41 protein-coding genes, 4 pseudogenes and 1 other annotated feature are annotated in these 51,184 nt (G+C 42.3%); of the genes and pseudogenes, 24 read left to right on the forward strand and 21 right to left on the reverse strand.

Translation table 11 applies throughout. The annotated features are described in order from the left end of the window. Together F986_RS11585 and F986_RS11590 are read right to left on the reverse strand one after the other, a co-directional pair. Positions 1-350 (reverse strand): annotated as a pseudogene (locus tag F986_RS11585) (transposase); the annotation flags it as partial. A gap of 12 nt (positions 351-362) precedes the next feature. After that, a complete protein-coding gene (locus F986_RS11590; RefSeq protein WP_004695285.1) occupies positions 363-1,304 on the reverse strand; it encodes a hypothetical protein in 942 nt (313 codons plus the stop codon). A gap of 114 nt (positions 1,305-1,418) precedes the next feature. On the opposite strand from F986_RS11590, the pseudogene F986_RS11595 reads away from it, so the two are divergent. Continuing rightward, positions 1,419-2,303 (forward strand): annotated as a pseudogene (locus F986_RS11595) (helix-hairpin-helix domain-containing protein); the annotation flags it as partial. Positions 2,304-2,580: 277 nt separating this feature from the next. Here the strand turns inward: F986_RS11595 and F986_RS11600 are convergent. Next, a complete protein-coding gene (locus tag F986_RS11600) occupies positions 2,581-3,648 on the reverse strand; it encodes an SDR family oxidoreductase (RefSeq protein ID WP_004695289.1) in 1,068 nt (355 codons plus the stop codon). 275 nt (positions 3,649-3,923) lie between these two features. Here F986_RS11600 and F986_RS11605 point away from each other — a divergent pair, with 275 nt between their 5' ends. The 5 genes from F986_RS11605 to ftn all read left to right on the forward strand — a co-directional run bounded on the left by F986_RS11605 (position 3,924) and on the right by ftn (position 9,052). Continuing rightward, a complete protein-coding gene (locus tag F986_RS11605) occupies positions 3,924-6,059 on the forward strand; it encodes a TonB-dependent receptor (protein WP_004695291.1) in 2,136 nt (711 codons plus the stop codon). A gap of 74 nt (positions 6,060-6,133) precedes the next feature. Next, entirely contained in the window at positions 6,134-6,424 is a 291-nt protein-coding gene (locus F986_RS18280) for a hypothetical protein (protein ID WP_155118090.1), read from the forward strand. Beyond that, positions 6,390-6,683, forward strand: coding sequence for a hypothetical protein (locus F986_RS11610; RefSeq protein WP_004695295.1), 294 nt, complete (start codon positions 6,390-6,392; stop codon positions 6,681-6,683). The genes F986_RS18280 and F986_RS11610 overlap by 35 nt, the downstream gene beginning before the upstream one ends. A 3-nt stretch (positions 6,684-6,686) precedes the next feature. After that, the gene (locus F986_RS11615) at positions 6,687-8,318 is read left to right on the forward strand and encodes a PepSY-associated TM helix domain-containing protein (protein WP_004695297.1); all 1,632 of its coding nucleotides are present in this window, start codon (positions 6,687-6,689) and stop codon (positions 8,316-8,318) included. A 269-nt stretch (positions 8,319-8,587) separates the two neighbouring features. Next, on the forward strand, positions 8,588-9,052 hold the full coding sequence (ftn, locus tag F986_RS11620) for a heteropolymeric bacterioferritin subunit Ftn (RefSeq protein ID WP_004695301.1): 465 nt from the start codon (positions 8,588-8,590) through the stop codon (positions 9,050-9,052). A 101-nt stretch (positions 9,053-9,153) separates the two neighbouring features. Here ftn and F986_RS11625 read toward each other — a convergent pair whose 3' ends face one another. After that, positions 9,154-9,714, reverse strand: a complete 561-nt coding sequence (locus F986_RS11625; RefSeq protein ID WP_017397004.1) for a peroxiredoxin — start codon at positions 9,712-9,714, stop codon at positions 9,154-9,156. A gap of 163 nt (positions 9,715-9,877) precedes the next feature. Between F986_RS11625 and F986_RS11630 the strand changes: the two genes are divergently transcribed. The 5 genes from F986_RS11630 (at position 9,878) to bioD (ending at position 14,631) form a co-directional block, all read left to right on the forward strand. Next, a complete protein-coding gene (locus tag F986_RS11630; RefSeq protein WP_004695304.1) occupies positions 9,878-10,624 on the forward strand; it encodes an alpha/beta hydrolase family protein in 747 nt (248 codons plus the stop codon). Positions 10,625-10,729: 105 nt separating this feature from the next. Then, positions 10,730-12,049 carry an adenosylmethionine--8-amino-7-oxononanoate transaminase gene (gene bioA / locus F986_RS11635; protein WP_004695306.1) on the forward strand — a complete coding sequence of 440 codons (1,320 nt, stop codon included), beginning with the start codon at positions 10,730-10,732 and terminating at the stop codon, positions 12,047-12,049. After that, positions 12,046-13,203: an 8-amino-7-oxononanoate synthase gene (locus tag F986_RS11640; RefSeq protein ID WP_004695307.1), complete on the forward strand. Its 1,158-nt coding sequence runs from the start codon at positions 12,046-12,048 to the stop codon at positions 13,201-13,203. Before bioA ends, F986_RS11640 begins: the two co-directional genes overlap by 4 nt. Positions 13,204-13,210: 7 nt before the next feature. Next, positions 13,211-13,990: a malonyl-ACP O-methyltransferase BioC gene (gene bioC, locus F986_RS11645; RefSeq protein WP_004695309.1), complete on the forward strand. Its 780-nt coding sequence runs from the start codon at positions 13,211-13,213 to the stop codon at positions 13,988-13,990. Next, a complete protein-coding gene (gene bioD, locus F986_RS11650) occupies positions 13,987-14,631 on the forward strand; it encodes a dethiobiotin synthase (protein WP_004695311.1) in 645 nt (214 codons plus the stop codon). The genes bioC and bioD overlap by 4 nt, the downstream gene beginning before the upstream one ends. A gap of 73 nt (positions 14,632-14,704) precedes the next feature. Here bioD and F986_RS11655 read toward each other — a convergent pair whose 3' ends face one another. From F986_RS11655 to F986_RS11690, 7 genes and pseudogenes are all read right to left on the reverse strand, one after another. After that, the gene (locus tag F986_RS11655; RefSeq protein ID WP_004695313.1) at positions 14,705-15,121 is read right to left on the reverse strand and encodes an ExbD/TolR family protein; all 417 of its coding nucleotides are present in this window, start codon (positions 15,119-15,121) and stop codon (positions 14,705-14,707) included. 18 nt (positions 15,122-15,139) lie between these two features. After that, the gene (locus tag F986_RS11660) at positions 15,140-15,565 is read right to left on the reverse strand and encodes an ExbD/TolR family protein (RefSeq protein ID WP_004695316.1); all 426 of its coding nucleotides are present in this window, start codon (positions 15,563-15,565) and stop codon (positions 15,140-15,142) included. 18 nt (positions 15,566-15,583) lie between these two features. Continuing rightward, the gene (locus tag F986_RS11665; protein WP_004695317.1) at positions 15,584-16,465 is read right to left on the reverse strand and encodes a MotA/TolQ/ExbB proton channel family protein; all 882 of its coding nucleotides are present in this window, start codon (positions 16,463-16,465) and stop codon (positions 15,584-15,586) included. 34 nt (positions 16,466-16,499) lie between these two features. Further along, positions 16,500-17,198 (reverse strand): energy transducer TonB, encoded by a 699-nt coding sequence (locus F986_RS11670; protein ID WP_004695319.1) that lies wholly within the window; start codon positions 17,196-17,198, stop codon positions 16,500-16,502. 141 nt (positions 17,199-17,339) lie between these two features. Then, positions 17,340-18,671, reverse strand: a pseudogene (locus F986_RS11675) (TonB-dependent receptor domain-containing protein); the annotation flags it as partial. Between the two features lie 39 nt (positions 18,672-18,710). Further along, a protein-coding gene (locus F986_RS11680) for an IS3 family transposase (RefSeq protein WP_100222794.1) occupies positions 18,711-19,930 on the reverse strand; the annotation gives its coding sequence in 2 pieces (ribosomal slippage) (positions 18,711-19,654 and positions 19,654-19,930; 1,221 coding nt in all). Next, positions 19,539-19,655 (reverse strand) — a sequence feature (AL1L pseudoknot). Its footprint overlaps the gene before it by 117 nt. 50 nt (positions 19,931-19,980) lie before the next feature. Then, positions 19,981-21,333 (reverse strand): annotated as a pseudogene (locus F986_RS11690) (TonB-dependent receptor plug domain-containing protein); the annotation flags it as partial. Positions 21,334-22,087: 754 nt separating this feature from the next. Between F986_RS11690 and F986_RS11695 the strand changes: the two are divergent. The 6 genes from F986_RS11695 to F986_RS11720 are packed head-to-tail and all read left to right on the forward strand — an operon-like array spanning position 22,088 to position 31,584. Next, positions 22,088-23,881, forward strand: a complete 1,794-nt coding sequence (locus F986_RS11695) for an ABC transporter substrate-binding protein (RefSeq protein ID WP_406935414.1) — start codon at positions 22,088-22,090, stop codon at positions 23,879-23,881. A 13-nt stretch (positions 23,882-23,894) separates the two neighbouring features. Beyond that, positions 23,895-25,703 carry an ABC transporter substrate-binding protein gene (locus F986_RS11700; RefSeq protein ID WP_004695330.1) on the forward strand — a complete coding sequence of 603 codons (1,809 nt, stop codon included), beginning with the start codon at positions 23,895-23,897 and terminating at the stop codon, positions 25,701-25,703. 24 nt (positions 25,704-25,727) lie between these two features. Next, positions 25,728-27,743, forward strand: coding sequence for a M3 family metallopeptidase (locus tag F986_RS11705; RefSeq protein ID WP_004695333.1), 2,016 nt, complete (start codon positions 25,728-25,730; stop codon positions 27,741-27,743). Positions 27,744-27,754: 11 nt separating this feature from the next. Further along, positions 27,755-28,693, forward strand: coding sequence for an ABC transporter permease (locus F986_RS11710; RefSeq protein WP_004695335.1), 939 nt, complete (start codon positions 27,755-27,757; stop codon positions 28,691-28,693). A gap of 7 nt (positions 28,694-28,700) precedes the next feature. Continuing rightward, on the forward strand, positions 28,701-29,846 hold the full coding sequence (locus F986_RS11715) for an ABC transporter permease (protein WP_004695337.1): 1,146 nt from the start codon (positions 28,701-28,703) through the stop codon (positions 29,844-29,846). A 10-nt stretch (positions 29,847-29,856) separates the two neighbouring features. Further along, entirely contained in the window at positions 29,857-31,584 is a 1,728-nt protein-coding gene (locus F986_RS11720; RefSeq protein WP_004695339.1) for an ABC transporter ATP-binding protein, read from the forward strand. A gap of 156 nt (positions 31,585-31,740) precedes the next feature. On the opposite strand, the gene rluB is transcribed toward F986_RS11720, so the two are convergent. The 6 genes from rluB to F986_RS11750 all read right to left on the reverse strand — a co-directional run bounded on the left by rluB (position 31,741) and on the right by F986_RS11750 (position 36,407). Further along, the gene (rluB, locus tag F986_RS11725) at positions 31,741-32,847 is read right to left on the reverse strand and encodes a 23S rRNA pseudouridine(2605) synthase RluB (RefSeq protein WP_004695341.1); all 1,107 of its coding nucleotides are present in this window, start codon (positions 32,845-32,847) and stop codon (positions 31,741-31,743) included. Positions 32,848-32,888: 41 nt separating this feature from the next. Next, entirely contained in the window at positions 32,889-33,476 is a 588-nt protein-coding gene (gene scpB / locus F986_RS11730) for an SMC-Scp complex subunit ScpB (RefSeq protein WP_004695342.1), read from the reverse strand. Next, on the reverse strand, positions 33,476-34,270 hold the full coding sequence (locus tag F986_RS11735) for a segregation and condensation protein A (protein WP_004695343.1): 795 nt from the start codon (positions 34,268-34,270) through the stop codon (positions 33,476-33,478). Before F986_RS11735 ends, scpB begins: the two co-directional genes overlap by 1 nt. A gap of 450 nt (positions 34,271-34,720) precedes the next feature. Beyond that, positions 34,721-34,987 carry a hypothetical protein gene (locus F986_RS11740; protein WP_004695344.1) on the reverse strand — a complete coding sequence of 89 codons (267 nt, stop codon included), beginning with the start codon at positions 34,985-34,987 and terminating at the stop codon, positions 34,721-34,723. Positions 34,988-35,041: 54 nt separating this feature from the next. Beyond that, positions 35,042-35,659, reverse strand: coding sequence for an L-threonylcarbamoyladenylate synthase (locus F986_RS11745; RefSeq protein WP_004695345.1), 618 nt, complete (start codon positions 35,657-35,659; stop codon positions 35,042-35,044). Positions 35,660-35,744: 85 nt separating this feature from the next. Further along, positions 35,745-36,407: an elongation factor P hydroxylase gene (locus tag F986_RS11750; RefSeq protein WP_004695346.1), complete on the reverse strand. Its 663-nt coding sequence runs from the start codon at positions 36,405-36,407 to the stop codon at positions 35,745-35,747. A gap of 97 nt (positions 36,408-36,504) precedes the next feature. Here F986_RS11750 and F986_RS11755 point away from each other — a divergent pair, with 97 nt between their 5' ends. From F986_RS11755 to lysM, 6 genes are all read left to right on the forward strand, one after another. Next, complete coding sequence (locus F986_RS11755; protein WP_004695347.1) at positions 36,505-37,062, forward strand: YceD family protein; 558 nt, start codon at positions 36,505-36,507, stop codon at positions 37,060-37,062. A gap of 76 nt (positions 37,063-37,138) precedes the next feature. Continuing rightward, positions 37,139-37,321: a 50S ribosomal protein L32 gene (rpmF, locus tag F986_RS11760; protein ID WP_004695348.1), complete on the forward strand. Its 183-nt coding sequence runs from the start codon at positions 37,139-37,141 to the stop codon at positions 37,319-37,321. A 176-nt stretch (positions 37,322-37,497) separates the two neighbouring features. Beyond that, complete coding sequence (gene fabD, locus F986_RS11765) at positions 37,498-38,484, forward strand: ACP S-malonyltransferase (protein WP_004695349.1); 987 nt, start codon at positions 37,498-37,500, stop codon at positions 38,482-38,484. Further along, a complete protein-coding gene (fabG, locus tag F986_RS11770) occupies positions 38,481-39,215 on the forward strand; it encodes a 3-oxoacyl-ACP reductase FabG (protein WP_004695350.1) in 735 nt (244 codons plus the stop codon). Before fabD ends, fabG begins: the two co-directional genes overlap by 4 nt. An 86-nt stretch (positions 39,216-39,301) precedes the next feature. Then, complete coding sequence (gene acpP, locus F986_RS11775; protein ID WP_004695351.1) at positions 39,302-39,538, forward strand: acyl carrier protein; 237 nt, start codon at positions 39,302-39,304, stop codon at positions 39,536-39,538. Positions 39,539-39,784: 246 nt separating this feature from the next. Beyond that, on the forward strand, positions 39,785-40,258 hold the full coding sequence (lysM, locus tag F986_RS11780; RefSeq protein WP_004695352.1) for a peptidoglycan-binding protein LysM: 474 nt from the start codon (positions 39,785-39,787) through the stop codon (positions 40,256-40,258). Between the two features lie 68 nt (positions 40,259-40,326). Here lysM and F986_RS11785 read toward each other — a convergent pair whose 3' ends face one another. The 3 genes from F986_RS11785 to atzF are packed head-to-tail and all read right to left on the reverse strand — an operon-like array spanning position 40,327 to position 46,487. Further along, positions 40,327-41,031, reverse strand: coding sequence for a GntR family transcriptional regulator (locus F986_RS11785; RefSeq protein ID WP_004695353.1), 705 nt, complete (start codon positions 41,029-41,031; stop codon positions 40,327-40,329). A 3-nt stretch (positions 41,032-41,034) separates the two neighbouring features. After that, positions 41,035-44,637 carry an urea carboxylase gene (uca, locus tag F986_RS11790; protein WP_004695354.1) on the reverse strand — a complete coding sequence of 1,201 codons (3,603 nt, stop codon included), beginning with the start codon at positions 44,635-44,637 and terminating at the stop codon, positions 41,035-41,037. Positions 44,638-44,657: 20 nt separating this feature from the next. Continuing rightward, positions 44,658-46,487 carry an allophanate hydrolase gene (gene atzF, locus F986_RS11795; RefSeq protein WP_004695355.1) on the reverse strand — a complete coding sequence of 610 codons (1,830 nt, stop codon included), beginning with the start codon at positions 46,485-46,487 and terminating at the stop codon, positions 44,658-44,660. Positions 46,488-47,606: 1,119 nt separating this feature from the next. Here atzF and F986_RS11800 point away from each other — a divergent pair. After that, positions 47,607-50,609, forward strand: a complete 3,003-nt coding sequence (locus tag F986_RS11800; protein WP_004695356.1) for a type VI secretion system Vgr family protein — start codon at positions 47,607-47,609, stop codon at positions 50,607-50,609. A gap of 1 nt (position 50,610) precedes the next feature. Here the strand turns inward: F986_RS11800 and F986_RS11805 are convergent. Continuing rightward, the coding region (locus F986_RS11805; protein ID WP_004695358.1) for an IS3 family transposase at positions 50,611-51,184 on the reverse strand (574 nt) is incomplete at its 5' end.

Genomic DNA, 51,184 nt, shown 5'->3' on the forward strand with positions numbered 1-51,184 from the left:
TCGATCTTTATTGTTATGGATAAAATCCACCATTATTTGTGTGGGCGGTCGAGCTCCGCCTGGGCGAAAAAAGCGGCTGCTTTACGTAGAATTTCATTGGCACGCTTTAATTCTTTAATTTCACGTTCCATTTGCCTCATTTTTTCTTGATCAGATATCTGTTGTACTTTAATAGGATTTTGCTGATCTAAATGCTTTTGATGCCAGGCACGAAGTGTTTCAGGAGTACAACCAATCTTAGGCGCAATTGCTGTGATTGCAGCCCAAGTAGAAGGATAATCTTTTTCAGATTCAATCAATAATTGAACCGATCTTTCTCTGATTTCAGGGGTATATTTTAATTTTGTCATCGGGATAGTCTCTCAGAATATTGACTCTCCGACAAACCCGGTACGGTTCATAGAGCGTAAATCTGGATTAGTAAAATTATGATCGAATTTATCAAAAACTTCTTTAGGAATGCTCTCAGACAAATAAATTTTATACTTTGATTCGGTAACTTTATCAAAAGCAACTGCTAATTTATAAACTGAACCTTCATGTAAATAGCGCTCTTTAAGGAAGTGCATTACAAGCATTCTAAGGTGCCCTGCATTACGCTTGAACATTGAAAAGCGTTGTCTTCGGCAGATGTCCGAGCGCATATATGTTAGGTTTTGGAGTAGCATATCTGTATCTCGGTTGTTAAGTGCCTTGCATAGAACCTTCAAGTACGTCACTAATAACAGAGTGAGTTCAGTTCGTCGGTTGATACTTGACTGAGATACAAAATTAGCAATCAATTTCGATACATCACTATTCAGGAAGCTAGATAAGTATTCAAGTCTTAGCACGACAGTAGGTGAGAGGGGATGATTTTTAGCGTTGTCTACTGTATCTGATTTCGAAAGGTCATAGTTGAACTTGAGAGAAACCTCGAATGGAATTTTCTCAGACTTACAGGCTTCATATTGAGATTCAGTGAGAGTACATATGAGGAAAAATAGACCATCGACATTTCCGCCTTTGAAATAGCTCTCATCAATCATGTGCTTTATTAGCAAGCAAATCTTTTTGTACCTTTCATTCGCATATTTAAATTTATACCGCTGGCAAAGGTCAGCACGAATGTAAGTAAGGTTAATAATTAGCTCGTTGGTATCATCATTGTTGAAAGGAGAATGGATCAGTTCGACGTACCGAATCAAGATAAGGGAAAGCAAGGGTTGCTGATTCGTGCTCTTAGAATCAATCCATTTTCTGACCAACTCACCTACACCAATAAACTTAGATAAAAAAATGAGCCTTTCGTCATGATTTATCACAGCTATTCCCTTTTTGATAGTTTCAACTAGTGAAGATGCTCTAGTTTTATATCAAAATTTCAGTTATTACAATAATATCTGAGTGATGAAAAGTTAGTTATAAGGTGACACTTCGATGTGATTCCCAAAGTGGAAAAAGTGTGGCCTGAGTTCCGTCCTGTCGATGCGACTGAAGTTGAACTCCCGAGTCAATGTCCCGTGTGTGAATCGCCAGTGGTGATGCCCGAAGGTGAAGCTTTAGCACGTTGCTCTGGTGGTTTGTATTGTGCTGCACAGCGTATTGAGGCAATTCGCCACTTCGTGTCACGTAAAGCGCTTGATATTGAAGGTTTGGGGGATCGTTGGGTCGAATCACTGTTACATCTTGATTTGCTTAAAGATGTAGCCGATATTTATCACCTACATGAGCACCGAGAAAAACTATTAACCATTGAAAAAATGGGTGAGAAGTCCGTTCAGAACTTGATTGATTCGATTGAAAATAGTAAGAAAACCACTTTGGCTGCATTTATTTATGCACTAGGGATTCGTGGAGTGGGTGAAACCACAGCACGTATGTTGGCCAATACTTTCCAAACTTTAGATGTGCTACGTGTAGCAGACATTGACGCTTTAAAGAAAACTCCAGATGTGGGGGATATCACGGCGGAGTGGATTGTCGACTTTTTCCAAGCGCCGCATAATCTTGAAGTTTTAGACCGATTATTGGCGGCAGGTATTCACTGGGACGCGCCTGTGGCACCGAGTCGTCAACCTCTAAATGGCGAAAGTTGGGTCGTGACTGGCACACTCAGTACGATGGGGCGTGATGAAGCAACACAACTCTTGCAAGCACTGGGCGCACGTGTCAGTGGTAGTGTGTCGAGTAAAACTAAGTGTGTTGTTGCAGGTGAAAAAGCAGGTTCAAAGTTGGATAAAGCGGAGAAACTTGGGATTGCTGTGATCAATGAAGCTGAGTTTATTCAACTGATGAAAGATTATGGACAATTAGCGGTTTAGATTGTTGACTCAGGTTAAATCAGAAATATGATACTTGGGCACGTCATCTGCAACCTGCGTGGTGTAAAAAAGCTAATGTTTCTGCGACATATTTCTGATACATCAAAAAGTGGTCAGGTTTTGCAGATGACAATGGTTTTGCCTACTTTTGCCGAAACAAAAGTAGGGCCAGCTGCAGGCTAATGATGAAATGGGGGTGAGAACTTGATAAGACTCCGTCAAGATCATTTCTTCAATAAGCTGGAGAAATATTTAAGTCAAACTTAGGTTGTTTATTTCAAGGAATATATTGCTTGATGACACCGTCATCGAGCAATTGTTGAAAGTGCTCAACCAAGCTTTCTTTGACATCTCGATACTCTAAACCCAATTCTTTTTGGCTCTTGTTCGCATCAAAATAAATCTGATAACCCATATTCAACTCAACAAACTCGCGGCTAAAACCAATGAATGGACCAATCACCTTAAAAGCTGCTTTAGGAAGTTCATTTCGTGGAAATGGGAACTTCCAACCAAAATGTGCTTTAAGCAATTGACCGATTTCAAGCAGACTTAAAGTTCCACCACTTACGATGTAACGACCCGTTGCTTCTGGGTTGAATGCTGCTTGTAAGTGAGCTTCAGCAACATCTTGAACATCGACTACACCATTCCACATAGGTGGGACACCAGCTAAAGTCAAACCATTGGTAAACTGTTGTAAGACCTCAATTGAGCCTGACTGTGTATTTGGTGTCAATGAACGACCAAAGACCAACGCAGGGTTAATGCATACCAACTGCCAACGATCTTGTGCCTCAGCCATTTCCCAAGCTTTACGCTCAGCCATCACTTTAGAATATGGATAAGGTTGATGGGTCTCGGAACTGCTGGTGTTCCAGTGACTTTCATCAAAAGTATTATGATCTGTTTTTAAAATATCAATGGCATCGCCATAGGTCGACGCAATACTCGAAGTGACGATGACGCGTTTAACGGATTCGGTTTCATTCACGGTGTTTAAGACATTTTCTGTACCTAAAACAGCAGGTTCAATGATGTCTTTTACCGCATCTTTATAGTTGGTAACGACGAAAGGAGAGGCCATATGAAAGACAATTTCACAGCCTTGCATCGCTTCTTTAAAGGAATTGGGTTCAAGCAAATTGGCTTTAAAGAGTTTCAGTGTTCCAGCACTGCTGTCTGCAATTTTAGATAAATGCGCGAAGCTTTGGGTTTTGTTCAGGTCACGTACAGTGGCATGAACGGTATAACCTTGGGTTAATAATTTTTGAATCACCCAACTGGCAATATAACCCGATGCACCTGTGACCAGTACCGGTGCTTGTGTTGCTAAGTTTGTCATAGATTACCCATTGTTGTTTTAAGTATTGGCTTAGTGTAAACGTGAATGCCATGAAAGTCTTTGCCTATGGGGTGAACAGGTGTCTGACTTATGCGTCATTTTATAATACTGCACCAAACTGTATTGAAAATGAGCGAGTAAAACGTATTTTTTAGCAGTAATCTTAAATTTGTATTTTAGATCATATAGATAAGTCAAATGATAAAATACAATAAATAATGATAATTATTTTACATATAATAATGATTCTCATTTAAAAATAAGCGTTGTTTAAAATGAAATCCTTCTCTAAGAAAATTCTTGCAAGCTCTGTTGGGCTTTTGATGATGGGTGGAGGCTGTTTACAGCTTGCTTTTGCAGAGGAGGTTTCAGTTTTACCTGCCTTAAAATCAGAAGCGCAATCACAACAAGGCTATGCCGATGGTAAATTGGCGAAGGCAGCTGACTTGGGTGCTTTAGGGAATAAGTCTGTGATTGACACACCTTTTAGTGTCACCACATATACCGCCAAAACCATGATCGATAGTCAAGCAGCGACGGTTTCTGAAGTTCTTAAAAATGATCCGAGTATTCGTGAAACGACCAATTCAGGCCATTTAAATGAAAATGTTCAGATTCGTGGTTTCTTTGTGGGTTTTGAAGACTACAACATCAATGGCTTATATGGCATGGCACCTACAGGTCGAATTCCGACCGATATTATTGATTCGGTCACTGTACTTAAAGGTCCAAATGCCTTGGTCGCTGGTATGGCGCCAGCCGGTGGTGTTGGTGGTGTAGTCATGGCACAAACCAAACGTGCCAAGCAAGATCTGACACGTGTAAGTGCAAGCTATGAAGATGATGGCTACTATAAGTCAGGCTTCGATGTTGCAAGACGTTTAGGCGACAACAATGAATTTGGTGTACGTGTCAGCAGTTCTTATGGACAAGGTGAACATATCGTTGAGGGGATGGATGATACCAATGCAACAGGTGTCGTGGCACTTGACTATACAACGGATAAGTTAAAACTAAACTTTGACGCTTATGCGGTACGAGATAAGCGTGATAATGGTTCACCTGTTATGGTAAGTATGGGTACAATCAAACAGGTTATTGCGGCTCCGAGTGGGGATAGTAATTTCTTCCCAAACATTCACGGTGAGCAAAATAGCCAATATGTAGGGGCATCAGGCGAATATAAATTTAGTCCTGATTTAAAAGTATTTGGGGGAGCAGGATATACAGAAAAAGAATATTCTGGACATATTTTTGGCACACGGATGATTGTGCAAAATGCGACTACAGGCGCCGCAAGTTCACAGTATTATCGAGTGGGTTATCAAGAACATGCTGTCGCAGCTAATCTTGGGCTAGAAGGTAAGTTTGATACAGGTGCCATCCAACATACACTTGGCTTACGCGCAGATTATCTGACACGCAATTATTGGCAGCATTCAGCAGCAACATCAAATGCGTTTGATACTAACCTTTATAACCCAATTGTAGATGCATCTGAACAAATGCCTACGTCATATCCAACTATCGTACCTTATGCAGACAACCGCTATATCAGTTATACCTTAACTGACCAAATGTCGATGTTAGACGATAAATTACAAGTGATTTTAGGTGCACGTTACCAAGATATTGACACTAAAAACTTATATAAAAAGACAAAATACTCATCGGATAAACTATCGCCAAGTTTAGGTGTAGTGGTTAAACCATTTGGTGAAGATTTATCTTTCTATGCAAGTTATGTGGAAGGACTATCTGAAGGGGTAACAGTTTCAGATATTACTTATCCAACTGCAACAAATCAGGGAACGACATTTGCGCCTTATCAAACTAAACAATATGAGTTAGGAACAAAATACCAAATAGGATCTTGGCTCAATACATTAGCACTTTATCAAATTGAAAAGCCTGAAGTTTATCAAGACACAATCAGTAAAGCGGTCAAAGATGACGCCGAGACGCGTTCACGCGGTATCGAACTTTCAACAGCAGGACAGCTAACCGAAGACTTAAGTTTGATGGCGAACTTAGCTTATATCGATGCTGAATATGTGAAATCAGGGACAGCATCTCAAGTTGGCAATACTGTAATCGGTACACCTGATTTTACTGCGGGGCTAGGTTTGGACTATAAAATACCTGTCGTTGAGGGCTTGAGTGTAAATGGTCGTGCTTCTTATATCAGCGAGCAGTATTTAGATACTACAAATAAGTTAGAACTGCCTGATTATACGATTGTGGATTTGGGGGCTAAATATGCGACAAAAATTGGTGGTGTAAATACTATCTTTAGAGCCAATGTAAATAACTTAACCGATGAAAAATATTGGGAAGGTGTGTTCAACTCTTACTATGCAACGGTTGGTGGTGCACGTACCTATAAACTTGGCGTCACTTTCGATTTCTAATTTTACTGAACAGCCCATTGCGATGCAGTGGGCTTTTTTTATGTCTGAATGCTGCCTCATTTAAGTTGAACGCAATGATGAAATTTCTCGGTTTACTCCTGTGCTGTGGTAGTTGTGTGCTGCTGTATTTGACCCATCCTAACCAAACGGTTCTTAAACAGACTGTGGCGAAAAAGTATCGTTGGGTCGGGTGGATTATTTTTGTTTTGGCATTGGTTCTTTTACTGGCGGTATTACCAAAACTGGTAGCGGTGTTGATGTGGTTACTGATGCCATTGGTGTTGTGGTCAGTACTGCCGTTTATTCCTTTATTACATGGGGCTTTGACGCATGACGTTGCTACGCGATCAAAATATACAACCTGACTGGTGGACGAAAAGCTTTGCAGGAGCAGTTCTTGGACTCAGCCTAGCTTTCGCTTTAGCTGCATTAATCACAATGTGGGGACTGCAATCTGAGTATCGTAGTCTTGCTCCACAGTTAGGGATGTGGTCGATTCCGTGGATTTGGTTACCACTCTTTTTCGTGGCCTATTTTATTCCACGTGGATGGCAGTCCATTGTGATTTATCTGTTTTTCAATATCGTGGCTTACACACTTGTGTTTTGGCTCAGAGGGGAATAGGGCATGAAGGTACGTACAGATATTCTCCGACTGGCCAAAGAGTTACATACGTGGGTAGGAATTTGCGCAGGCATTCTCTTGTTCATTTGCTTTTTTGCAGGTGGGCTGAGTATTTTTCAGCATGATTTGAGTAAGTGGGCAACGCCACCGCAACAAAGTTTAAATACGGTTGAATTCCATCAGTACAACGATTTGGTGTCACAGGTACAGCAGCAGTATCCTGAAGCGCAAAAAAGTTTCCAGATCAACTTAAACTCCAAAGAGTTTCATTATGCCCCGATTCAGTGGCAACCTGCGCAAAGTCAAACACATGATGATCATGCTTTCGATACCGATCAAAGCGCGATGTTAGCGACACTGAAACCAGATGGCACTCTACAGGTTGAACAAGAAAACTTATCCAAACTAGGTTGGTTGATTGAACAACTGCACGAAACGGCAGGCATTCCGGGAATGCTTGGGCATCATACACTCGGTGTTTATGTGATGGGTGTGGTATCTGTCTTATATTTTTTGGCGCTAATGACAGGTTTAATCATCCTCTTGCCGACGTTGGTCAAAGACTACTTTGCGATACGGCAAGGTAAGAACAAAAAACGCTTTTGGCTCGATGCGCATAATGTGATTGGCATTACCAGTTTACCGTTTCATATTTTGATTAGTGTGACGGTAATTGTTTTTGCATTTCATGATCTATTTTATGATGGCTTGGGGCAGTTGGTGTCCAAAGGCAAACCATTGTTTGAACGTCCCGCTGCGGTGCAGATTACAGATCCAGTTCCTCAGCTAGATGTTGAAAAAATACTCTTACAGGTACAGCAACAAGCACAGGGCTATGAGGTCTCGTCTGTAAGCTTTAACAATCTAGACCAACCCGCCAAGGCATCGGCACGCGTCAGTTTATATAGCCCAGATCAGATGTTACGCGGTGATAACTTCGACGTGATGTTTTTCAATCCTTATCAGCCCGCACCCTATAGTACAGCCAATTTAAATACGCAGAGTTCTGGTCTAGATCAACTGATTCGATCGATGTTCAGTTTGCACTTTGGTAACTATGGCGGAGATTTTACCCGTTGGTTGTATTTGGCCTTGGGTCTAGCCGGGGCATTTTTATTTTACTCAGGTAATATTCTATGGATTGAATCTCGAGTGAAACGACAAAAAAATCCAAATTTAGTACCACCTGCACAGCGTAAAGATGTGCAATTCATTGCAAACTTAACCATAGGGGCATGTTTGGGAACGGTCTTTGGTATTGTTATGAGTATGTTGATCGGGCGCTGGGCCTATGTACTCAGTCCTGAACTACACAGCATCAACGCATGGTTTATGTATATCTATTATGCGATTTTTATTTTCAGCTTAATGTTTAGCTTCGTATTGGGTGCGGCACGAGCTTTACCAACGTTACTGCTGTCGATTGTGATTGTTTTACTGCTCATGCCTTTGACTTCTGCTATAGCACTGCTCTTACCTGAGATTGGACTATGGTCATCTTCTTCCTCTTTATGGTGGATTGACGTCTTTGCTATTCTTTTTGCAGGGTTATTTTTCCGTTTTTATCGCCAAGCTCAGGCCCGAGTCCAGTCCGCAGAAGTGGGTTCTCTTTGGTCCGTTGCTCAGAACAAGTGAAAGAATGAATACCGTTCCAAGGCTGAAATAAGAAGCATTTTTAATGGTTACAAAATGAAGCACAGGGCTGTTCAAGCCTAAAAAGCCTTTGCAAAAGGGATGAAGTTTTGCAAAGGCTTCTTTTATAACTATTATTTTGATGATTCATACTGCAAATGCGTATGTTTCTCATTTTAATTTTATAAAAATCATAAACTTACATAATTTATCTTTTGCAAAGTGAATTAAATGTGTCCATAATAGTTGCATTAGAGAATGGAGATTTTGAAATGCGTGGCAATCCTGAAGTCGTAGACTACTTAAATATGTTGATCGGTGGAGAATTGGCTGCACGCGATCAATATCTCATTCATTCACGTATGTATGAAGATTGGGGTTTGAGCAAAATCTTTGAACGTATCGATCATGAAATGCAAGAAGAAGCACAGCATGCGGATGCGATCATTCGCCGGGTTTTGTTTTTGGAAGGCACACCGAATATGCAACGTGATGACGTTGAAATTGGTGAAGATGTCGTTTCATGCTTAAAAGCCGATTTAAAGCTTGAATATCATGTACGTGAAAAATTAGCGCAAGGCGTAAAATTGTGTGAAGAAAAGGGTGATTACATTACCCGTGACATGTTACGTCAGCAAATGTCAGATACCGAAGAAGATCATACTTATTGGTTAGAAAAACAATTACGTTTAATTGAATTGATTGGTCTGCAAAACTATATTCAGTCTCAAATGTAAGAGATGCCAGCTACCAGTTTTATGTAAAGGTGGCTTTTGCATTTACGTACTGAGTAATCAAAAAGCCTTCGAATCAATGTCCGAAGGCTTTTTTGTATGGGTTATTTTTTAGAGAACTTTTGAATATCTGCTAATACTTGTCCTGCATGGGTTTGGGTATTCACACTGCTGTAGTGATAGACCACCGTACCTTGTGGGTCAATCAGAAAGGTTTCACGTTTCGCAATTTTCGCGATGCCCAAGTTCCGCACGATGCCGAGTTGATTTGCCAGTTGATGATTGTGATCAGCCAAAATAGGGAAATTCAGTCCCAACTTTTTCGAAAATTTTTGATGTGACTGTACATCGTCCAAACTCACGCCTAAGACCACCGCATTATTTTTGCTAAATTGTGGGTAGAGTGCTTTAAACTGATTGGCTTCTTGGGTGCAGCCCGGCGAGTCATCTTTCGGATAAAAATACAGAACGATCCATTTGCCTTGATATTGTTTGAGCTCATGCCATTTGGCATTTTGATCTTGTAACTTAAAACTCGGTGCGGGCTTGCCCACCCATTGTTTTTGGTCTGATGAAGCGCTTGAAAAAGCTGGTGCTGCATAAGTGGCATTACTGATGGCACAGAAACTACCTAGCGAAAGTAAGCTAATCGTTGCCACTTGCATTATTTTCATGGTGTAGGCTGTCCAGAAATGTATTTCATTGATCTTAGCAAATTTTAAGGCACTAAAGTGCTGAGATTCTGGTGTCTAAATCTGAATTATTTATTTAAATTTGCTGTTCATTCAAAGGGCTTGCTTTGCAACGGAGTCTGAGGTTTTATACTGTTTGAAATTTACAGTTTTAGAGTCTGCATTGAATCAACGTATTTTACTCATCACGGGCTGGGGTGGTGGAGCCAAGTTACTGCAACCTTTAACTCATGCTTTGCAGCATAAAGGCCATATGGTTGAGCTGATCAATATTTTTAATGGATTGGATACACAGGCGTTGCAGCAACATGCTGAACAAGCCAAAGACTTTGATGTCATTATCGGTTGGTCTTTGGGGGGGCAACTGGCGACTTTATTGGTCGATGCTGTTGAACAGCAGTATCAACAGCAAAAAATATTAATCACTCTGGCTTCAAATCCGTGCTTTGTGGCGCATGAAAACTGGCCAACTGCGATGAGTCCAGCGACATTTCAAAGCTTTAAAAAATCCTTCGAAGAAGATGCGATTGCAACCTTAAAGAAATTTGGATTTATGGTATGCCAAGGGACGGCAACCACCAAGCAAGATTTTTTGCAGTTGCAAAGTTTGCTTCAGCCTCAATCTTTAGATCTGTTAGAACAGGGACTCAATTGTTTAGAGCATTTAAATACGGTTGAGATCTTACAAAATTATACGGGGCATCAACTCCATCTGCTGGCTAAACAAGATTTTTTAGTTAGCTACAAAGTCTTGGATAATTTAAAAGCTTTAGGTGCAAATTTTTTAGATACGATGCTTTTAAGTGGTTCACATGGACTTCCAGTTTTTCATGTCGATGAAGTAACTGACAAAATCTGCCAATATTTACAAAAAATGGATTAAACAATTCGCTGAGTGGCGAATATCGCAATTTCTTTTTGATGCGCGCAGGTTTAAGATCAGTCAAATTGAAATTTTGCTGTAACTGTAGTCGATATGGAGTTAAGGATGACTAAGAGCAATGCCAAATTGGATGGTGAGTTGGATGACTTAGCATTTGATCGGGAACATATTTGGCATCCTTATACTTCGATGACCAATCCGCTTCCTACCTTTAAAGTCAAAAAAGCCTTTGGTTCAACCATTGAGTTAGATGATGGTCGTCAGCTGATTGATGGAATGTCTTCGTGGTGGTGCACCATACACGGCTATAACCATCCTGAATTGAATCAGGCCGTGACAGATCAGCTGCAAAACATGTCGCATATTATGTTTGGTGGTTTTAGCCATGATCCCGCCATTCAACTGGGCAAATTACTCTTGCAAATCACCCCGCCCAGTTTAGATAAAATTTTCTATGCAGACTCGGGTTCTGTTGCGGTTGAAGTAGCGTTAAAGATGGCAGTTCAATATTGGACTTCGCTTGGGAAACAAGACAAAACCAATTTTGTCACTCCGCGTTCGGGCTACCATGGTGATACATGGAATGCGATGTCGGTCTGTGACCCTGTCACAGGGATGCATCAAATTTTTGGCTCAAGTTTACCCAATCGTATTTTTGTTCCTGCACCGCAAGTTGCCTTTGATGCAGCGTGGGATCAGAAGGACATTCGGGAGCTTGAAACTACCTTAGCAACACAGCATGAAAGTATCGCCGCGCTGATTATTGAGCCGATTGTTCAGGGTGCAGGTGGGATGCGTTTTTATCATCCTGAGTACTTACGACAGGCCAAATTGCTCTGCGAAAAATACGGTGTTTTACTGATTTTTGATGAAATTGCGACGGGTTTTGGGCGTACAGGGAAACTCTTTGCTTGGGAGCATGCACAGGTCGAACCTGACATTATGTGTATGGGTAAAGGTTTGACAGGCGGCTATATGACCTTGTCTGCAACCTTAACCACAAAGCATATTGCTGAAACCATCAGTCGAGGCGAAGCGGGCGTATTTATGCATGGTCCAACGTTTATGGCCAATCCCTTGGCGTGTGCGGTGGCGGCGAAAAGTACAGAACTCCTCATTTCACAAGATTGGCAAAGCAATATTCAACGCATCGAAACACAACTTCGTACCGCTTTGACACCGTTGCAGTCACTTGAATATGTATATGAGGTTCGTGTATTGGGGGCCATCGGTGTGGTTGAGCTGACGTTTAATGTAGATATGAAGACCTTACAACAGGAGTTTGTCCGCCGTGGTATTTGGGTGCGACCGTTTGGGAAGTTGGTTTATGTGATGCCCCCTTATGTGATTACCTCACAGGAACTGAATACCTTGCTTGAGCAATTGGTTGAAGTGGTGGTGCAGATGCAGGAGCCTGTTGTATGAAGCATGTAGAGCATTTTGCAGCGCAGTTGGATTTGCTTAAACAGCAAGGCAATTTGCGCCAGTTCACGTCCAATGTGCAGCAAGGGCGGATGATTCGAATTAATGATCATGAAATGTTGAATTTGGCATCGAATGACTATCTAGGATTGGCTGCAAATATTGAATTACGAGAACAGTTTTTCGATGAAACACCAAATGCACAGCGCTGGATGAGTTCAGCTTCTTCACGCTTATTGACGGGTAATTTTCCTGAATATGAACAGTTTGAGGCCAGTTTAAGTCAGGCTTTTCATGGTCGCGCTGCTTTGGTATTCAACAGCGGCTATCACATGAATATTGGTATTTTACCTGCGCTAGCGGACAGTAAAACTCTAATTCTGGCTGATAAATTAATCCATGCCAGCATGATTGATGGTATTCGTTTATCGACTGCGAAGTTGGTACGTTATCGCCATAATGACTTGGCGCATTTAACCCAACTTTTACACAAGTATCATGCCGATGATACTTTTGAGCGGATCATTGTGGTGACCGAGTCCATTTTTAGTATGGATGGTGATGAAACCGATTTGGCTGAATTGGTCCGCATCAAAAAACAGTTTGAAAAAGTCATGCTCTATGTCGATGAAGCACATGGCATCGGTGTGCGTGGTGAGCAAGGCTTGGGCTGTGCAGAGCAATATCAAGTGATTGATGAGATCGACTTTTTAGTTGGTGCTTTGGGTAAGGCCATGGCTTCAATCGGCGGCTATCTGATTTGTCACCCTGTGATTCGAGACTATCTGATCAATACGATGCGCCCATTGATTTTTAGTACTGCACAACCGCCGATCTGCATGGCGTGGAGCAACTTTATCTTGCAACAAGTCTTGCAGTTAAATAATGCACGTCAGCATTTACACAGTATCAGTCAGCGTCTACAGCAAGCAGTTCAAGCCAAAGGTTTTGATTGTCCATCAACGTCTCAAATTGTCCCTGTGATCATCGGGGATTCGAGCAAAACGGTAGAGAAGGCAAAAGCTTTGCAACAATCGGGTTTTTATATTATGCCTGTACGACCACCGACTGTGCCGCAGCATAGTTCTAGACTACGTATTTCCTTGACCGCTCAAGTTCGCCATACTGATTTAGATCAGTTGATTCAGTTGTTGTGAGTGAGTCGTGAAGAATTTAGAGATTGATAAAGCACAAGTCGCATTGCGCTTTGCTCAGGCAGGAAAAAGCTACAGTGAGCATGCGGTTGTTCAAAAGCAAATTGCACGCCAGCTTTTTAATTTAATCCAAGGTTATGCCGTTAAAACGCAATTTGAGCGGGTGTTTGAAATTGGTTGTGGTTCAGGCAATTTAAGTCATTTATTGCTGAAGGATTTCCAAATTCAGCACTATCTACTGAATGACTTATATGCCGAGGTGCAGCAGCACTTTCAGGGTTATTCAAATATAGATTGGTTATTGGGCGATATTGAACAGCTCGTTTTTCCAGCTCATTTGGAACTGATTGTATCGACGTCTGCGTTGCAGTGGATGACAGATCTTGCTGCTGTTTTTCAGAAAGCGAATGACAGTCTGCTTCCACAAGGTCTATTTTGTTTTTCCACTTTTGGTGAGCGGAATTTACAAGAGATTAAGACCTTAACGGGGCAAGGTTTAGATTATGTCAACCTCGATCAACTACGGGAAAAATTGCAAAACCAAGGATTTGAAGTTCTGCATTTGTCTGAACAGATTGAGTACTTAGACTTTGCGACACCGAAACAGGTACTGCAACATTTAAAAGCCACAGGTGTCACGGCAACTGCATCGAGCTTTCGTTGGACCAAGCACTCGCTTGAACGCTTTTATCAAGATTATCGACAATTTTCACAACTCGATACCTCTGGGCAGATTTATTATCGCCTGAGTTATCACCCTATTTATTGTATTGCACGGAGAATGCCATGACTGGATCAGTTTACTTTATCAGTGGAATCGATACAGGCATTGGGAAAACCTATACCACGGGCTACTTAGCCAAGCTCTGGAATGAACAAGGCCAAAAAACCATTACCCAAAAGTTAGTGCAAACGGGTAATGTGGATGTTTCTGAAGACATTGAACAGCACCGTAAAATTATGGGTATGGGCTGGTTTCCTGAAGATGACAGTAAGCTGACCATGCCTGAAATTTTTAGTTATCCTGCATCGCCACATTTAGCGACTAAAATTGATGGTCGTGAGATTGATTTTGCAAAAATCGAGCGTGCTACTCAGCAGCTGGCTGAAAAATATGAGGTGGTGTTGTTAGAAGGTGCGGGTGGTTTGATGGTGCCTTTAACCACAGTTCTGCTCAGCATTGACTATATTGCAGCCAAGCAACTGCCTGTAATTTTGGTGAGTTCGGGGCGTTTGGGCAGTATTAACCATACCATTTTAAGTTTAGAAGCACTGAAAAGTCGTGGTTTGGAGCTCTATGCTTTAGCCTATAACTTAAATGATGAGTCACAAGATGAACTCATTTCTAAAGATACCGCGACCTATTTAAAAGCTTATTTGGCGACACATTTTTCGCAAGCATTGTGGATCGACATTCCCGTATTGAAGTAATTCGCAGAGTCCCTAAAAAAATAAAAAAACCGCTAACAGCAAAAGTTGTCAGCGGTTTTTTTGACGGTTTTATTTACTGATTACTCACGACTCCAATTTTTTTTACATCAAGGCGTTGGGCTGCGGCCATGACCATCGCAATGTATTTATATTCCGTTGCGCGGTCAGCTTTGAGTTTAATTTGGTCTTGATCTGCTTTTTGAGCAACGGTTTGAAATAAGGCTTCGAGCGCTTGTTTGGACTCCACAGCTTGTTCATTCCAAAACATTTTGCCTTGAGCATCTAAGCGTAGTTCCACGATTTCAGGGGGTTTTTCCTGAACTGGTGGTGGTGTGCCATTCGGGAGGTTGATATTAATGGCGTTGTTTGGCAATGGAATCGTGATAATGAACATAATCAGTAATACCAACATGACATCAATCAAAGGCGTCATGTTGACATCAAGCATCACATCTTCATCATCTTGATTGGAACCAACATTCATACCCATAGCTGAATCCTTCTTTGATTAAGGTGAAGAGGGCGGTGTGGTGACAAAGGCAATTTTGCCAATCCCCGCTTGCTGCGTGGTGGTAATGACTTGGTCAATCGCATCGTATGGCGTAAGTTGGTCACCACGAATGTGGACATCGGGCTGAGGTCTCTTTTGTGCCTCTGTTTGTAGTCGTGCCAGTAAGGTGGCTTTGTCGGCAATGTAACTTTCATTCCAGAAAATATCGCCATTTTTATTGACTGCAAGTTGAATATTTTCAGGTTTGGTTTCATAAGGCACATTCTTTTCTTCAGGCAAATTGACTGGCACGGTATGAATCGCAACAGGCACTGTAATGAGAAAAATAATCAGTAAAACCAACATAATATCAACCAGAGGGGTGGTATTAATGGTTCCGATTACATCATCATCGCTGTCATTTGAATTTACCATCATTCCCATGGCTGATTCCTCATGTTCTTATTTCATGTCACGGTTAACAGGATTATTGGTACTGATTTCACCACTTAACAGCACAGCATGCAGGTCTGAACCAAAGGTACGAACTTCTTCCATTACGGCTTTATTTCGACGGGTTAACCAGTTGTAACCAAGCACTGCTGGAACAGCCACGGCTAAACCAATTGCAGTCATAATTAAGGCTTCACCCACAGGGCCTGCGACTTTATCAATAGATGCTTGACCCGATACTCCAATCGCGGTTAACGCATGATAAATGCCCCAAACCGTACCGAATAAACCCACGAAAGGTGCGGTTGAACCTACAGTTGCTAGAAAAGCCAGCCCACCACTTAAATGGCTGTGAATTTTGTCAATAGCGCGTTGAATCGAGATAGTGACCCAAGTATTAAAGTCGATACGCTCTAATAATGTTCCACCATGGTTTTTTGTCGACTTAATGCCTTTTTCAGCAATAAAGCGATACACACTAGCATCATCTAAACCTTCAGTTGCAGTATCAAGAGAGGTTGCTTCCCAAAAGTTTTTATCGGCATGTTGGCCTTGTTTACGGATTTTGCCTTGTTGTAAGCACTTGGTAATAATGATGTACCATGTCCCAATCGACATAATCACCAAAATAAACAACGTCACTTTAGACACCAGATCACCTTCTTTCCACATTGCTTCTAAGCCATAAGGGTTATGTACTTTTTCTGAAGCAGAAGGTGCTTTCTCAGCTAAGGGTGGGGGAACAGGTGTTGCTGCTTTCTCAGTCGTAGTGACTGGTGTAGTCAGTGCTGTAGTGGGCGCAGCGGTTTCCTCTGCGAAAACAGCTTGTAGAGGAAGTAATGTGCTCATTCCAAGTAGGCTTGCTGCGGTAAAGTTTTTTAATTTTTGCATTGTGTAACTCCTAATGTCGGCTGATCTTTTTCAATTATTCGAGAACAAATTCGTATGGGATGTCGAACCAAGCGCTTTGAGCTACGCCATCTTTCATTGCAGGTTTAAATGTGCACAAGCTATACGCTTTCGTTGCAGCACGGTCTAAAGTACGGTCACCTGTTGAACGCTTCACTTTGACTTCTTGCGCCTTACCATTGGTATCGACAAAGACCGAAATCAGTACGGTGCCAGAAATGCCACTCATCTCTGCTTCGCGTGGATAGCTTGGAGCTTTACAGCCAGCTTCACCTTCCGAGACTCCACGTGTAACACCTGTGGGTTTGGGTGCCGGTGATGGAGCAGCGGCAGTCGGTGTTGGGGTTGGAGATGGGCTTGGAGAAGGCGATGATGCAACTGGCGTCGGCGTGCTTATCGTCGGTTTAGTGACGGGTGTAGCAACTGTTTTTTGCACTGGGACTACTTTTTCTACAGGTTTAGGGTCAGGCTGCTGCGCTACTTTTTCCACCATTTTTGGTGGCTCTGGTGGAACTTCTTTAGGTGGTTCAGGCTCAGGCGGTTTGATATCTTGCAGAATGACCAATTCCACAGGTTCGGTTGAGGGTTTGACAATATCTTTTGCCAAGCCCGCCATTAGCACCAAGCCAACAAGAACATGTAAGAAAATCACAACGCCAATACCTGTGAGTTTTTTGGCGGAGTTTTTTTCTAAATCTTCAAATGTAGTGCCCATAATTACTCCTAAAATTTAAGCCAAATCTACTTTTTAAAAGCATTGGATTGCACTTGGGAAAATCCATATATATCTGGTTAAAGTTGAGCAGGTATAAACATCACCACAGATTGAATACTTCAATCTGTGGCTCAGATCCGCTTAGAACGTATATGTACCTCTTACGTAGAAAGTACGTCCTGTTGGGTCGCTGTAACGTGGGTCATAGCCGTATTGGAAGTTATCGAGAACATTCGATGCAGCAGGTTCTTCATCAAATAGGTTTTTGATGCCACCCGTTAGGGTTAAGTTTTTGAAACCTTTATAGGTGCCTGCAATGTTGTAGAGGGTATAGTCTGGAACTTTGTGGTTATCAAAGCCTTCTTCACCTGTTGCATTTTGGTCGTGATAACCTCGGAAAAATTGCTGTTCAAAGACCAATTTCCAGTCTTCATAGCTCCAGTTGATGTTTGCGGTATGTTTCCAGCGCAGTACAGCAGGGTCATCATAAACGCCCACTAAGCCCTCCCAGTCTCCATCTTTTTCTTCTTGGTAGTCATTTTTGATGACATAAGTTCCATTAATTCCAAAGCCAAACCGACCTGTTGATGTCATAGGAGTGAGGTAATCTAAGCTAATGTCGATCCCTTCGGTTTTGATGCCACCTGTATTCATTAAAGTGGTATTGATGTATTGGATACGGCCGTCTGCATCTCGCACAAAGCGATCTGCATATTTGGTTGGATCTTCGAAAATGGAAGTTTCACCCGTTAAGCCAATAAGATTTTCGATTTCGATATTGTAGTAATCGACTGCTAAGACTAGGTTCTTAAGGGGCTCAAAAACAAAGCCTGCTGTAAATGTGGTTGATTCTTCGGGTTGAAGCTCAGAGTTACCCCCTTGCATACGCTTAAACTGGGTATTACATTCTGTTTGATATTGCGGTGAAGTTGCTACGCCACCTGGACAGAGCACAGGGTCGTCGTATTTTGCCCCCGTGTAAGTTTGGCTTTGCGGCGCATTAATTTCATATAAGCTTGGAGCACGGAAACCTGTGCTGTAAGTACTTCGGAACATTAATTGCTTTAAAGGTTCCCAGCGTAAACCCACTTTCGGGTTGAAGGTGTCGCCAAAGTCACTGTAGTCATCATAACGTGCTGCAAGTTGCGCTTCTAAAGTGGAAGTAATAGGAATTTGTAGCTCTGAGAAAACGGCTGTAATGTCACGGTCACCCTTACTGATAGGTTTGTCAGGGTCAATGCCACTACCTGGGACAAGTCGAACAAGGTCTGAGTTTACCTTTGCTTCCCAGTCTTGTGTGGTAAAGCTACCACCGAAGGCAAAGCCCACATCACCCGCAGGAAGTGTGAAAATTGGACGGCTGATCGTAAAGTCAAAGGTGGTGGAGTCTAAGGTCGCATCATTGGTCGTACCGCTGACTTCTAATGAACTCCAAACACTTGAATCCGCTGAAGGACCAAAGGGGTTAATGGTTGAACCGTACCGGGTTTGTCGGAGACTTTTTTATTTAAGTTAGGCCACCTGACCTAACGGGTTAATCTTATCATAGTACATTGCTTCAAACTCAAAAGGCGATACATAACCCAGTGCACTGTGTACACGCTTTTTATTGAACCAATCTACCCAGTTTAGTGTCGCAAGTTGTACATCTGCTAAACCTTGCCAATCTGCTTTTAAATATTCAATCACCTCTGTTTTGTATAAGCCATTCACCGTTTCAGCCAGAGCATTATCGTATGAATCACCAGTTGTACCGACTGATGCTCGTAAATTTGCAGCTTCTAAACGATTGGTATAGCGAATAGAAAGATATTGAACACCTCTATCTGAATGATGAATCACATTCTTAGGCATACCTCGATCGTGCAATGCTTGCTCCAATGCATCGAGCACCATATCTGTATTCATCCGTGTAGATACTTTCCATCCAACAATTGCTCGTGAGAACACATCAATAACAAATGCGGTATATACCCAGCCTGAATGAGTTTGAATATACGTAAAGTCACCCACCCATAGTTGGTTTGGATGATCAGCATTAAAATTACGTTTCACTAAATCATCTGCCCGTTTTTGGTCATCTCGGTTACGAGTAGTTTGTTTATTCTTACCACGCCAAACACCTTGTATACCTAGCTTTTGCATCAATCGAGCAACTGTACAACGTGCAATAACATAACCCTCACGTTTCAATTTTTGCCAAACTTTACGTACACCATATCGACCTGAACTTTCTTTCCAAATACGTTTGATTTGCTCTGCATGATGTAAATCATGCAGAGCACGTTTCGCTCGATGTTCTGGGTTATCAACGAGATCTAAAGCCCGATAATAGGTCGAAGCTGCAATCGGTAAAATTCTACAAATCGCTTCAACACCATATCGATCTTTATTGTTATGGATAAAATCCACCATTATTTGTGTGGGCGGTCGAGCTCCGCCTGGGCGAAAAAAGCGGCTGCTTTACGTAGAATCTCATTGGCGCGTTGCAGTTCTTTATTTTCGCGTTCGAGTTGTTTGATACGTTCTTGGTCTGAAAGCTGCTGTACTTTAACTGGATTTTGTTTATCTAAATATTTTTGATACCAAACACGTAGTGTTTCAGGAGTACAACCGATTTTAGGAGCAATAGCTGTGATTGCTGCCCAAGTAGAAGGATAATCTTTTTCAGATTCAATTAGTAATTGAACCGCTCTTTCTCTGATTTCAGGGGTATATTTTAATTTTGTCATCGGGATAGTCTCTCAGAATATTGACTCTCCGACAAACCTGGTACGGTTCAGGTACCGTTATCTAGTCCTTCTTGTAGTTGACTACGATTTAAATAACCACTAACGAAACTGTCCTTTGCTTTACCTTTTGCATAGGTTACGCCGCTGTCGATGTTCCAGCCATATGCTTCACCTTCAATCCCTGCAAAAATACGATGTGATTCATTGGTTGTCTTAGAAACACGGTTACCCGCTTGTGAGCGGAGATAGAGTTGTAAAGGATCACCACTTAAACCGGGGACATCAGGAGTAATACCTTCCCCTGGATAATATTGGCTTCCTTTGGGAAGCGTCACAGATCGGCTATAGACATCGGGTGCGATTGAGGTAGTGACTTCATTTTTTGCATATACATATTCAGCAATCGCGTTGAATTGGTCACTGAGTTTGAAAGTTGCACGCCCTAGGGCCGATAAGTCTTCTGTTTCGGGTTGAATACCAATCAAGGCTTGAGTGTTTAAAAAACACAGACCATCTTCTGCAACGACATTAGGAGTGTTATTACAGTTGGCATTACCGTAAGGATTGGCTAATACACCACTGGTTGGGTCATAGAAGTTAGCAGGAAAACCATTCGTAGAGCCAGCATTGATCCCTAATTCAGGTAAAAGCCCACCACGACGGCTAACTTTACGGTCTTTGGCCATAATTTCTTTAGACTTTTGGTAGCTGATTGCGCCATATACGTTAAAACCTTGTTCGTCTAAGTCGCCATAGCCACCAAAGATAGAGACATCGTATTCGTCCCCCCCTTTTTCTTCGGGTTTGAGTACACCGCTGCTGATACCGAAACCTTCATATTGTTTTTTTGTGATGAAGTTAATTACCCCAGCAATGGCATCTGCGCCATATACCGCGGATGCACCATCTCGGAGGACTTCAATGCGTTCAACCATTGCTAGAGGAATTGTATTGAGGTTGGTTTCAGAGGTACTAAAAGGGCTATAAGCCAAACGGCGACCATTTAATAATACTAAGGTTTTGTCTGGACCTAGGCCACGTAAGTTGGCTGTTGAACCAGAGGTATTACTTGCCCCCACGTTTTGCGCGGTTGTGTAACCCGCTTGGTTGGCACTGATTTTGGTTAAAGCTTCTTCGGCAGTTGTGACGCCTTGTTGCGCAAGCTCTTCGACTTTAATGACGGTAATGGGTGAAGAACTTTGAGCTGCAACTCCTTTGATAGAGGAGCCTGTGACAGTCACTTTAGCAACTTTTTTAGTTGGTTCTGCTGAGACTGCGCTTTCGGTTTCTTCTGCATGAGCTAAAGACAAACACATCATACTTAAAGTCAGGGTACTTAGTTTAAGTAGTGATTTGCTGATGGTTGGGGTCCCCATAGATCGAACAAGTTTGTTTTTTTGCATCGTAAATTCAACCCTTCTTTTTCTATATTTAGCGGTATTGCTGTGCTGAGGGAGTGCAAGGCAAATGCCAACTTTCAGGGACAGTCAAAAGACTGTGAATTAAGTTATTGGAAAATATTGTTTTATTTTATTATTTGTATGAATTTATGTAACTTGTTTTCATTTTTCTAGAATTTAAAAAATTAAAATGACAAAAAATTACTTATAAATCGATTAAAAAATAATCATGAAATGATTATTCATATAATAAGTGATCAAAAATGAGTCGTGATTTTTTGAATTTTTAATACAAAATATTATTTGTAATTATACTGAAATATTAATATTTATCTTTAATAAATAAATGCTTGAGATATTTTATTTAGTTTTTTGTAGTTCTTGTGATGTTCGAATTTGAATCATTGGTGTATTAAATCTGTGCAATAGTTTATTTAAACTGAATGTTTAAAAATAGCTACTAATTGGCAAAATGTTCCGATGTGAGTTGAGCCTCTGATTTATAACTAATTAATATCCATATATTTTTCTTACAAAATGTTAAATTAGAATGATAAAAAAATAGGCGTGGCATGATATTCGCTTTGTTGCAGAGGTGAATATTTGCCCATGACCGTTTTTTAAATTTTGATAATTAAAATTTAATTTATAAAACATGGGTTTATGTTTTAAGTTTTTGTCAGTGTTGTCTGAAAAATAAAACACTGACATTGAACATGGATGGCATGAGATCACCTTGCTTAAAAAAAAGATGTGTATAGGTATGAACTTGAATTCAAAAAAACTGAAGCTTGCTGCTTTATCCCTTGCGATGGGTTTTGGCTTTTCTGCCTATGCAAAGTCGCCTGCAGATCCAAACAAAGTATTAAATATCGCTTATGAAGCGCCTGATGATGGTTTTGATACGGTTAAAACCTATAATTTTTATAGTGGTAGTATTGCCCAAGCCATTTTTGAACCACTTTTAAAATACGATTATTTGGCGCGCCCCGCTCAATTGGTTCCAAACACAGCAGTGTCGATGCCAAAAATAGAACAAGAGGGCAAAGTCTATATCTTTAAAATTCAGCCCAAGATTTATTTTAGCGATGACGCAGCATTCAAAGGCAAGCCGCGAGAGTTGGTGGCGCAGGATTATATTTATTCCATGATGCGGATTATGGATCCGAAAAACCGCTCACCGACCTATTCATTTATTGAAGGCAAAATTGTCGGTGGCGATGCTGCTGTTGCTCAAGCCAAGAAAACAGGTCAGTTTAATTACGATGCCGCGATTCCGGGTTTAAAAGCCCTCGATAAATACACACTACAAATCACATTAACCCGTCCTGACTATAATTTCCCGTATATCTTGGCTTATGCCACATTTAGTGGAACAGCGCGGGAAGTGGTGGAGTTTTATGGGGATCGAATTGCGCAGCATCCAGTGGGGACAGGGCCTTATCAACTGAGTAAATATGTACCGCGGAGTCGTATTGAACTGGTGGCCAACCCGAAATATCGTGGTTTTACATGGAACTTTAAATCTACAGGTTCGAGTTGGGACAACCGTCTGGTCAAGGAGATGCAAGGCAAAAAAATGCCGCAAATCGGCAAAGTCAGCGTCAGTATTATTGAAGAAGAACAGTCTCGCTGGCTCGCGTTCAAATCGGGACAACTCGATTTTGACAAACTGACTTCCAATGCAGTACCACAGGCTTTAAATGGTAATCAACTCAAACCGGAACTGGTCAAGCAAGGCATTCAACATTTTCCCAATAAAGACGCTGAAATCACCTATACCATGTTTAACATGCAAAACCCTATAGTGGGTGGTTTTGGGCTTGAAAAAGTTGCATTAAGACGTGCGATTAGTCTGGCCTATAACCAAGCAGAAGCGATTAAACAACTGTATAAAGGGCAGGCAGTGAAGTCGGAGATGTTGGTGCCTGAAGGGGTACAAGGCTTTAATCCCAACTACCGGAGTAGTGTGGCTTATAACCTGCTTTTGGCGAATAAATTACTGGATCGTTTCGGTTATAAGAAGGGAGCAGATGGTTACCGTCGGCTACCGAATGGTCAGCCTTTAACGCTCAAGTTTATGACTGAAAATAGTTCCAGTTCCGTGATTCAGTCTGAACTATGGAAGAAAAATTTAGATGCGATTGGTCTGCGTGCCGACTTTGTGGTGAGTAACTTTGCTGACAATTTAAAAGCAGCGATGCAATGTAAATATATGATTTGGGGCGGGGCTTGGATTGCGGACTATCCTGAAGGGGAAAACTTTGCTCAGCTGCTGTATGGGCCCAATTCGGCGCAGGGCAATCTCAGTTGCTATCAGTCCAAAGCCTATGATGCACTTTATACACAAGCAATGGCACTCCCACCGCCTCAGCGTTTGCCATTTTATGAAAAACTCAGTCGTCAAATTGAGGCCGATAACCCATGGATTATTCATAACAGTCGTGTTCGAAATTGGTTGTTACATCCACAAGTTCAGGGTTTTAAAGCACATCCGATGATGAACACCAATTGGCAGTATTTGGATATTCAGCCCATAAAAAATAATTGAGATGTAGAAAATAATGAAAGATCTAAATCAGAAATTGAAACGATGGGGTTTGGGGATTTGGGTAGGCAGTATTCTGCTGAGTAGTTCAGTTTCCAGTTTTGCACAAAGCCCTGCCGACCCGGAAAAAGTTTTACGTTATGTTTTTCCTGTGGCTGAAACAGGCTTTGACCCTGCGGGCGTGCATGACTTGTACTCGGCGCATGTCAACGGTTCGATTTTTGAAACGTTGTTTACCTATGATTATTTGGCCTCACCTGCGAAATTGGTACCACGAACAGCTGTGGCTTTACCCGAGGTGAGCGCGGATGGATTGACCTATACCATTCGTCTGCAAAAGGGGATTTATTTTGCTGCTGACCCAGTGTTTAAAGGTAAAAAGCGTGAGCTGACCTCAGCTGATTATGTATATACCTTTAAACGCTTAATGGATCCGAGCTTGCGTTCACCCAACAGTTGGCTGCTTGATGGGCGAATCTTAGGGATGGAGGCTTTGCTGAAACAGGCGCAGAAAACAGGAAAATTCAATTACGACCAATCTGTCGCGGGCTTGCAAACACCAGACCGTTATACCTTGGTTATTCGCCTGACCAGCCCAGATCAGAACTTTCCAATGTTACTTGCGCATCAGCCTGCAGGCGCGGTTGCACGGGAAGTCATTGAAAAATACCGTGACAAAGCGGGGTTTGTCATGGGGCATCCAATAGGAACGGGGCCATATATGCTCAGTCGTTGGACGCCGGGTTCGCGGATTATTCTAAAGGCTAACCCTGATTTCCGAAATTTTGTTTGGAACTTTAAAGCCAGTACGCCTGAGGACCAAAAGATCGTCAAAGCCATGCAAGGCAAAAAGATGCCACAAATTGGCGTGATTGATATTCAGGTGATGGAAGAAGGACAATCACGCTGGTTGTCCTTTATTAAAGATGAAGTGGATTTGTTTGCTTTAGATGGTGAGTTGACGGTTCAAGCCTTGCAAGATGGAAAACTGAAACCGGAATTGATTAAGAAAGGCGTACAGCTGTCACGGATCACCGATCCTTCGATTGACTATCATTATTGGAATATGCAGAACCCAATAGTCGGCGGCTTAAGTAAAGATAAAATTTCCCTGCGCCGTGCCATGGCGATGGCATTTTCAGCCGATAACTACATCAATATTTTACAAAAAGGCGATTCGCAAAAACTGCAAGCACCGATTCCAAGTGGTGTGGTGGGCTATGATCCCAATTATCGAAGCAGTATTCCTTACTCAGTCAAAGCGGCAAATTTATTGTTAGATCGTTATCACTATAAAGTAGCTGCAGATGGTTGGCGTACTCAGCCGAATGGGAAACCTTTGGTGATTGAGATGACGCTTTCGGGCAATAATTTACGCAGTCAACAACAGGCCGAGTTTTGGAAGAAAACTTTAGACAGTATCAAAATCAGAATGACCACCAAGGCGATGCCTTTTGCTGAGGCTTTGAAATTAGAAAAACAATGTAAAACCATGTTTAAGACATCGGCATGGATTGCAGACTACCCAGATGCAGATAACTTTATGCAGCTGTTTTATGGCAAGAACATCAAGATTACTAACAATGGCTGCGCCAAAATTCCTGAATATGACCGCCTATATGAACAAGCCCAAAAGATGATACCGAGTCCAGAGCGCGATGTAATCTACGCCAAAATGTCACGTTTGCTAGAGGTGTATATGCCTGTACAAGTGATTGGGGCGCGTTACCGCAATATCTTGGCACAACCGCGTGTAATTGGTTTTAAAAAGCATCCCATACTGCCCGCAGAGTGGATGTATATCGATATTGATTTGAAGAAATAGAAATTAAACAAAACTGGAGTCATGATGAAAAAGCAACATTTTAAATTCACCGCATTGTGCATGTTGGGCCTAGGGATGAGTCAGATGGCTTTGGCGGAAACAGCACCGCGCCAAACATTACCCAGCTTTCAAGCCAAAGACATCCCTGCAATGTGTAATGCCAAAATTGCGGATGTGAAAAAGCAACTTAAAACGTTTGAAAATAAGCCCCTTAAAAACGAAACGGCAGCAGCGCCTGTATTGGCTGAATGGGATCGTATTTTTGCATCATTTGAAGATTTTTATGGCCCGATTGCTCTGTATAGCAATGTTGACCCTGATGAAGCACTGCGTAAAGCGGCTGAAGACTGTGAAATTAAAATTAGCCAATTCCAAACTGATGTTTATCAGAATCCAAAGCTATATCAACAAATTAAGAAAATTAAAATTGCTGATCCGATTGAAGCCAAGTTCCGTGAAGATATTTTGGAAGGTTTTGAAAAAACTGGGATACAGCTTTCAGCGGATAAACAAGCACGCTTAAAAGCGATTTTTGATGAACTGGCAAAAATTGAACAAGAGTATGCACGTAATGTCCGTGATAATCCTGAAAAGCTCGAATTTAGTCCTGATGAGCTAAAAGGCCTGCCACAAAGCTATATCGACGGCTTAAAGAAAAATGACAAAGGCAATTATTTACTCGGCTTTGAGTATCCCGATTATCGTCCGTTTATGGAGTTGGCAGATAACGATGAAGCACGTAAGCGTTATCAAATTGCATTTACCCGACGTGGCGGTGAGAAAAATCTAGTGCTGCTGAAGCAAGCCATGGACTTACGTTATGAGTTAGCCAAACTGTTTGGTAAGTCCAGTTATGCCGAGTGGGTACTGCAAAGCCGGATGGCGAAAACGCCTGAAACTGTGAATAAATTCTTGGCAGAGGTGCATGCCACCGTGGCACCCCTAGAGAAGAAGGAAGTCCAAACTCTACGCGAGTTTAAAGCGCAAAGTTTAAATATCCCTGTTGAGCAAGCCAGTATTGAGCGTTGGAGCGAAGCATATTGGAGTGAAAAATTACGCAAAGCCAAGTATCAGGTCGACCAAGAACAGCTACGTCAGTATTTCCCAACGCAAGCCTCTCAGGACTGGCTATTTGCCATTTCTGAAAATCTGTATGGCATCAAGTTTAAGCCTGCCAAAGTCGAGGTTTGGCAAGATGAAGTGGAATATTACGATGTGACCGATGCCAAAACTGGGCAACTGCTCGGCGGTTTATATATGGATAAATTTCCACGTAAAGGCAAGTATGGACATGCTGCTGTGTGGGGCGTTTATGGCGGCAGTAGCTTAACTGGGCGCAAACCGATTTCAGCACTGGTCACTAACTTTAACCGCAATGGTTTAAATAGCGATGAACTAGAAACTTTTGTACATGAGTTTGGTCATGCACTGCATGGCATTTTATCCAACACACGCTTTTCGTCTCAGTCAGGAACTTCAGTTGAGCGAGACTTTGTCGAAGCACCGTCACAAATGTATGAAGAATGGGCACGACGTAAAGAGACTTTGTCAAAGGTGGCAGATTACTGTAAACCTGACTGTCCACGCGTGGATGATGCATTGATTACTAAACTTAATGCCGTGCATAGCTATGGACGCGGTTTACATTATGCACGTCAGACGTTGTATGCACAGTATGACATGGCGCTACATGGCAGTGATGCAAGAGAGGTTCAGCCCTTAAGTGTTTGGGAAAAAATGGAAGGCGAAACGGCCTTGGGTTATGTTCCAACCACCGAGTTTCCGGGGCAGTTTGGTCACATCATGGGCGGTTATCAAGTCGGGTATTACGGTTATATGTGGTCAGAAGTGATGGCGTTGGACATGCTTTCAGCCTTTGGTGATAACTTAAATAACCCTGAAGTGGGACAGCACTATCGTCAAACCATTTTGTCCCAAGGTGGTCAAAAACCTGCCAAAGCATTGGTCAAAGACTTTTTGGGTCGTGAACCTGATAACAAAGCCTTTTTCGATGAAATTACCGGTCAACGGGTGAAATAAGGGGCATTTTTATGCTGGCATATATTATTCGTCGAATTTGGCAAATGATCCCGACCATGCTTGGAGTGGTGTTGCTGATTTTTTTCTTGTTTAACTGGGTTGGTGGCGACCCTGCCTATATTTTGGCAGGGAAAATGTCGAACCCTGAACAGATTGAAAATATCCGACAGCAGCTTGGGGTCGATCAGCCCTATTATGTGCAACTGTGGATTTTCATCAAACAGATTCTGACTTTTGATTATGGGCTGAGTTGGAGTACAGGGGAGTCAGTATCGCAAATCATCACGACACGACTCGGGCCTTCACTGACTTTGCTCATTCCACTGACGATCTTACAAACCATCATTTCTATTGTGTTGGCTTTGGCGGTAGCAGCGGTGCGTGGCAGTTTAACGGATCGTATGGTGATGATGCTGTGTACGATTGGTATGTCGATCAGTATCTTGGTGTATATCATTGTTTTCCAGTATGTCTTTGCCTATCAGTTGAGCTGGTTTCCGGTACAAGGCTGGAGCGATAGCTTTAGCGAAAACCTGTTTAAATATGCTTTATTGCCTATTCTGATCATGTTGGTGGTCAGTATTGCCCCGACTTTAAGGTTGTATCGTAGTTTTGTTTTGGATGAAGTCAATCAAGACTATGTTCGTACTGCACGTGCCAAAGGGATTGGCGAACGGCGCATTTTAGGTGTGCATGTGCTACGCAATGCCTCAATTCCGATTATTACAGACGTGATGGCAAGTTTACCTGCTTTGCTGATTGGTGCATTTTTGATTGAGCGCTTCTTTGGTATTCCGGGTATTGGTCGTGAAGTGATTATTGCAGTAGAGCGCAGTGATTTTCCCGTAATTAAAGCCATTACCGTGTACGTTGCCCTCGCAACGATGTTTTTCAACTTGATTGCCGATTTGATTTATAAATGGGTCGATCCACGCGTACAGTTGAAGTAGGTGAATTATGCTCAGTGTTCTCACTAAAAGAAAACCAGATACTGCTGAACATACAACAGCGTCTACAGGGCTCTGGCAACTCGCCATGCGCCGATTAAAACGCGATCGAATCGCCATGTTTTCTCTCCTAATCGTACTGTTTTATTTGGTGCTGTTAATTTTGTCATCTACAGGATTGATTGCAAAAAACTGGAATAAAGAAGTCGCTGTGAGTTATGCACCGCCTACGTTTATCGGTGCAGCAGCGATACCTGCTACGCAAAGTGAAACACAAAAAGTCGAAGCGGCTGTGCCTGAAAACCCTGTTGATCCTTTAAAAGATGTGATTCGTGAGCTCAACGCAGAAATTGCTGCTGAACAGGGTGTAGGTGGTGCTATTGATTACTATGGGGTTGTTGATCCTTTAGCCGAAGATATGAAAGCGATTGACCAAGCGCTGGATGGTCATTTACTAGATCAACAAGCGGAACTCAAGCAAAGCCTGATTTTAGGTGCCGACAAATGGGGACAAAGTGTTTTACTGAAAACCATTAAAGGTGCAGAAACATCAATTATTGTTGGCTTAGTCGCAGCTTTTCTTGCTGTGGTGATTGGTACCGTTCTAGGTGCAATTTCGGGCTACTTTGGTGGCTGGATCGATGATGTCTTGAACTGGTTTTATAACATTTTCACTTCGATTCCTTATTTGCTCTTGGTTTTAGCGATTGCCGCAGTACTACAACAAAAAGGCATTTTATCGATTGTTTTGATTTTGGGTTTAACGGGGTGGACGGGGGTATATCGTTTAATTCGTGCCGAATATATGAAGCATACTTCGCGGGAATATGTGCTGGCGGCAAAAGCGATTGGAGTGAGTCATGGCCGACGTATCTTTGTGCATATATTTCCCAATGTTAGTCATATCGCACTGGTTCAAATGTCAATATTGGTGGTGGCCTTTATTAAGTCAGAAGTGATTTTGAGCTTCCTTGGTTTTGGTGTCCCTGTCGGTGTGGTGTCATGGGGCAGTATGTTGAATGAAGCGCAAAGTGAACTGATTTTAGGCAAGTGGTGGCAGTTAGCGGTCGCTTCGGTAGCAATGGCGGTTCTGGTCACTGCATTTTCAATGTTTACCGATGCACTGCGAGATGCATTAGACCCGAAACTGAAATAGGAGCATGAGAATGTCTGAACTTAATCATATGACAGCGCCAGCCTTACTTCAGGTGGAAAACTTGCGTGTCAGCTTTAAAAATGAAGAAAAGCAGTACATTGAAACGGTCAAAGGGATCAGTTTTAGTATTCCAGTGAATACCACTGTGGCCTTGGTTGGGGAGTCAGGCAGTGGGAAGTCGGTCACATCGCTAGCGACCATGGGACTATTGCCTCCTGAAAGTAGTCAAATTTCTTTGGACAGTAAAATTCTGTTTGAGGGGAAAAACCTACTCGACTTACCGCGCCGTGAAATGCGGAAAAAGTGTGGTAAAGATATTGCCATGATTTTTCAAGAGCCGATGTCATCACTGAATCCTGTGTTTACGGTAGGTTCACAAATAGCCGAAATTTTGCAGTTACATTTGGGCATGAGTCGTAAGCAGGCACGTGCACGTGCTTTAGAACTGTTGATAGAAGTTGGAATTCCATCTCCTGAAACCAAGATTGATGCTTATCCGGGGCAGTTGTCGGGTGGTCAGCAGCAGCGCGTTATGATTGCAATGGCAATTGCATGTAAACCAAAACTATTAATCGCGGATGAACCGACAACAGCGCTGGATGTCACCATTCAAAAGCAAATTTTAGATTTGTTGGAGTCTTTGCGGAAGAAGCATCAAATGTCGATGCTATTTATTACCCATGATTTGGCTTTGGTCGGGGAAATTGCCGATCAGGTGATCGTGATGCGGCATGGTCAAATTCGTGAACAAGGCTGGGTTAAAGATGTGCTTGAACGCCCTCAAGATGTCTATACCAAAGCTTTGTTGCACTGCCGTCCGCAACTGTCCAAACGTCCCCTGCGTTTGCCGATGATCAGTGACTTTATGCAACAAAAGGGCGATGACTATATTGAAACGCATAGCGTTGATGTCGAGTCACTTCAACAAAGATCTCGTGGCTTAACTGGCCAAGAAGCGGTTATTTTAGATGTGCGTGACCTTAAAAAGTCATTTTATAGTCGTAAAGGATTATTCGGCAAAGAGGAGTTTCAAGCGGTCAAAGGCGTGAGTTTCCAACTGGCAAAAGGCAAGACTTTGGGCTTGGTGGGTGAGTCTGGTTCGGGGAAAACGACCATCGGATTATTGCTGATGCGCTTACAGGAAGCGACAGGAGGAAAAGCGCTGTTTGAAGGTCAAGATATTTTAGCCATGTCAGAAAAAGAGTTTGCTCGGTATCAACGTAAGATTCAAATCATTTTCCAAAATCCCTATGCATCACTGAATCCACGTTTTACCGTCGGGCAGATTTTAATGGAGCCGATGCAAGTGCATCGTATCGGCGCGAATGATATTGAACGCAAACAAATGGCGTTGGATCTGTTGGAGCGCGTGAGCTTACCTGCACAGGCTTTTTATCGTTATCCACATGAGTTTTCTGGTGGGCAACGTCAACGTATTGCGATTGCGCGCTGCCTAACCTTAAAACCTGAGGTTTTGATTTGTGATGAGTCAGTTTCGGCCTTGGATGTTTCGGTACAAGCCCAAGTACTGAATTTGCTGCAAGACTTACAGGATGAATTTGGACTGAGTTATATCTTTATTTCACATGATTTATCAGTGGTGAAATATATTTCAGATCAAATCATGGTGATGAATCATGGTGATGTGGTGGAAATAGCCAATTCGGATGATTTGTACCAGTCGCCACAGCATGACTATACCAAGCGCTTGCTTAGTGCTATCCCGCAGGGAGTGTAGTGAAGAGGGAGTGGGATAATGAAACGCTCAATAAATTGGGCGTTTTTATGAGGGTTTACATCTTCTTCGCACTTCGGAACACAAAGTGATCTTATTGCACCGTAAACACATATAAAAAGAGCCACTCGAAAGTGGCTCAAATTTTGACTTTAGAAATTAAAATTTCTTAAAGCTTTTATTTCCAAAAGGTTTACGTGGCGCATTTTCATCACGCGCGTCGCGTTGACCATAGGTGCCTTTGTTGCCAAAGTTCTCTGGACGGCTGTCACGTTGTGCATAGCCTGAGTTTTGGCGTGGTTCACGTTGACCATAACCTGTTTGTGCATTGTCCTGACGACGTTGGCTATGACCATTTGGATTTTCACGACGTTCACGGTTGAAAGCTGGCTTCGCTTGTTGTTGGCCTTCATCTTCATTGTCACGGCGCTGTTGACGTAAGAAACCACCACGACGTGCAGCCATTGGTTTTTCTTGCATACGTTCAGTACGACGTTTTGCCATGCCGTACAAACCTGTGCCTTGACGTGGTTTTAGCTCAACGGCTTTGGTTAAGTTATCGATGTCGTTTTTGTCCAATTCCATCCAACGACCCGTACGTAGTTCGCGTGGTAAAATAACCGTGCCATAACGTGTACGGAGTAGACGGCTGACTTTTAAACCTTGCGATTCAAAAATACGACGTACTTCGCGGTTACGACCTTCTTTTACCACCACTTGATACCAGCGGTTAATCCCTTCACCGCCAATTTCAGAGAATGACTCAAACTTCGCTGGGCCATCATCTAACACCACACCTTTGAGCATGTTGTTCTTAATTTGAGGCGTCACTTCACCCATAACACGTACAGCATACTCACGTTCAACTTCATTTGATGGGTGCATCAAGCGATTCGCGAGTTCGCCATCATTTGTGAACAACAGTAGACCTGTTGAGTTAATATCCAAACGTCCTACCATCACCCAGCGATCATTCGCGATTGCAGGTAATTGATCAAATACGGTTGGACGTGACTCAGGGTCGTTACGTGAACAAATTTCGCCTTCTGGTTTATAGTAAATCAGAACACGACGACGAATTTCATCTTCAATTTGGAACGATACTTTACGACCATCGATGCGAAGCTCATCACCTGGTTCAATACGTTCGCCTACTTGGGCAACTTGGCCGTTGACACTCACACGACCAGCGGCAATGACTTCTTCCATATAACGGCGAGAACCCAAACCAACTCGTGCGAGTACCTTTTGCAACTTTTCACTCATGACAGCATAACCTTAGAAATTATCATCAACAGTTCACCTATTTACGACTTCGGTGCATTCGCATCGAGCGCCATAAAAGCTTCCTTGGCATCCTGCAGGGGAGGCAACTGACCTAAAGAATTTAGGCCAAATGCATTTAAAAATTGGGACGTCGTAACTAACAACGCAGGTCTTCCTGGGAGTTCACGAAAACCAGATTCTTTAATCCAGTTCCAATCAAATAACGTTCGTAACAGTTGACTGTTATTTGAGACTCCTCGAATTTGTTCTATATCTGCTCGAGTGACGGGTTGATGATAAGCAACCACGGCCAACATTTCGAGTAGCGATGGCGAGAGACGAGTTGGTCGCTCTGGCCACGTTTGTGCAACGATTTGACGGTATTTTGCTCGAACCTGAAAACGAAAACCTTGAGCAGTTTCAATCAGTTCAATCGAACGACCATGTTGTAGCATGGCAAGTTGTTGTAAAAACTGGCGTAAATCTTGTTTGCTATATTGATTTTGGAACGATTCTTTCAATCGCGCAAGTGAAACAGGCGCATCACTGGCAAAAATAATCGCTTCTAATTGCATCAACACTTCATGCAAGTTATCTTCATTCGTTACAGGAGCGGTTTGTTCTAACATTATTTTTTGACTCCTTGTATCGAAAGCGGTGCTTCAACACCTGAACTCACAATTTGAATACGTTGCTGACGGGTTAACTCTAAAATGGCCATAAACGTCACGACCATGCCTATACGACCTTGGATAGGACGCAGCAAAGATTCAAAAACTAAAACTTCACCTGAAGCGACTTTTCTTTCAATAAAAGCCATGCGCTCTTCAAGTAAAACTGGTTCTTGTGCAATTTGGTGGGTAATCGGCTCAGGTCGGTTAAACACGCAGAACAGTGCATCACGCAGCTGTTGCACATCATGACCGTCATTATTGTCTAGAGTTTGGCCTAAGCTGACATTGGTTGAGAAGGTGTCTCGTTCTAATATAGGCATTTGCCCCAAGCGTTCAGCCGCTTGTTTAATACGGAGATAAGTTTCTAAACGGTCAATCAGCTCTTGTTTTGGATCTTTTTCAATTTGGATTGTATTGGGTGCTTTTGGCAACAGCAAACGTGATTTTAAATCAGCCAAGAGCGCGGCCATCACCATATAGTCTGCTGTCAGCTCAATGTTAAGCGACTTCATGGCATCCATATAAGACAGGTATTGCGCTGCAATCGGGGCAATATCTAACTGTAATAAGTCAAAGCCATTTTTTTGAATCAGGTAAATCAGAAAGTCGAGTGGTCCTTCAAAATGCTCTAAAAGAATTTCAAATGCAGCGGGAGGAATATATAAATCCTCAGGGATGGAGTCATGCCACTCATCCATAACACGGATTTGTGGAAGATCTTCCATGGCATTATGGACGGATTGATTCATTACAGTTATTGGCCACGCGAATTTTCAAAGGCATGATTATGTTTTTTCGAATCAGTACTTAAGGAGAAAAAGTAGAGGCGATTTAAAAAATACATAATTTTAATAGGCCTTAGTGTAAAACAAATTGCAGCATGAATACATGATTTCACCGACCAAATAACAAAAAAAGCTGTAAATAAATAGAGAGTATTTATTTGTGTGATGCTTTTTATCTGCTGATGTCGTGGCTAAATTTGCAGAAATGGGTTGGGTTTAAGAGAACATGATGTACTTAGGACCTAGTCCTGTGGTTTGAAAAATAATCGATTTGCTGCAGATAGGTAGATGGGTGATACAGATTTATTGAGATTAGAGTAGTGATGGACAACGCTTTAATTTTATAAATGGTTTGAAAGAGTGAAGAGAGTAGATGAAGCTCAAGTTAATGTCAGTTGACGCCAAAGAAAAGATTTACTCAGGTGCTTGTAGAGCAAATTCAATGATGCGCTGACAGCTGTATTGTAGGCAGAGATTTTTGGCTTCAAGATATTTGAAGTATTGCTGGATGGTCGCGATCGGGAGGAAATAACTGTACCGATCCTCTCCCTGGATAATACAGTTCATTGAAGTCTGGTTTTGCACCAAGGTCTCGGACTCAAGCGTCCAAGGACGCTGCACATATAAACTATCTTGCTCGGGAAATTGATTCAGATTGAGCAAAACTGTAAACAGGGTCATGTTGATCTCTTGAGAATGTGAGATTCAGTTTCCCTAGCGAATAAATGCAGCGCATCACTCAAATGCGCTGACATCGCCAAGCCCACGGCGAATCACTTCAGGGTGATCACCTGATAAGTCGACAATACTGGTGGTGCTTAATGTGCCCAGCCCGCTGTCGATAAACACATCAATTCGTTTTGATAGTTGCATTTCAATGTCATAGGGATCATCCAGCGGTTCTTCCTGATTCGGCAGGATTAAGGTACTGGTTAGTAGCGGCTCGCCTAACTCTTTGAGTAACATTTGGCACACTGGGTTACTTGGAATACGTAAACCAATGGTTTTTTTCTTTGGATGCATCAAACGTTTTGGAACTTCACTGGTTGCAGGCAAAATGAACGTGGTCACGGCTGGCGTATTGTTTTTCAGTAAACGATACATGGCATTGTCCACTTTGGCATAAGTGGCAATATCGGACAGATCTGCACAAATGATGGCATATTGATGTTTGGCCCCAAGGCCGCGAATTTGAGCAATCCGCTCCATGGCATTTTTATTCCCAATCTGGCAGCCAATGGCATAAGCGGCATCGGTCGGGTACACCACCACATCGCCTGCGCGAATCCGTTCTACTGCTTGGCTGATGGAGCGTGCTTGAGGGTTATCAGGATGGACTCTTAAATGAAGCATCGTTTTTATCTCCTGATGGTTTTTTCAACATTATCGCGCTTTATCTCGGTGATGTTCAATGACCAAAATGTGAATCGTGTGAAATTTAGTCGAGCATTTCACGTTGAAACTCATCACTTTGTAATGTTTTGCCACTTCGCGTGCAGGCACAGATACATTGAATAAAGTGTGCAGCATCGCGAGGAAGTTTGGCTTCACCCTTAAAATATTGCTGAACTTGAGCATAAACATTGTCTTTGAAAGTTGCCCCATCACCGCCATCGCCAGTTAAATTATCCAAAGATACGCGGAATTTTCGAGCAAATGCTTTAGAAAACAACCATTCAATGGCTTGCGGTTTAATTTCCACCTGTTCAAATAAGGCTTGTTGTTCAGCAGTTCTACCATCCGGTGCATACCAGTAACCTAAATCTGCCAATAAGCGTCTTTTCTCGCCAGCAATGCTCCAGTGACTGATTTCATGCAACGCGCTATTAAAGAAACCATGCGCAAACTGAATGCGGGCAGGGGTATCTTTAGTCGCTGGAAAATATTCAGGTTCAAAATCACCACGAACAAGCGTCACATTTAGGTGGGAAAACCAGTGATTAAAGTGTAGTATAAGCCAATCTACTTGTTGAACTTCTGTTTGCAAATTAGCCCAAGGTGAGAGTTGCACATGGTCTAGATAAACAGCAGAATTTGAGGTTGAATGAGTGGTTAACCGTAATGAAGTGGTGACTTCAGGTTGCGGCTGCAACTGATGCATAACTTGTATTACCCAAATGATCTGTCTAAATAAGTACAAAATTGTATCTTAATCTTTGACAGAGTACCGATGAATTTGTAGAATTGCCGCCTTAATTATGTCAGCAAATACCTTTCCGGCACAGATTGAGCCGTTTAAATGGGCTGAACAAGGCTTTACATGGTCAGGTACCCTGCCATTGTCTCGCTTTGTTCGCATTTCCCGTGAAGCTGTTGGATCAATTGATGATCAATTGATTAACATAGACTGTAAGCTATCAATGGATGCGTATCATCGTATCGTATGGTTAGATGGTCATGTTGAAACAAAAGTCCCAATGGAATGTCAGCGTTGTCTGCAGACCGTTGAAATTGATCTTGTTTCAGATTTCCATTTAGCGCTTATAGATGATGAATCACTGATAGAGCGCTTGGATGAGGATGCTGATTTCATCGTCTTTGGTGAAAGTGAAGCAACGACTAAAGGCAGCATTGATGCGCCTGCGTCGGCTGATTTACTCGCACTGATAGAAGATGAATTGTTATTGTTGATGCCCTTGTCTCCCAAGCATGACGTTTGTGTGCATAAGCATCAACCCGCCGATGAAGACATTGCCGAAGAAAAACGGGATAATCCGTTTGATGTTTTGGCAGGTTTGAAGGGTAAACTTAACTAATTTTTGTGTTATACTGTAAAGTATAAGACAACTGAATTTGTTCTGATCCATTTTTCGATCTTTGTAAGGAGCCATCATGGCCGTTCAGCAAAACCGTAAAAGTCGCTCTCGCCGTGACATGCGCCGTTCACATGACGCTTTAACCGAGAATGCATTAACTGTAGACCAAGCTACTGGCGAGATTCACCGTCGTCACCATGTATCTAAAGATGGTATCTACCGTGGTCGTCAATTATTCGCTAAAGCATCTGCTGAATAATTGTCGAAGCATTAAGCTTAAAGCTTAGTCGAAAAAAGGGGAGCGTAAAGCTCCCTTTTTTTGTTGTCGAATTTTTATCGCTGCTGTTTTTGTTGTATTTGGCAATTACATCGACCTAAATTAAGTGTTAAATTTTCGCTCCATAAACGAGAGCAAAGACAAGAAAGGACTTTTTTATGTCTGCGAAACAACTTGATCAAGTCGCTCAGGCAACAAAAACAGCTTTTTTATTTCCCGGTCAGGGTTCACAAAAGGTTGGCATGTTGGCTGAATTGGCAGAACAATTTGCCAGTGTTGAAGCAACATTTGCAGAAGCCTCTAAAGCGGTTGGATTCGATTTGTGGCACATTGCACAATCTGGTGAAGGTTTAGACCAAACTGAATTTACCCAACCTGTGTTGTTGACTGCCAGCATTGCCTTGTGGCGTGTATGGTTAGAACTTGGTGGTGTTGCACCAAAGTATTTGGCGGGACACTCACTTGGTGAATACAGTGCGTTGGTTGCAGCAGGAAGCCTAAGCTTAGGCGATGCAGTCAAGCTGGTAAACTTGCGTGGCAAATTAATGCAAAGTGCTGTACCTCAAGGTAAGGGTGCAATGGCAGCCATCTTAGGTTTAGATGATGCGCAAGTTGTTGCTTTATGCCAACAAGTTTCGAGTCAAGCTGAAGGTTCAGTTGAAGCAGCTAACTACAATGCTCAAGGTCAAGTGGTGATTGCTGGTGAAAAAGCAGCAGTTGAAGCAGTCATGGCTTTAGCCAAAGAAAACAGCGGCAAAGCGATTGCACTCCCAGTTTCTGTTCCATCGCATTGTTCATTGATGAAGCCTGCTGCAGAACAGTTCGCAGAAGCTTTGGAACAAACTGCCATTGAGCTGCCTAGCATACCTGTAATACAAAATGTGGGCGCGGAAATTGCTACAGATGTAGCACAAGTCCGCCAAGCACTTACCGCTCAGTTATATGAGTCTGTACAGTGGACCAAAACAATGCAGTTTATTCAGGATCAAGGGATCCAATATGTTGCAGAGTGTGGTCCAGGCAATGTTTTGGCAAACTTGGCAAAACGTCTACCTAATATTGAAAAAGCATTTCCACTCGATAGTAAATCGCGCTTGGAAGATGCACTAAATGCCATTTTAGTGGCTGAAGGAAAAATTGCATGACACAGGAACGCAAAATTGCACTCGTGACAGGTGCAAGTCGAGGGATTGGTGCTGCCATCGCTCAGCAACTTATTCAAGACGGTTATTTTGTTGTGGGTACTGCGACATCTGAGTCAGGTGCAGAAAAACTTGCTGCAAGCTTCGGTGAACACGGTGCAGGTAAAGTGCTCGATGTTCGTGATGGTGCTGCCATTGATGCGCTTGTAACTGACATTGAACAAAACTATGGCCCTGTGTTGGTTTTGGTGAACAATGCTGGGATTACCAAAGATAATTTGTTACTTCGTATGTCAGAAGATGACTGGGATGACATTTTAAATATCCATTTAAAAGCAGTTTACCGTTTGTCGAAACGTGTTTTAAAAGGTATGACCAAAGCGCGTTTTGGACGAATTATTAATATTAGTTCTGTGGTTGCGCATTTTGCCAACCCAGGTCAGGCCAACTATTCAGCAGCGAAAGCTGGTATTGAAGCATTTAGCCGTAGCCTTGCAAAAGAAATGGGCAGCCGTCAAATCACTGTAAACTCAGTGGCGCCTGGTTTTATTGCAACAGAAATGACTGAGCAATTAAGCGAAGACATCCGTAAAAAAATGAGCGATCAAGTGGCCTTGAACCGTTTAGGTGATCCACAAGATATTGCAAATGCGGTGAGCTTCTTGGCATCAGACAAAGCAAATTACATTACTGGTACGGTAATGCATGTAAATGGTGGTCTATACATGAGCTAATTGGCTGATGGATAAACTTTCAAAATTTTAAAGATTCAATTAAACTAACGGCATTAAAAACGCCACAAGCAATGAGGAGAATTCCTGTGAGCGATATCGAACAACGCATCAAGCAAGCAGTTGCAGAACAACTTGGTCTTAAGGCTGAAGAAATCAAAAACGAAGCATCTTTCATGGATGACTTAGGTGCTGACTCTTTAGACCTTGTTGAGCTTGTTATGTCTTTCGAAAACGACTTTGACATCACAATCCCAGATGAAGATTCTAACGAAATCACAACTGTACAATCTGCGATTGACTACGTTTCTAAGAAACTAGGTTAATACATATTGTTTCAGCTTTGCTGAATGGAAAAGCCACCCACTTGGGTGGCTTTTTTATGCCTTTCAAAAAACGCAAAGCGCCTAACTCACCTTTAAAATCTGCTATTTACACGGGTAACTTACAAAGTTTTACTTTAAGAGGACTATTCGCTACCAAATCTGTTGTCTTTTTTGGGTATAAAAAAGGGTGTCTCATTTTTGAGCATTCACTATAACAACACTGATATAACAAGATGGAGCATACACATGGGTCTTTTTGATTTTGTTAAAGGCATTGGTAAGAAAAATACAGCAGCAGCCGAGCCTCAAGCTGCACCAAGCACACCAGCAGAGCCATCTGCTCAAGAAATTGCCAACAAGTTATTGGGTCATATCAAAGCATTGGGCTTACCTGTGACGGGACTTTCAGTCAGCTATAACTCCACCACGGATTTGGCGACCGTGAAAGGGCAAGTTCAGACTCAAGCCGATAAAGAAAAGATTGTTTTAGCCGTCGGTAATATTGACCATGTGGCACAAGTCGATGATCAACTCACTGTGGCTAGCCCTGAACCTGAAAGTAAGTTCTACACGGTTAAATCGGGGGATAACTTATCGAAAATTTCCAAAACATTTTATGGTGATGCTAACCAGTACAATAAAATTTTTGAGGCCAACCGTCCGCTATTGAAAGATGCAGATGATATTTTCCCAGGCCAAGTCCTGCGTATTCCTGCTTAAGTCCAAAGGTTGAAGAAAAGGCGCATGAAGCGCCTTTTTTATTTGAGAGTGGAATATTGATCGAGTGCTTAGCGACTTGCTTTCACAACAGCATGCTGACTGAGCATACCTAAGGTAATTTTTTTTACTTCATCCCGACTTTGTTGAATGTGAGCGCTGATCTTTTCAACGGCAAGCTCCGTCTGTTGCTGTGCTATATAATTCAAAATGGCTTGATGCTCCGTATAGGTGGCTTCAATCCGATCCATTTTAGAAAAATCGAGGCGACGAATAATGCGAATTTTTTCACTGACCTCTTGGTGAATTTTGATCATTTCTTGATTGCCAATGGCACGAACCAATGCACAGTGAAAATCTTCATCAATTTTCGCCATGGCTTTTAAACTTGACAGATACTGCTCAGGTGCAACCATCCAAATTTTGTGTAGGTGTTTTATTTCCTTCGATGGCTGAGATGCACTGCTGCATAACTTTCGAATTGCGTACTGCTCAATCATGATGCGTAGCTCATACAGCTCGTCATAGTATTGTAAGTTCAACGGACGGACAGTCCAGCCACTACGAAATGCTACCTCTACGTAGCCTTCTTGTTGCAACCGATATAGTGCCTGCCGCGCAGGCGTACGACTGACCTGATAGTTCAAGGCGATTTCGGATTCGGTAAAACGTTCACCCGGCATCAATTTGAAATCAAAAATATCGTTTTTAATTTTTTGGTAAACAAGTTCAGACAAATTGTCTGAACTTGAACCTGCACGTGTCATATTCGGCATGTACTATTCCATATAAACCAAAGGCTCACCGCTATGAACGGTTTGTCCAGCCCGACAAATAATGGCTTTGACAGTACCATCATCCGCAGCGTACACCGGTAATTCCATTTTCATGGCTTCAATAATAGCAATGGTTTCACCTTTTTTCACAATCTGACCTTGTTCCACTAATATTTTCCAAATATTACCGGTCATCGAAGCATGTAGTGCTGCATAGGCGCTGTAGTCAGTCTCATCAGGTATTTCTGCAATCAGATGTTCTTGATGATCAATACTTTCTTTCCATAAGCCGACTTCAGCGCTAAAAGCGTGTTGTTGCTGTGCTCTAAACTCGGCAATGCTGTCTTTTTCATCTTCAAGCAGTTGTAAATACGCTGCATAGTCAAATTCAGTGTCTTCAATTTGAATTTGCGCTTGACCATTTTCAAAGTCGGCACGCCATTGCTCTAACTCTGACTCTGATACGGGGAAGTATTTGATTTGATCAAAGAAGTTTAAGAACCATTCTTTGTTGCCAAACTGTTTGTTCTTTTTAAATTTATTCCAAATGGGGAGGGTGCGCCCGACTAGTTGGTAGCCTCCCGGAGAGTCCATGCCGTAGATACACATATACATGCCGCCAATGCCTACGGTACCTTCAGCGGTAAAAGTACGTGCAGGGTTGTATTTTGAGCTTAAGAGACGATGGCGTGGGTCAATCGGCACTGCACATGGGGCGGTGAGATAAACATCACCAAGGCCTAAAATGAGGTAATTGGCATTGAAAATAATTTCTTTGACTTGCTCTCGGCTGTCTAAACCATTTATGCGTTGAATAAAATCGACATTGTTTGGTAGCCAAGGTGCTTTGGCACAGACACTTTCTTGATAGCGTTCAACAGCACCTAAAGTTGCACTGTCTTCAAATGCCATTGGGAGATGAATGATCCGTGAAGGGATCTTAATTTGGCTTAAATCTCCCATTTGCTGTTCAAGCTTGAGTAGAAATTCGATCAATTGATGCTGTGGAAGCGTGAGTCCATCGTATTTGATTTGCAGCGAACGTACACCAGGCGACAGTTCCAATATGCCTTTAATATTGGCTGCGCGAATGAGTTGCATGAGCTGATGAACGCGTAAGCGTAGCGCCAAGTCTAAAACGTTGTCACCGTACTCCAGTAGAATATAGCTGTCACCCGCTTGGCGGTATACCGTGCGTGGGGACACATCAGTTGCCTCTAAGCTGGCAAGAATTGCGAATGGTGGAATGTCACTGCTTGGTGGCTCAGAATTAAGGGCTGCATGAGCAAAATTTTCGATCCGTTCAATTTGTTGTTGTTCTAAGGTATTGGCTTGTTCAACGGTTAAAGGATAAAAGCTGATTTTATCATCGGCTTTAAGTTGACCCACTTTCCAAAGTTCAGCTTTGGCAATAGTTACAGGGCAAACGAAGCCACCTAGACTTGGCCCATCTTTGGCGAGAATGACAGGGAAGTCACCTGTGAAGTTAATCGCACCAATGGCATATTCACAGTCATGGACATTCGATGGGTGGAGCCCTGCTTCACCGCCATTTTCACGTGCCCAGCTTGGTGTTAGCCCTGATAGTCGGATGCCTAGACGGTTGGAGTTAAAGTGTACGGTCCATTCGGAGGCAAAAAACTCTTCAATATATTCGGGTTTAAAGAAGTCAGGTGCACCATGTGGTCCATACAGCACCCCAATTTTCCACTCTTTGCCATAGCTTGGAATCAGTGCTGAAGATAGAGCCTGTGGTTCTTGCGGGGCTAAAGGGGTGTCGCTATTTGGATGGGCTGTATTGACGAGTTTGATCATGTCACCTGCACGAAGCACACGTCCTGCATGCCCGCCAAAGTTACCTAAAGCAAAAGTCGAACGACTGCCCAAATATAGGGGGACATCGAGCCCATGACGCACTGCTAAATAGCTACGACAACCAGACTCGACCTGTCCTAAGCTGAGTACTTGATCTGCGCAAATGTGAATCGGTTGCCAAAAGTCCACGGGCTTATCGTCGAGTTGCGCAGGGCATGGTGCACCTGTGAGTGCAATCACAGTGTCTTGGTGGAACTTGAGGCTTGGGCCTTGCAGGGTGAACTCGAAACCTGCTGCGCTAGCATCATTCCCTACAATTTGATTGGCCAATTGAAAAGCATAGTCATCCATAGGACCCGAGGGTGGTACACCGATATCCCAATAGCCAACACGTCCCGGAAAGTCCTGAATTGAGCTTTGCGTGCCAGCTTGGAGTACTTCAATCACATTCGGTACGTAGTCAAAGTCGTCTAGCAAGCGTGTCCAGATTTGCATTTGTTCAAAGCGTTCATCAGAGATCACGCTATGTGCATAGTCTAAATTGGTGCTGATGCCATTTAAACGAGTTTGAGAGAGTACATTTTTTAGTTGCTCAATGGCTTGTGCACGGGTGTCCGCATGTACGATGATTTTGGCAATCATCGGGTCGAAATATTGTGAAATTTCTGTTCCTGTTGAGACCCAAGTATCGACGCGGCAGTCTTCTGGAAATGCAACTTCTGTCAGTACACCCGGGCTAGGCTGGAAGTTCTTAACTGGATCTTCTGCATAAATACGCACTTCAATTGCCGAACCTTGTGGTTGGATGTTGCTCAGTGCCGTCCAATCCAGTGCATCGCCCGCTGCGACTTTAAGCATGCATTCAATCAGGTCTAAACCCGTCACCATCTCAGTGACAGGATGTTCTACTTGTAGTCGGGTATTGACCTCAAGGAAGTAAAATTCATCACGTGCAGCATCATAAATAAATTCGACCGTACCTGCGCTGCGGTAATTGACCGATTTGCCGAGTTTAACTGCTGCTTGGTGTAGTTTTTGACGTGTAGTTTCGGGTAGATGAGCCGCAGGGGTTTCCTCCACTACCTTTTGGTTGCGACGTTGCAATGAACAGTCGCGTTCGCCCAATGCAACCACTTGACCTTGACCATCACCAAAAATCTGAACTTCGACATGGCGTGCACGGTCAATAAATCGTTCTAAAAATACGCCCGAATCTTTAAAAAATTGTGCGCCTAAACGTTTGACGCTTTCATAAGCTTCAACTAAGGCTTGTTCATTATCACAGCGGGTAAGACCAATACCACCACCGCCTGCGGTACTTTTCAGCATGATAGGGTAACCAATCTCTGTAGCCGCAGAAATTGCCTCATCTAAGCTTTCAAGTAACCCTGTCCCTGGTGTCATAGGCACTTGTGCAGCAGCAGCCAGTTCACGTGCACGGTGTTTTAAACCAAACTCTAAAATTTGTGTCGCGGTTGGTCCCATAAAGGCAATATTATTTTTCTCACAAGCCTCTGCAAATTCAGCGCTTTCTGATAAAAAGCCATAGCCGGGGAAAATAGCTTCAGCCCCTGTTTTTTGTGCGGCTTGAATCAGTTTTTCAATGCTTAAATAAGTGTCAGATGGTTTTAAGCCGTCTAAAGCAATGGCAATGTCCGCGTCTTTGACATGTTGTGCGTAACGGTCACTGTCTGAATATACCGCTACACTAGTCACCCCCAGTTTTTTTAAAGTGCGAATTGCACGTACGGCAATTTCGCCACGATTTGCAATCAATACAGTTTTAAACATTTTAAAATTCCTAAATTTGACTAAGCTTGTTCTACTTTTGAATTGTTACGGTGCTGGATATAGGCGCGCCAACCACCAAAGTGACTGATGTTTTCGGCATCGTTTAAGCCATAAGGTTCACAAATGAAACCTTTCACCCATCGACCGTCTGCTAGTTCGACATTACCCATGCCCAGTGGTGTCGGAATCTCTGCGACAAATTCTCCAAAGCGAGCAGTGGGTACATCCCACAGTTCAACAATGATCTGCTGACCGTGTTCATCGACTCGGGCTAGACCGGGCTTAGGTGGGACAGTGCCATTTAGTGCAAAGAGGGCATAGTGCTCAGCGGTATGTGTGGTTTCCACAAGCACAGCATCACGTGTGAGCAATTGGAAGTTCAACGGCATTCCAGTCAAGTGTGCTCCAACCACCGCAACACGGATATGATGTGGAGAGATTGAGTTCTGTAGCCTTGGAATGGGTGCATAGCGGTCTAAAGCCCCCAGCTTTAAGTTCAAATGCGTCTGCCAAATTTTTCCGAATTCAATCAGAGCTTGGTCATACCATGCAGGTGCAATTAGGCTGATGCCGAAAGGTAAACCGTCGGTGCGGAAACCCGCGGGCAGGGCGAGGGCACTTAAATCGGCGAGGTTGGTAAAATTGGTATAAGTCCCAAACTCAGAGTTCAGACTAATCGGTGACTGTTCCATTTCCGCAATGGTATGAATGGTTGGGGAGGTGGGAACAATCAATGCATCAAATTGGGCCCAAGTGTCTTGAATTTTTCGGCTTAAGTCTTGCTTTAAGTACTCCGCGTTATAGGCATCAACTGCACTAAAATCATGACCTTTTTGAATGATTGCACGTACTGTCGGATCGAAAACCTCAGGCTGCTGCGCCAACAACTCAGCAACCGCGGCTGTACGTTCTGCCACCCATGAGCCTTGATAGAGTTGGGCTGCTAATTGTTCAAAAGCCGAAAAATCAATTGCAGTAATTTCAGCACCGAGAACTTTTAACTGTTCTACAGCCAGTTGGAAGGCATATTTAGCTTGGTCATCTCCAAAGAATTCCAGTTTTTGGGGAATAGCAAAATGTGGTTTAGCCGAAAGTTTCGCAGGTGTAGTTTTGGGGTGCTGGCGTGAATAGCTATCTAACGCATCGTAGTGTTCTACCGTTTGGGCAATGGTGTCGGCGTCTGTTACCGTTAATGCAAAAATCGAAATACAGTCCAAGCTTTTACAGGCGGGGAGTAGCCCACGATTTGAAAAACGACCTTTGGTGGGTTTTAGTCCAATAATATTGTTAAATGCAGCAGGAACACGGCCAGAGCCTGCAGTATCTGTTCCGAGTGCAAAGGGCACCAAGCCACGAGCAACAACACTGGCTGAACCAGAGCTAGAGCCACCACTGACATAGCCAGTATTAAAGGTATTGCTGACCGCGCCAAAGGGAGAGCGCGTACCCACGAGACCCGTTGCGAATTGGTCTAAATTGGTTTTTCCTACAACAATGGCCCCTGCATTTTTAAGCAGTCGAATGGTTTCAGCATCTTGCGTAGCAACAGTTGTCAGGGCCTTGCATGCGGCCGTGGTGACAAAACCAGCAACGTCGATGTTATCTTTCACTGCAAATGGAATACCGTATAAAGGCAATTCTTTGCTGAGGTCTGTGGCTTGATCTGCTTTTTGCTTTAAGGCTTCAATTTGTTGGGAAAGTATTTCTGTCGTAGCAATTGAAATCCATGCATGATCAGGTTGTGGTAATTGCGCTACATAGTCGATTAAATCTTCAAGATGAACATCTTGGTTGAGATAAGCGGTTTGCCATTCTTGAAGTGTCCAGCCAATGCATTTGTTCTGACTCATTTTTTGCATTCCAACTTGTATACATGATGGAATACAAAAATGCAGAATCTATGCCAATCTAATCAATTTGATTTATCTTTGATTATAATTGTTATAAATCAATTTGTTAATATTGAACCTTTAGTTTAATTGAGTGATTCTAAGTGTTTTTAGAGTTGCACCAAAATAAGTGCATAGGGGAGCTAATGGTGCTTTTTATGATCAAGTCTTGGGTGGTTTGAAGTTAAACTATTTAAAAATAGGGTTTAAATCATATTCGTTGTTTATGTGGATTGAGGGAATTAAAGCCAAAAGAATTGAGGATAAAACATATTATAAAATAGGAAGATTCAAAGAAACTATATAGACGCAGTTTTTAATTTTTATGTATAACTTAATGTATTTGAGCTATACCAAATCTAGAAAGTTGCAAGCTTCATTTAATTCGTGACCAATACAACCGTTGAAATGTGGAGAGATAATCAATAAATCACACGTATAACTTATAATATAAACTATTATTTTTATAATTTTGCATTCAGCTTTTCTAATCCTTCCTGTGTAGTTAATTCTATGCCATATATTGATATACATAAGCTGGCTGGATCTTAATTCAAATACTAAGATGTGAATATCTAGGTCTTTTTTTCGAATAATAATTGATGTGCTTAATCTTTATTTATCCTGCGTAAGGTGATGATCTAAACTCTCTGTCAGTAGCAGCTCAATTGCTTCTATGTATAAGCTATTGCCAGTAGGCTATGTATCTATGGGGGAGTGCCTATATTGCCTGATAAGCAACAGCTTCAAGAATTGCGGGTTATGTAGAAGGCTGTAATTGTTAACGGGTTAAACGAAGTTTGAGTAAATTGCGAACCAGTTTGAAGAAAGTAAAATTTTAGTGGTCTGGTATCAACTGAAAAATTTTAATATTTCTATAGCGGGCAGAGAAATGAATTGGATTAAGCTGAATATGACTGGGATAATATCAAAGCTATAAAAATAGAAACTTACAGATGGATCGGTCATTTATTGAAAAAAGGTTCTGAAATTTAAAAATTTTATTAAAGTTACAAAAAATTAAAGAAATTTTTTGAGACTTTTGTACAATCAGCCACAACTTAAAATTTAATAATAACGATGCCCAATAATATTTACGCTGCAATAGAGCAACTTGGACTTAGTGCACAAAAACGTGCCATTCATATTCAGTTCAGCAATACCTCGCTTAACGAACAAGTATTCCTTCAGCGCATAGATGGAATGCATGAACTGAATGCAGGTATAGAGTTACAGCTCCTTTGCTTATCTACCTCCGCTCATATTCCGTTAAAGCAATTTATTGGTAGTCAGGTGGCTGTCGATATTGTCACTGATAAATCAGAACTCAATCGTATTTCAGGCATCATCACCAAGGCTGATGTAGGGGCAAGCGATGGCGCTTTAACCATATACCGTTTAACCGTGGAAGACCCGACAGCCTTATGGAAGCATCGACGTAATTCTAGAGTTTTCATGGCGAAGTCTGTTGTTGATGTAGTTCAAACCATTTTTGCCGAGTGGCAGCAACGTAGTCCCTTATTTGCTTCAAGTTTGATTTTGGATAAAAGTGGTTTAAGTAAAGAATATGATGTGCGCCCATTCATTATGCAAGCGAATGAATTGGATAGTGAATTTATTCAAAGGCTGCTCTCTTCAGAGGGGATTAACTGGCTTATTGATGAGTCTCAGCTCAAAGTGTCCAGTTCAAGTGAACCCATTCAGCCGCAAAAACTTAGACTGATTGATGACAACGCCCAATATCAAAGTTTAGAGCGCCAGAATATTCGCTTCCATCGTAGCAGTGCTGTAGAAAGCAGTGATTCGATTACAAATTTGGTCGGGCAGCGTTCTATACAACCAACATCTGTGCATATTCAGCATTGGCAAGCAAACACTTTAGAAGTAGAAGAAGGTGCGGGTTCAGTTCAAAGCAAACATAGTCATAGTGATAATCAAGACAACGCCAGTCTAGGTTTAGAGCAGGCGTGGCATTTTTCACCTGCATGGATACAAGACCTTAAAGGTGAAGATGGAACGACCAAATCAGGCAATAGTCAGATTGAAAAGTTTAATCAACATCTTGGTCACTATTACGACTTACAAGCCAAGCAATTTATGGCTACCTCGACCGTACGAGATGCACAAGTGGGTTACTGGTTTGAACTAAACGAACACCCTGAAATTGATCAGCATAGTGGTTCAGACAAAGAATTCTTAATCACATCTAAAAAATTCTATAATCAGAATAATTTACCTAAAGATTTGACCGATCAAATCACAGCTTTGCTGAAACAAACCAATTGGCAACAGGCTGAAATTACAACAAATAATAAAGACGAACGCCAAGCCAATCACCTTGTTTTACAACGACGTAATATCTGCATTGTTCCAGAGTACAATCCGCTGCGACAACGCCCTATTGCATCACCACAACGCGCGAAAGTGGTTGGACCAAGTGGTGAAGAAATTCACGTGGATGAATGGGGGCGTATTAAAGTCCGTTTCCTGTTCACGCGTAGTGAAGACAATACTCACGATGGCGGTGCAGGTTCAAATGACAATGACACAGATTCTGCTTGGGTTGATGTGCTCACACCTTGGGCAGGTGAAGGTTATGGTGCACGCTTCTTACTGCGTATTGGTGAAATCGTGGTTATCGACTTCTTTGATGGCAATATTGACAGACCCTTTGTCGTGGGGCGCATCCATGAAGCACAACGTCATCCAAGCAAATTTGACAATACAGGCAAACTGCCTGATACCAAAAAACTGGCAGGGATCCGATCAAAAGAGTACCAAGGGGATGGCTTCGGGCAACTACGTTTTGATGACACGACTGATCAGATCAGTACCCAGCTACAAAGTAGTCATGGTGCGACACAACTGAACTTAGGGAATTTGAGTCATCCTAAAGAAACGGACACGAGTGAAGGGCGAGGTGAAGGTTTTGAACTGCGTACTGACCAGTGGGGAGCACTCAGAGCTAAACAGGGTTTATTACTTTCTACCTATCGACAAGATTCAGCAAATGGTCATCATCTTGATGCTTCTGAAACGAAATCACAATTTGAATCTAGTCTAAGTAATTCAAAAGCTTTAAGTGAAGTTGCTAAAAATCAACAAACCGATCCATTAGAAATACTGGATAATCTAAAAGAGTTTATTGAACAAATCGAACAAGAAAGTGAGGCGAAGGCAAAAGCATTTAAACAAGCTTTAATGATATTGACCTCCCCCCATTCGATTGCTCTGACTACAAATGAAGATGTTCACCTTTCAGCAGATGGTCAAATTGGTCACAGTGCAGGGGACAGTATTAATTTTAGTACCCAAAAGAATTTACTTGCACATGCACAAAGTAAAATCAGTTTGTTTGCCGCACAGGACGGTGCGAAATTCTATGCAGGTAAAGGCAAAGTTGAAATACAGGCTCAAGCAGATGGGGCTGATTTGATAGCACGTAAAGGTGTACAGATCATTTCAACTGAAGATGCCATTTACATTACCAGCCCTAAAGAAATTAAATTAATCGCTGATGGTTCTGAACTTAAGATTAATAGTTCCGGAGTCTTTGCAACAACTAGTGGAAAGTTTGAGGTTAAGGCGGGGCAGCATTTGTTTATGGGTGGGGGAGAGGTTTCAGCTCAATTACCTTATTTACCTGTTATTGGGAAAAATACGGGTTCCATTGAACTTAATTATGTTTATGAAGACTTATCACCTGTTAAACAAGCCACGTATGAGTTGTTATTTGATGATGGAACAAGTCAGAAAGGACAATTAGATGCAAACGGTTATGCGAAAATAGAAAATATTGAACTTGGGAAAAAAGCAAAAGTTTTATATGGGGAAGATATAAGAGTTGAGCCTGATCATTTCATAAAACTTTTAGAAAATCCTATTATTAATCAGAAAATAAGAACAGATGAAGATGCTAATTCTGCCAGAGATTCGTTTAAATCAGTCTATCAATCATATCTAACCGATAACTTCTTTGATGATGAAATTGAAGAAATACAAAATGGTGGAGATATTGTTCATGATTATTATGATGACTATATGTTTGAACCGTACCGGGTTTGTCGGAGACTTTTTATTTAAGTTAGGCCACCTGACCTAACTGGTTAATTTTATCATAGTACATTGCTTCAAAATCAAAAGGTGATACATAATCTAGCGCACTATGTACACGTTCTTTATTGAACCAATCCACCCAGTTTAGTGTCGCAAGTTGTACATCTGCTAAACCTTGCCAATCTGCTTTTAAATATTCAATCACCTCTGTTTTGTATAAGCCATTCACCGTTTCAGCCAGAGCATTATCGTATGAATCACCAGTTGTACCGACTGATGCTCGTAAATTTGCAGCTTCTAAACGATTGGTATAGCGAATAGAAAGATATTGAACACCTCTATCTGAATGATGAATCACATTCTTAGGCATACCTCGATCGTGCAATGCTTGCTCCAATGCATCGAGCACCATATCTGTATTCATCCGTGTAGATACTTTCCATCCAACAATTGCTCGTGAGAACACATCAATAACAAATGCGGTATATACCCAGCCTGAATGAGTTTGAATATACGTAAAGTCACCCACCCATAGTTGGTTTGGATGATCAGCATTAAAATTACGTTTCACTAAATCATCTGCCCGTTTTTGGTCATCTCGG

It is taken from the genome of Acinetobacter johnsonii CIP 64.6, assembly GCF_000368045.1.
GTDB lineage: Bacteria > Pseudomonadota > Gammaproteobacteria > Pseudomonadales > Moraxellaceae > Acinetobacter > Acinetobacter johnsonii.

Excerpts from the sequence above, each read along its gene's own strand:
- F986_RS11600 (WP_004695289.1), bottom strand. The coding sequence starts at position 3,648 with ATGACAAACTTAGCAACACAAGCACCGGTACTGGTCACAGGTGCATCG.
- F986_RS11605 (WP_004695291.1), top strand. The coding sequence starts at position 3,924 with ATGAAATCCTTCTCTAAGAAAATTCTTGCAAGCTCTGTTGGGCTTTTG.
- F986_RS18280 (WP_155118090.1), top strand. The coding sequence starts at position 6,134 with ATGATGAAATTTCTCGGTTTACTCCTGTGCTGTGGTAGTTGTGTGCTG.
- F986_RS11610 (WP_004695295.1), top strand. The coding sequence starts at position 6,390 with ATGACGTTGCTACGCGATCAAAATATACAACCTGACTGGTGGACGAAA.
- F986_RS11615 (WP_004695297.1), top strand. The coding sequence starts at position 6,687 with ATGAAGGTACGTACAGATATTCTCCGACTGGCCAAAGAGTTACATACG.
- ftn (WP_004695301.1), top strand. The coding sequence starts at position 8,588 with ATGCGTGGCAATCCTGAAGTCGTAGACTACTTAAATATGTTGATCGGT.
- F986_RS11625 (WP_017397004.1), bottom strand. The coding sequence starts at position 9,714 with ATGCAAGTGGCAACGATTAGCTTACTTTCGCTAGGTAGTTTCTGTGCC.
- bioA (WP_004695306.1), top strand. The coding sequence starts at position 10,730 with ATGACTAAGAGCAATGCCAAATTGGATGGTGAGTTGGATGACTTAGCA.
- F986_RS11640 (WP_004695307.1), top strand. The coding sequence starts at position 12,046 with ATGAAGCATGTAGAGCATTTTGCAGCGCAGTTGGATTTGCTTAAACAG.
- bioD (WP_004695311.1), top strand. The coding sequence starts at position 13,987 with ATGACTGGATCAGTTTACTTTATCAGTGGAATCGATACAGGCATTGGG.
- F986_RS11655 (WP_004695313.1), bottom strand. The coding sequence starts at position 15,121 with ATGGGTATGAATGTTGGTTCCAATCAAGATGATGAAGATGTGATGCTT.
- F986_RS11660 (WP_004695316.1), bottom strand. The coding sequence starts at position 15,565 with ATGGGAATGATGGTAAATTCAAATGACAGCGATGATGATGTAATCGGA.
- F986_RS11665 (WP_004695317.1), bottom strand. The coding sequence starts at position 16,465 with ATGCAAAAATTAAAAAACTTTACCGCAGCAAGCCTACTTGGAATGAGC.
- F986_RS11670 (WP_004695319.1), bottom strand. The coding sequence starts at position 17,198 with ATGGGCACTACATTTGAAGATTTAGAAAAAAACTCCGCCAAAAAACTC.
- F986_RS11700 (WP_004695330.1), top strand. The coding sequence starts at position 23,895 with ATGAAAGATCTAAATCAGAAATTGAAACGATGGGGTTTGGGGATTTGG.
- F986_RS11705 (WP_004695333.1), top strand. The coding sequence starts at position 25,728 with ATGAAAAAGCAACATTTTAAATTCACCGCATTGTGCATGTTGGGCCTA.
- F986_RS11710 (WP_004695335.1), top strand. The coding sequence starts at position 27,755 with ATGCTGGCATATATTATTCGTCGAATTTGGCAAATGATCCCGACCATG.
- F986_RS11715 (WP_004695337.1), top strand. The coding sequence starts at position 28,701 with ATGCTCAGTGTTCTCACTAAAAGAAAACCAGATACTGCTGAACATACA.
- F986_RS11720 (WP_004695339.1), top strand. The coding sequence starts at position 29,857 with ATGTCTGAACTTAATCATATGACAGCGCCAGCCTTACTTCAGGTGGAA.
- rluB (WP_004695341.1), bottom strand. The coding sequence starts at position 32,847 with ATGAGTGAAAAGTTGCAAAAGGTACTCGCACGAGTTGGTTTGGGTTCT.
- scpB (WP_004695342.1), bottom strand. The coding sequence starts at position 33,476 with ATGTTAGAACAAACCGCTCCTGTAACGAATGAAGATAACTTGCATGAA.
- F986_RS11735 (WP_004695343.1), bottom strand. The coding sequence starts at position 34,270 with ATGAATCAATCCGTCCATAATGCCATGGAAGATCTTCCACAAATCCGT.
- F986_RS11740 (WP_004695344.1), bottom strand. The coding sequence starts at position 34,987 with ATGACCCTGTTTACAGTTTTGCTCAATCTGAATCAATTTCCCGAGCAA.
- F986_RS11745 (WP_004695345.1), bottom strand. The coding sequence starts at position 35,659 with ATGCTTCATTTAAGAGTCCATCCTGATAACCCTCAAGCACGCTCCATC.
- F986_RS11750 (WP_004695346.1), bottom strand. The coding sequence starts at position 36,407 with ATGCATCAGTTGCAGCCGCAACCTGAAGTCACCACTTCATTACGGTTA.
- F986_RS11755 (WP_004695347.1), top strand. The coding sequence starts at position 36,505 with ATGTCAGCAAATACCTTTCCGGCACAGATTGAGCCGTTTAAATGGGCT.
- rpmF (WP_004695348.1), top strand. The coding sequence starts at position 37,139 with ATGGCCGTTCAGCAAAACCGTAAAAGTCGCTCTCGCCGTGACATGCGC.
- fabD (WP_004695349.1), top strand. The coding sequence starts at position 37,498 with ATGTCTGCGAAACAACTTGATCAAGTCGCTCAGGCAACAAAAACAGCT.
- fabG (WP_004695350.1), top strand. The coding sequence starts at position 38,481 with ATGACACAGGAACGCAAAATTGCACTCGTGACAGGTGCAAGTCGAGGG.
- lysM (WP_004695352.1), top strand. The coding sequence starts at position 39,785 with ATGGGTCTTTTTGATTTTGTTAAAGGCATTGGTAAGAAAAATACAGCA.
- F986_RS11785 (WP_004695353.1), bottom strand. The coding sequence starts at position 41,031 with ATGCCGAATATGACACGTGCAGGTTCAAGTTCAGACAATTTGTCTGAA.
- uca (WP_004695354.1), bottom strand. The coding sequence starts at position 44,637 with ATGTTTAAAACTGTATTGATTGCAAATCGTGGCGAAATTGCCGTACGT.
- atzF (WP_004695355.1), bottom strand. The coding sequence starts at position 46,487 with ATGAGTCAGAACAAATGCATTGGCTGGACACTTCAAGAATGGCAAACC.
- F986_RS11800 (WP_004695356.1), top strand. The coding sequence starts at position 47,607 with ATGCCCAATAATATTTACGCTGCAATAGAGCAACTTGGACTTAGTGCA.